Annotated in this window: 38 protein-coding genes, 2 pseudogenes and 1 riboswitch; of the genes and pseudogenes, 38 read left to right on the top strand and 2 right to left on the bottom strand. The window is 47.1% G+C overall.

Annotation, left to right across the window (positions count from 1 at the left end; translation table 11 throughout):
- The first annotated feature begins 112 nt into the window (after window positions 1–112).
- From FGT79_RS08685 to FGT79_RS08580, 22 genes are all read left to right on the top strand, one after another.
- Window positions 113–2248, top strand: coding sequence for a carbohydrate-binding protein (locus FGT79_RS08685; RefSeq protein WP_138752287.1), 2136 nt, complete (start codon window positions 113–115; stop codon window positions 2246–2248).
- Between the two features lie 88 nt (window positions 2249–2336).
- Window positions 2337–2990 carry an HAD family hydrolase gene (locus FGT79_RS08680; protein WP_138752286.1) on the top strand — a complete coding sequence of 218 codons (654 nt, stop codon included), beginning with the start codon at window positions 2337–2339 and terminating at the stop codon, window positions 2988–2990.
- A gap of 567 nt (window positions 2991–3557) precedes the next feature.
- Window positions 3558–5714: a carbohydrate-binding protein gene (locus FGT79_RS08675; RefSeq protein ID WP_246096223.1), complete on the top strand. Its 2157-nt coding sequence runs from the start codon at window positions 3558–3560 to the stop codon at window positions 5712–5714.
- Window positions 5715–5827: 113 nt separating this feature from the next.
- The gene (locus FGT79_RS08670) at window positions 5828–7162 is read left to right on the top strand and encodes a spore germination protein (protein WP_138752285.1); all 1335 of its coding nucleotides are present in this window, start codon (window positions 5828–5830) and stop codon (window positions 7160–7162) included.
- Window positions 7155–8234, top strand: a complete 1080-nt coding sequence (locus tag FGT79_RS08665; RefSeq protein ID WP_138752284.1) for a GerAB/ArcD/ProY family transporter — start codon at window positions 7155–7157, stop codon at window positions 8232–8234. Before FGT79_RS08670 ends, FGT79_RS08665 begins: the two co-directional genes overlap by 8 nt.
- Window positions 8221–9279: a Ger(x)C family spore germination protein gene (locus tag FGT79_RS08660; protein WP_138752283.1), complete on the top strand. Its 1059-nt coding sequence runs from the start codon at window positions 8221–8223 to the stop codon at window positions 9277–9279. Before FGT79_RS08665 ends, FGT79_RS08660 begins: the two co-directional genes overlap by 14 nt.
- A 209-nt stretch (window positions 9280–9488) precedes the next feature.
- The gene (locus FGT79_RS08655) at window positions 9489–10712 is read left to right on the top strand and encodes an enolase C-terminal domain-like protein (protein WP_138752282.1); all 1224 of its coding nucleotides are present in this window, start codon (window positions 9489–9491) and stop codon (window positions 10710–10712) included.
- Window positions 10713–10744: 32 nt separating this feature from the next.
- The gene (locus FGT79_RS08650; RefSeq protein WP_138752281.1) at window positions 10745–11584 is read left to right on the top strand and encodes an NAD-dependent epimerase/dehydratase family protein; all 840 of its coding nucleotides are present in this window, start codon (window positions 10745–10747) and stop codon (window positions 11582–11584) included.
- Between the two features lie 213 nt (window positions 11585–11797).
- Window positions 11798–12928: an ABC transporter ATP-binding protein gene (locus FGT79_RS08645; protein ID WP_138752280.1), complete on the top strand. Its 1131-nt coding sequence runs from the start codon at window positions 11798–11800 to the stop codon at window positions 12926–12928.
- Window positions 12925–15891, top strand: a complete 2967-nt coding sequence (locus tag FGT79_RS08640; protein ID WP_138752279.1) for an extracellular solute-binding protein — start codon at window positions 12925–12927, stop codon at window positions 15889–15891. The genes FGT79_RS08645 and FGT79_RS08640 overlap by 4 nt, the downstream gene beginning before the upstream one ends.
- Entirely contained in the window at window positions 15888–16862 is a 975-nt protein-coding gene (locus FGT79_RS08635) for a carbohydrate ABC transporter permease (protein WP_212758532.1), read from the top strand. The genes FGT79_RS08640 and FGT79_RS08635 overlap by 4 nt, the downstream gene beginning before the upstream one ends.
- A 4-nt stretch (window positions 16863–16866) precedes the next feature.
- The gene (locus FGT79_RS08630) at window positions 16867–17724 is read left to right on the top strand and encodes a carbohydrate ABC transporter permease (protein WP_138752278.1); all 858 of its coding nucleotides are present in this window, start codon (window positions 16867–16869) and stop codon (window positions 17722–17724) included.
- Between the two features lie 27 nt (window positions 17725–17751).
- Window positions 17752–19767, top strand: coding sequence for a YIP1 family protein (locus FGT79_RS08625; RefSeq protein WP_138752277.1), 2016 nt, complete (start codon window positions 17752–17754; stop codon window positions 19765–19767).
- Window positions 19760–21988 carry a DUF5696 domain-containing protein gene (locus FGT79_RS08620; RefSeq protein ID WP_138752276.1) on the top strand — a complete coding sequence of 743 codons (2229 nt, stop codon included), beginning with the start codon at window positions 19760–19762 and terminating at the stop codon, window positions 21986–21988. Before FGT79_RS08625 ends, FGT79_RS08620 begins: the two co-directional genes overlap by 8 nt.
- Window positions 21988–22881, top strand: coding sequence for a carbohydrate ABC transporter permease (locus FGT79_RS08615; protein WP_138752275.1), 894 nt, complete (start codon window positions 21988–21990; stop codon window positions 22879–22881). The genes FGT79_RS08620 and FGT79_RS08615 overlap by 1 nt, the downstream gene beginning before the upstream one ends.
- Complete coding sequence (locus FGT79_RS08610) at window positions 22878–23861, top strand: carbohydrate ABC transporter permease (protein ID WP_138752274.1); 984 nt, start codon at window positions 22878–22880, stop codon at window positions 23859–23861. Before FGT79_RS08615 ends, FGT79_RS08610 begins: the two co-directional genes overlap by 4 nt.
- Window positions 23862–24102: 241 nt before the next feature.
- Window positions 24103–25467: an ABC transporter substrate-binding protein gene (locus FGT79_RS08605; protein ID WP_138752273.1), complete on the top strand. Its 1365-nt coding sequence runs from the start codon at window positions 24103–24105 to the stop codon at window positions 25465–25467.
- A gap of 169 nt (window positions 25468–25636) precedes the next feature.
- Entirely contained in the window at window positions 25637–26341 is a 705-nt protein-coding gene (locus tag FGT79_RS08600; RefSeq protein WP_138752272.1) for a response regulator transcription factor, read from the top strand.
- Window positions 26338–27699, top strand: a complete 1362-nt coding sequence (locus FGT79_RS08595; RefSeq protein ID WP_138752271.1) for a sensor histidine kinase — start codon at window positions 26338–26340, stop codon at window positions 27697–27699. The genes FGT79_RS08600 and FGT79_RS08595 overlap by 4 nt, the downstream gene beginning before the upstream one ends.
- Before the next feature lie 92 nt (window positions 27700–27791).
- The gene (locus FGT79_RS08590; RefSeq protein ID WP_171056137.1) at window positions 27792–28439 is read left to right on the top strand and encodes a PepSY domain-containing protein; all 648 of its coding nucleotides are present in this window, start codon (window positions 27792–27794) and stop codon (window positions 28437–28439) included.
- Window positions 28440–28561: 122 nt separating this feature from the next.
- Entirely contained in the window at window positions 28562–29215 is a 654-nt protein-coding gene (locus FGT79_RS08585) for a PepSY domain-containing protein (protein ID WP_171056136.1), read from the top strand.
- 287 nt (window positions 29216–29502) lie between these two features.
- Complete coding sequence (locus FGT79_RS08580) at window positions 29503–31488, top strand: methyl-accepting chemotaxis protein (RefSeq protein ID WP_171056135.1); 1986 nt, start codon at window positions 29503–29505, stop codon at window positions 31486–31488.
- Window positions 31489–31494: 6 nt separating this feature from the next.
- Here FGT79_RS08580 and FGT79_RS08575 read toward each other — a convergent pair whose 3' ends face one another.
- The gene (locus FGT79_RS08575; protein ID WP_425465012.1) at window positions 31495–31809 is read right to left on the bottom strand and encodes a YnfA family protein; all 315 of its coding nucleotides are present in this window, start codon (window positions 31807–31809) and stop codon (window positions 31495–31497) included.
- 181 nt (window positions 31810–31990) lie between these two features.
- A riboswitch (cobalamin riboswitch) is annotated at window positions 31991–32194 on the top strand.
- A 175-nt stretch (window positions 32195–32369) separates the two neighbouring features.
- On the opposite strand from FGT79_RS08575, the gene FGT79_RS08570 reads away from it, so the two are divergent.
- The 8 genes from FGT79_RS08570 to FGT79_RS08535 all read left to right on the top strand — a co-directional run bounded on the left by FGT79_RS08570 (window position 32370) and on the right by FGT79_RS08535 (window position 47717).
- The gene (locus FGT79_RS08570) at window positions 32370–39347 is read left to right on the top strand and encodes a DUF4430 domain-containing protein (protein ID WP_138752267.1); all 6978 of its coding nucleotides are present in this window, start codon (window positions 32370–32372) and stop codon (window positions 39345–39347) included.
- A 316-nt stretch (window positions 39348–39663) separates the two neighbouring features.
- A complete protein-coding gene (locus FGT79_RS08565; RefSeq protein ID WP_138752266.1) occupies window positions 39664–41805 on the top strand; it encodes a right-handed parallel beta-helix repeat-containing protein in 2142 nt (713 codons plus the stop codon).
- 238 nt (window positions 41806–42043) lie between these two features.
- Complete coding sequence (locus FGT79_RS08560; protein WP_138752265.1) at window positions 42044–43825, top strand: glycerophosphodiester phosphodiesterase; 1782 nt, start codon at window positions 42044–42046, stop codon at window positions 43823–43825.
- A 28-nt stretch (window positions 43826–43853) separates the two neighbouring features.
- Complete coding sequence (locus FGT79_RS08555; RefSeq protein WP_138752264.1) at window positions 43854–44582, top strand: uracil-DNA glycosylase family protein; 729 nt, start codon at window positions 43854–43856, stop codon at window positions 44580–44582.
- Between the two features lie 33 nt (window positions 44583–44615).
- Entirely contained in the window at window positions 44616–45419 is an 804-nt protein-coding gene (locus FGT79_RS08550) for an SGNH/GDSL hydrolase family protein (RefSeq protein ID WP_138752263.1), read from the top strand.
- On the top strand, window positions 45416–46327 hold the full coding sequence (locus FGT79_RS08545; RefSeq protein ID WP_138752262.1) for an ABC transporter ATP-binding protein: 912 nt from the start codon (window positions 45416–45418) through the stop codon (window positions 46325–46327). The genes FGT79_RS08550 and FGT79_RS08545 overlap by 4 nt, the downstream gene beginning before the upstream one ends.
- The gene (locus FGT79_RS08540) at window positions 46320–47291 is read left to right on the top strand and encodes an ABC transporter permease (RefSeq protein ID WP_138752261.1); all 972 of its coding nucleotides are present in this window, start codon (window positions 46320–46322) and stop codon (window positions 47289–47291) included. Before FGT79_RS08545 ends, FGT79_RS08540 begins: the two co-directional genes overlap by 8 nt.
- Before the next feature lie 78 nt (window positions 47292–47369).
- Window positions 47370–47717: a hypothetical protein gene (locus tag FGT79_RS08535; RefSeq protein ID WP_425465011.1), complete on the top strand. Its 348-nt coding sequence runs from the start codon at window positions 47370–47372 to the stop codon at window positions 47715–47717.
- Between the two features lie 153 nt (window positions 47718–47870).
- Here FGT79_RS08535 and FGT79_RS08530 read toward each other — a convergent pair whose 3' ends face one another.
- Entirely contained in the window at window positions 47871–49838 is a 1968-nt protein-coding gene (locus tag FGT79_RS08530) for an AraC family transcriptional regulator (RefSeq protein ID WP_138752259.1), read from the bottom strand.
- A 417-nt stretch (window positions 49839–50255) separates the two neighbouring features.
- Here FGT79_RS08530 and sigK point away from each other — a divergent pair, with 417 nt between their 5' ends.
- From sigK to FGT79_RS08490, 8 genes and pseudogenes are all read left to right on the top strand, one after another.
- The gene (gene sigK, locus FGT79_RS08525; RefSeq protein ID WP_138752258.1) at window positions 50256–50957 is read left to right on the top strand and encodes an RNA polymerase sporulation sigma factor SigK; all 702 of its coding nucleotides are present in this window, start codon (window positions 50256–50258) and stop codon (window positions 50955–50957) included.
- A 204-nt stretch (window positions 50958–51161) separates the two neighbouring features.
- A pseudogene (locus tag FGT79_RS08520) lies at window positions 51162–52503 on the top strand (transposase).
- 469 nt (window positions 52504–52972) lie between these two features.
- Window positions 52973–53374, top strand: a complete 402-nt coding sequence (locus tag FGT79_RS08515; protein WP_138752257.1) for a hypothetical protein — start codon at window positions 52973–52975, stop codon at window positions 53372–53374.
- 1073 nt (window positions 53375–54447) lie between these two features.
- Window positions 54448–55029 carry a CPCC family cysteine-rich protein gene (locus FGT79_RS08505; RefSeq protein WP_138752255.1) on the top strand — a complete coding sequence of 194 codons (582 nt, stop codon included), beginning with the start codon at window positions 54448–54450 and terminating at the stop codon, window positions 55027–55029.
- A 93-nt stretch (window positions 55030–55122) separates the two neighbouring features.
- Window positions 55123–55607: pseudogene (locus FGT79_RS08500) on the top strand (sigma-70 family RNA polymerase sigma factor); the annotation flags it as partial.
- Window positions 55608–55968: 361 nt separating this feature from the next.
- Window positions 55969–56388, top strand: a complete 420-nt coding sequence (locus FGT79_RS08495; RefSeq protein WP_138752254.1) for a response regulator transcription factor — start codon at window positions 55969–55971, stop codon at window positions 56386–56388.
- A 109-nt stretch (window positions 56389–56497) separates the two neighbouring features.
- A complete protein-coding gene (locus FGT79_RS32235) occupies window positions 56498–56629 on the top strand; it encodes a hypothetical protein (RefSeq protein ID WP_281285910.1) in 132 nt (43 codons plus the stop codon).
- A 371-nt stretch (window positions 56630–57000) separates the two neighbouring features.
- Window positions 57001–57671, top strand: a 671-nt coding sequence (locus tag FGT79_RS08490) for an IPT/TIG domain-containing protein (protein ID WP_212758530.1), incomplete at its 3' end; no start/stop codon positions are given.

Here is a 57671-nt window from a genome sequence, read left to right as displayed (position 1 = left end):
TCATCAGCGCAGTTCCAATGATCTGCCGTAATGTAAGGAGGAGGAGGAGGTGGTAGGATCGTCAATAAGGGCTTGGTTCAGTATTGCAATACAAACTTAAAGGAGGAAGAGCATGTTCGCTAAAAGTAAAAAAAGTGTATGGCTAATTATCTCCCTCGCATTCATCATCATCGCTACTCAGATTTCATTCTCGCCGTCTCAGGTTTCTGCCGCATCCAATTTAGCGCTTAATAAACCAGTAACAGAAAGCAGCCATACTCAGGTGTATTCCGCTGCCAACGCAACAGATGGGAATCAGGCTACTTACTGGGAAGGGGCGGTTAACAGCTATCCGAATTGGCTAAGGGTCGATCTTGGCAGCAGCCAATCCGTTAACCAAGTCGTTCTTAAGCTTCCCGTGTCATGGGGTACGCGTACACAGACGCTTTCGATTCAGCAAAGCAGTGATGATGTGAGCTATACGACGGTCACAGCTTCGGCGAACTATATCTTTAACGCAGGCTCGAACTCGGTGACGATCAATTTCGCGAGTACGAGCGCACGGTATTGGAAGGTAAATGTGACGGCGAATAGCGGAGCGACAGGTGGACAGGTATCAGAGCTGGAGTTATATGGACCTACACCTTCCCCTTCCCCTACACCAACGCCAAGTGCTGCTCCAAGTGTGATTTCGGCTTTTGCACAGACGGCAGCTTCAAGCTACAACAGCCAATTCGGCATTCAGCTGGAAGCCTCAAGCGAGGGTGGTCAGAATGTAGCCTATATTGACAATGGTGACTACATCGCGTTCAATGATGTCGATTTCGGCAGCGGAGCCTCTACGGTTTCTTTGCGAGTAGCCAGCCAAACGAGCGGCGGCAATATCGAAATCAGACTGGACAGCGCTACGGGGACTTTGGCTGGAACTTGTGCCGTAACGGGTACAGGCGGCTGGCAAACTTGGACAACGAAAAATTGTTCGATCAATACAATAAGCGGGGTCCATCAGCTGTTCTTGAAATTTACAGGTGGAACGGGAAACCTCTTTAATGTCCATTGGTTCAAGTTCGGGGCTGCTTCGCCTGGCGGCGACGTAGTCGGCAAAATATTTGCGGGCTATCAAGGCTGGTTCACTGCCGGCGGCGATGGTTCACCCCTCAACAACTGGACGCACTGGTCCAAAGACAACAACAATCTAACTCCTAATTCGAACGTGAATGTCGAGATGTACCCGGATATTAGCGAGTATACGAAGCTGTATCAGACAAATCTGGGCAATCTAGGCAATGGACAGCCCGCCAAGCTGTTCTCCTCTTATGACCAGGAAACGGTCAACAAGCATTTCGAATGGATGCAAACGTACAATATTAGCGGCGCCGCCCTGCAAAGATTCGGTGCGGATGCGAGCAGCGCTCCGAACAGCTGGAGACAGAACCGGGATAGCGTAGCCGTCAAGGTGAAAAATGCTGCGGAGTCATATGGACGCAAATTTTACGTCATGTACGATATTACGGACCTGAGTCCAACCCAGTGGGTGAATAACGTCAAGACAGATTTTACGAACAATGTGGTAGGTACGATGAATTTGACAGCATCCTCCGCGTATGCCAAGCAGGGCGGCAAACCTGTCATATGTATTTGGGGGATCGGATTTACAGACCGTCCGGGTACGGCGGCAGAGTCAGCTGAGCTGATTACATGGTTTAAGAACCAAGGCTATTACGTGATCGGCGGCGTTCCTACACACTGGCGCAATGGGACGGGAGATTCCAAGAGCGGTTTCCTTGACGTATATAAATCGCTGGATATGCTGTCCCCGTGGTTTGTCGGCCGATTCAGCCAAATAGCGGGAGCAGACCACTATAAAACGAATCAGTGGCAGCCGGATTTCGAATTCACGCAAGCGAACGGCATTGTTTATCAACCGGTTATCTGGCCAGGCTTTGCTTGGAAAAATATGAAAAACGGGCCGATTAACGAAATTCCTCGACTGCACGGTGATTTCATGTGGCGGCAGGCCTACAATCTGAAAAGTTTAGGAGTCAATACAGGTTACATTGCCATGTTCGACGAATATGATGAGGCGACAGCTATTGCCAAAGCAGCGACGAACAGCTCGATGATTCCGAATAATCAATATTTCCTAACCCTTGATGCAGACGGTGTTGCCGTATCATCAGATTTCTATTTGCGCTTAACCGGCGATATTGCGAGATTGTTCAACAATGAGCTTCCGCTTACCGTGAATCATCCGACCAGCCATCAATAGTAAAGATTTGATAGAGATGAAGGCGTCCCCCTAGCGGGAACGCCTTTTTCGATTATAATAGAAAGAACGAACGGAGAGGGGCGATCGCATGAGCACGGTTAAACATATTATATTTGATTTTGACGGCACACTGGCGGATACTTGGCCTGTCATGTATATGGCTGTTGCAGGCGTATTCCGCCGGCATGACAGCCGTGAAATAACGATTGAGGATATATATGCAGTAGCTGGACCAACAGAGCTGCAAATTATTGAACGGCATCTTCAGAACCGCGATCAGGTAGAGCAAGCGATAAATGAGTTCTTGTCGGATTATGAGCAGCATCATGATGAGCTTGTCGAGCGCAGCGAGAGCATTGTAGAACTGCTTGCAGCACTTCGGAAAGCGGGCTTTGGTCTCGCCTTGTTCACTGGAAAGTCGCGGCGAACACTCGATATTTCTCTTGAAAAGCTAGGCTGGGAAACGAAGTTCGACCATATTATAACCGGCGACGATGTAGAGAAGCGCAAGCCATCGGCGGAAGGCATTCACCGTATACTAGACAAGCTAGGCTGGTCGCGAGAGCATACAATCTTCGTCGGGGACAGCAATGATGACATGCAAGCAGGTCAGGAAGCAGAAGTACGTACTTTCGCAGCGCAGTGGATGTCGATCGTGCAGGACAAGCATTATCGAACTCAGCCAGAACGCATCTTCAGCGACGTTGACGATTTCCGTGCATTTGTTTTGTCACAGGCCTAGGGCGTGTCTGAGAACTCTGAGGACAGCAAATTTTGCCGAATTTTCGTTCCATGCAAGGCGCGTTTGTGAAGGCGTACCGGGGTACGTCAAGCAAACGGAACGAAGCAGGGGGCGAAAAGGCGGTGAAAGGTGCCACTGAACGGGTTTTCTGACACGACCTAGTAAGCAACGTTTTTCATGAGGTTTATTTCGTTTATTACAGAAATAAGAAGCTAACAAATTAGGGCTGCAATCTGCGCGTTCATGCGCCAATTGCAGCCTTTTCTTATTTAATGAATGACTAATTGCTGAGCTTGCTCCAAATGGATGATAGTGGATAATAATAGACAGCAAAGGATAAGAATCACATCTATTCGTGAGATGGCTTGTATTTTAGAATAAAAAGACAGCGCTTACATTTCTGTGAATCCTTACTTGTTGTTCAGCTTCCCGAAAGGAAGCTAAGGTTGGTGAAGCTGCAATCCCAAGCGAGGGAGGTGGTAGGATCGAAGGAAACCGGAGCCGTTCGAAGCAGCGCTCAGCGTGCAAGGTAAAAGCTTTGAGAACATTCAAACGAGGAGGTTATTTATGTTAGCTATGTTCAAGCATCGCCCATTATTGATCTGGCTGCTCGTGTTTGTCATCGTCTGTACACCGCTCATGATAACGCCGAAATGGGTATCGGCAGCTAGTAATCTTGCATTGAACAAAAGTGTGACGGAGAGCGGACATATTCAGAACTATGCAGCAGCCAATGCGACTGACGGAAACCAAGCTACTTATTGGGAGGGACCGGCTAATCAATATCCGAACTGGCTGCGGGTTGATCTGGGCAGCACCCAATCCGTTAATCAAGTCGTGCTCAAGCTGCCGGCATCATGGGGCACGCGTACCCAAACGTTATCCGTTCAGAGCAGCATCGACGGCACGAGCTTTGTGGACGTGGTTGGCTCTGCCACTTATACCTTTAGCTCTGGGACGAATACGGTTACGATACCGTTCACAGCAGCCAATGCGAGGTACGTAACAATTAACTTTACGACAAATTCGGGAGCGACGGGCGGTCAGGCTTCCGAGCTGGAAGTGTATGGACCGACACCGACCGCGACACCAAGCCCATCGCCGACACCTGCTCCGTCAGCGACGGCGCCGCCGAATACAATATCAGCATTCAATCAGACGGCAGCAGCCAGCTTTTCCTCACAGCTTGGCATACAAACGGAAGCATCGAGTGAGGGCGGGCAAAATGTAGGGTTTATCGATAACGGTGATTATTTGTTGTTCAACAATGTTCATTTCGGAACTGGGGCAGCATCTGCTGAATTCAGAGTAGCCAGCAATGCCAGCGGCGGTCAGATTGAAATTAGAGTTGGAGGCGTGAATGGTACGCTGGCAGGTACCTGTGCCGTACCAGGTACGGGCGGCTGGCAATCGTGGACAACGGTGAACTGTGGGGTTAGCGGACTTTCGGGCATTCATAATCTATATTTGAAATTCACGGGCGGAGCGGGCAATCTGTTCAATGTGCGCTGGTTTAAGTTTTCAACAGCTGCACTTACAGGAGATGTGGTTGGCAAAATTTTTGCTGGCTATCAAGGCTGGTTCACGGCAATCGGTGACAATTCTCCGCTGAACAATTGGAATCATTGGTCTAAGAATCCGAGCGCGCCGGGTCCTAACGGAAACGTTAACTTCGAGCTATACCCGGATACACGAGAATACTCGAAGCTGTACCAGACCGCTTTAGGCAATTTGGGGAATGGGCAGCAAGCCAAGCTGTTTTCCTCTTATGACCAAGAAACGGTCAATAAGCATTTCGAGTGGATGCAGACTTACAATATTAACGGCGCTGCCCTGCAGCGGTTCGGTGCCAAGGTGAACAACAGCTCGCCGGACAGCTGGATGATTAATCGCGACAGCGTAGCGGTGAAAGTGAAGAACGCAGCCGAAGCGTATAACCGAAAGTTTTATATTATGTATGACATTACGGGCTTGGATGCGAGTACATGGGTTACTGCGGTCAAAAATGATTTTGTCGATAATGTCATCAACAACATGAACCTAACCGCTTCAAGTGCTTATGCGAAGCAAGAGGGCAAGCCGGTCGTCAATATATGGGGAATCGGCTTCGATGATCGTCCCGGTACAGCTGCGGAGTGTACAGAGCTCATTACTTGGTTCCAGAACCAAGGCTATTACGTGATTGGCGGTGTTCCTACCTATTGGCGGACGGAAGACCGAGATTCCAAGCCAGCCTTTCTCCCTGTATACAAAAAGCTGGATATGATATCGCCATGGTTTGTCGCGCGCTTCGGCACCATTCCGGGGGCCGATGATTTCAAAACGAATCAGTGGCAGCCTGATTACAACTTAACACAGCAGAACGGTATTGATTACCAGCCCGTTATCTGGCCAGGCTCAGCATGGTCGAACATGACGGGCGGTCCGCGCAACGAAAATCCACGGCTTCATGGCGATTTTATGTGGCGTCAAGCTTACAATATGAAGAGTATAGGCATTCGAACGGGCTATATTGCTATGTTTGATGAATACGATGAGGGCACTGCTATTGCCAAAATGGCTGAAAACAGCTCTATGATACCGAATAACCAATATTTCCTTACGCTGGACGCGGACGGCGTTGCTGTTTCCTCCGACTTTTATTTGCGACTGGCAGGAGATATCAACCGTATGTTTAACGATGAAATTCCGATAACGGCCAATCATCCGACCTCTCACCAATAAAAGCAAGCATGCAAAGAAGCGTTCCTAAATGAGGAACGCTTCTTTGCGTATATAAAATATTCATAGGGGGACAATCGTAAGAGGAATAATAGGTTAATAAGGAGAAGCGGAGCATGGATTCACTTATACAAGAAATAAAAGATTCACTCGGAAATAATGATGATTTCTTCCTCCAGCAGTATACCATAGGTGAGGCTCGCCTATTATTAATGGGCTTCATCTCGTTAATTGATTTGACGAAGTCGAAAGAAGCGCTTTATGACAACATGCATAATTGGAAGCTGGAAGCGAACACGGTAACTTCCATGATGGACGCCGCTGGTGAAGTAATTGATTTGGATTTGGAGAAAGCCATTATGCTGTTAATGGACGGCAAGCTCATTCTATTCTTTGAGCGGGAGTGTCGTTTCGTCGTGGCAGAACCAGTCCCCAGCTTGCTGAACCGTGCCATCGAATCCCCTACGAACGAGAATGTACTCCAAGGGGCAATCAGCTCTTTTATCGAGGATATTGACACGAACTTAGGTATGGTCAGAAAACAAGTTGTTTCTCGCCATATAAAGGTGAAAAACTTGCTCGCAGGCTCCTCGCATAAGAAAAAGCTATCGGTGATCTATGATGACAGCAAGGCGGATATCAAACTTGTGACTAAGATGATCAAGCAGCTTGAAAGCAGCAGCGATCATGAAATCAACAATCTACAACATGTAACGAGAGCATTAGGCTTGTCTGCATGGTCCTCCGTGCCCAAGTTCAATACGACGGAGCTGCCGGCAGAGGCAGCCGCTGCATTGGGGAAGGGGCGAGTGATCCTCTTTGTCGATCGAATGCCGTTCGCCCTTATTCTGCCGAATCTGATCTGGGATATGTTCACACTTGAGAATGACCGTAACTTTCCGCTTCCCTTAATGATCAGCATCCGCGTACTTCGCGTGATTGGCGTGCTTACGACGTTAATTGCGCCAGGTCTTTATGTCGCGCTTGTGGCGGTCAACCCGGAGGTGCTTCGCATTGAGCTCGCATTAACGATCGCGCAAAGCCGCGAGGGCGTACCCTATCCGGCTATTGTTGAAATGATATTTATGCTTATTATTCTAGAGCTTATTATCGAAGCGAGTACTCGATTGCCAAAGAGCATCGGTCCCACAATTACAATGGTGGGTGGCATTATATTAGGCCAAGCTGTCGTAACGGCTAAGCTCGTCAGCAACTTGCTTATTATTATTTTGGCGGCTACGACGATTTCGAACTCGACGGTGGTAGGGTTTCAGAATTCGTTAGCCATTCGCTTATTCAAATATGTGATCGTTATTATGTCCGCCATGTATGGTGTGCTGGGCTTACTCGCAGGGCTTGTTCTGATTTGCGCTTATTTTTCCAGTTTAAACACTTTTGGTATTTCCTATTTGAACATAAACATGAAGAAGGGTGAGGCCAGAAATGGATAAAAGCTTGCACGTCATATTCATGTACGGCTTGACTCAGCTTGGGTTTATCTTTTTCTTCTATTCCGGTGATATTATTGCGAGTACGTCAGAGGGTCATTGGCTCGCTATCATTATCGGTCTTGTGCTCAATGGGGCGATGGTTTGGCTTTATATGAAAGGTCTTGGCTATTTCCCACAGCAGGACATTATTAGCATTTATACAGGTTTAGGAAAGGGGGCAGCGGTCTTGTTTCTCCTGCCGCTCATCTTCTTCCTATTTATTACTAATATCATTACGATTCGAGCGTTTTCGGAGGCTATTACGCTTATCTTTCTTGCCAATACTCCCTTATGGGCGATTATGGCACTTATCATCATCATTTCTGGCTATATTGCGCTTAACGGCGTTGAATCCATATTTCGAACGGGCGTTTTACTCGCGATTTTGTTTCTGCCGGTTATTTTATTCACGATTTGCATCTCATTCCAAAATGTAGACTTTCGCTACTTTTTCCCGATCATGGATGAGAAACTCACTTTTCTAACTAAACCGCCCTATTGGCACAGTTTTTCTGCATTCGCCGGGAGTTTCCTGTTTCTCGGCTTCATTCAGCCTTATGTGGCCTATCGACCGCGGATTGTAATGATAACTGTGGCTGCGCTTGTCCCTTTTTATTTCATTTCTGTTTACGTGCCGCTCTTTACATTCGGGCAATCAACAGCTTCGACATTCAAATTTCCCTTCATTGTGCTCATGAGTACGATTCATATCAACTGGCTGATGTTTGATCGAATAACGATGTTTTTGCTTCTCTGCTTAGTCACCTTTACGATGCTGTTTATATCGATGGTACTGTGGAAGCTCAGTCAAGTTCTGCATCGCTGTCTGCCAAAGGTGAAGTCTAGTTATTTCGTCATTGTAATAGCTGCTGTTAATTTCATAGGCTGCTTGTTCATAACAAATTGGGATGAAATACAATCACTTATTATGTGGAACACCATGCTGCGATTTTATGTGTTAGTCGGCATTCCATGCTCCATTTGGCTAATCGGAATTCGTAGTAGAAGGATGATAAAAGATGAGGGCGCTTAAGCTGCTAATTGCTGCTATGCTCGTTATGGTGCTTAGCGGCTGCTGGGACAATATCGATATTAACCATCGTGTATTGCCCGTCGTAATGGGAGTCTCGAAGCATGATGGAAACTATTTAATCTATTTGCAAATTCCCGAGCAGGTGCAGAATTCGACTCAGATTAAGATTGTGAAGGGGACAGGCAGTACAATTAATCACGCAGTAGACCTCATCAGCGCCAATCTAGAGGATCGCGTTGATTTGCTTCACATCAAAGTCATCGTGCTCGATAAAAAATATGCGGAAGAAGGCTTGGAGGATACGATCTCCGACTTTATGAGAGGCAGAGATGTTTCTCCTAAGACACTTGTTACCATTTGTGACGAGGATATGGATGCTTTCTTCTCTTCGGTCAGGAAGAAAATGGGGCCCAAAGGAACAACGTTATATGATTTTTTTGAAAAGAACGCGGGATGGAACCCGCAAATCGCACTGACGAGAGTTTGGGAGGTTTATCGCAGCATTCATTCTTACACGCGCGACGTAGCGATTCCCATTATACGATCGGGAGATACGACAGTCGTTCAGCATGTCGGCTCCGCAGTCATTAAAGAAGGCAGAATGGTCAGCCAGATCAGCTCGGAAGAGACGCTGCTGTTTAATGCGTTTCAACGCGAGAGTACACAAGGAAAGATTGAGGTGATGAATCATGCCAGCGTGCTTGTCATCGGTAATTCCCTTGCGGTTCACACTAGAATGGATGGAGGGAATCCGGTTTTACGAAGCAAGCTGAAGCTAAAGGTAGTTATTATGGAGACGAAGGATCATCCTACGAGCGATATGATAATGAAAGAACTAAATGAGAGCTTGACCCATCAGTTCAATCAAATGTTTGCAAAGCTGCAAGAGAGCGAAGCGGATATTCTAGGTATAGGACAATATTTCCGTAGACAGATTCCACGGTCTGAGCTGAAGGAATGGCGTACAACGTTCTATCCCAAGCTGAAGCTTGAGCTGCAAGTACAGACAATTATAGAGAATACGGGTTTTCTGGAGTTGAAATAATACGGCAAGCGTAACTTTCTCTTCATCGGCAGCCAAGGACGATATCGGTCCAAGGCTGCTTTTTGTATATTAAGGGGCTTTGAAATGGCGTAACAGTGACTTTAAATCGAAGTGGCTAATAATAGGACAGAAAGTTTAAGGATGCCTCATTTGGAACGCTTCAGCATTCGCTTACACTATACCTGATACGAGATGAGGATGGTGAAGTCATGGCGAAAATAACGGGAATTTCCTGCATACGCACGCGTAAAAACGGCACTTGGACGATTGTGAAGGTGCAGACGGATCAAGACGGTCTTTACGGGATCGGATCAGCTTCTGATGTCTACAATCCTGAGGCAGTGGTGCAGGTTATTGAGCAATTGCTTGCGCCGCTGCTGATCGGCAAGGATGCTGCTAATATTGAAGATTTATGGCAGACGATGTATATGAGCGGCTACTGGAGAAACGGAGCGATTCTGCATACCGCAATCGGCGGTATCGATATGGCTTTATGGGATATTAAAGGCAAGGAAGCGGGATTGCCCATCTATCAGCTTCTGGGTGGAGCGAGCCGTGCTGCAGTTGCCTGTTACGGGCATGCGGGTGGTTCGGATATTAGCGAGCTGAAGGAAGATGTACAGCGTTATATGGAGGAAGGTTATTCGGTCATCCGGGTTCAAATGGGCGGGTACGGGGGAGGCGGCTTCATTGACGCAGGCAAAGCGAATCTTCCCGAGCGGCCGTGGACGAGTGGCCCTGTCTTTGATGAGCATGCCTATTTGAATGCCATACCGGCTATGTTCGAGCAGCTTCGGCTAACATTCGGCATGGACATCCAGTTCACGCATGATGTGCATGAGCATCTCTCTCCGATTCATGCGATTCAGCTGGCGAAGCGCGTCGAGCCGTACGGTTTATTTTTTCTGGAGGATGCCCTCGCTCCCGAGCAGATCGGTTGGTACCGGCAGCTACGTCAGCAAAGCGCGACACCGCAGGCGGTAGGCGAGCTGTTCGTTAATCCGCAGGAGTGGACAGAGCTTGTTAAGGAGCGTCTTATTGACTTCATTCGCGTTCGCGTCTCCAAGGCTGGCGGCATTAGTGCATGCCGCAAAATAGCTGCATTATGTGAAGCCTTCGGCGTGCGAACAGCTTGGCAGGAGGGTGGGGAGAACGACCCGGTCAATCAAGCGGCAGCCGTTCATTTGGATATGGCGATCTGGAATTTCGGTATTCAAGAGGTCAATCACTTCCAGCCAGAGGAGCTGGATGCCTTCGAAGGACATGTCGTTAGGAAGGGCGGATACCTGTATCCTTCTAACAAGCCGGGTCTAGGAATTGAGCTGGATGAATTGAAAGCGCAACTGCTCGTCGGTGAAGATTGGAAGCGATCAGCCTATCATAATCCTTATCAGCTAGACCGTAAGGCGGACGGCACCTTGGTACGTCCGTAACGATGAGTGTGATACGAAAGGGGCTATTCAGTATGAAGACCATTGCAGTAACGGGTGGGAGCGGCAAGCTTGGATTCGCGGTTATTCAATCACTGCAGCAGGAAGGTTATCAGGTTGTGTCACTGGACAACCAGCGCTCGACTGAGCTGCGCTGCAAGCAGGTGAAGGTGGAGATGAGTGATTTCGGACAGGTCGTAGCTGCGCTTCACGGTGCAGATGCCATTATCCATTTGGCGGCTATTCCGGCTCCGCTCCTCTACACAGCACCGTATATATTCGCGAACAATACGGTTGCTGGCTATCATATTTTGGAAGCGGCATCGATTCTTGGTATTCGCAAGGTTGTTATGGGCTCGAGCGAATCCTCTTATGGCTTCGCTTGGGCGCCGCAGCCCTTTAATCCGGATTACCTGCCGCTGGATGAGGAGCATCCCAAGCAGCCGCAGGAATGCTATGGATTATCTAAGGTGGTGAACGAGCTGACCGCTGAGATGTTCGATCGCAGAAACGGATTGCAGACGATCTCGCTGCGCTTCTCTATGATAACGAAACCCGGCGATTACAAGCATCTTTCGATCAAAAAACCGGAAGCATTCAAAAATATCATGTGGAGCTATATTGATATTCGTGATGCTGTAAGCGCTTGTATTGCAGCATTGGAAGTTGAGGACCGCGGGGCGATCAGTCTCAATATTACGAGCAATGATACGCTGAGCGATTGGGGAACAACGAAGCTGCTTGAGCGATTTTTTCCGGAGGTTGTAGATCTTCGCAGCTCCTTCGAAGGGCGAGCATCCATTGTGAGCAATCAGTTGGCGCAGGATGTGCTTGACTGGCGGCCGAAGCATTCTTGGGCTGACGTCGAGGATTGAAGATTAGACTTGTGCACGATTGAGCAGCTAGCCGGAGAAACTGAGCATATACGTAAGCGCTTACTTTCATCTGGTAAGTGATGACTGAATTTTGATCATTCAGGCTAAATTTTGACTGCAAAAGAAAATATAGCCTCATATTTGCCGCAAGCGCGATGCGTTAACATTAAAGGTAGCAAGAGGAAGAAAAACTAAAGCGAGAGGTGAGTGTGGGTGGGAAGCATTACGTTCAGCCATGTCTACAAGCACTACAAAGGGGAGTCGCGTCCGGCGGTCAACGATTTCCACCTTTCGATTGAGGAAGGAGAGTTTCTGGTACTTGTCGGTCCGTCAGGGTGTGGCAAATCGACGACACTAAGAATGCTCGCAGGTCTAGAGGAAATTACCGAAGGCGACTTGTATATCGATGAGAAGTTTGTCAATTACGTCTCGCCGAAAGATCGGGACATTGCGATGGTTTTTCAGAATTATGCCCTATATCCCAATCTGTCTGTATATGAGAATATCGCGCTCGGGCTGAAGCTTCGCAAAACCGCGAAGCATGAGATCGAGCTGCGGGTAAATCGCGTCGCCAAAATATTGGAAATTTCCCATCTGCTGGAGCGCAAGCCTAGTCAGCTGTCGGGTGGACAAAAGCAGCGGGTAGCACTTGGGCGTGCGATTGCCAGGGAACCGCAGGTGTTCCTGATGGATGAGCCGCTGTCCAATCTCGACGCGAAGCTGCGCGCCCAAACACGGGCAGAAATTATTAAGCTTCAGAGCGATTTGAAGCGGACGATGGTTTACGTGACGCATGACCAGGTGGAAGCAATGACGATGGGGACGAGAATCGTCGTGATGAAGGATGGCATTATTCAGCAGGTCGCGCCGCCGCGTCAGCTCTATGATGAGCCGGCTAACCTGTTTGTGGCAGGATTTATCGGATCTCCACAAATGAATTTTTTGGCAGGAAGCCTTGTGCGGGAGAATGGAAGCTACTATTTCCTTAACAAACGCTTAAAGCTCCTCGTTCCCGAACGGTATCACCGTCACTTCACGGCTAAGCCGGGCTCGCTTCGTAATTGCGTGATGGGCGTACGCCCGGAGCATGTGCTGCTGGAGCGCGAGAAAGCGGAGTTGCTTGAGGATGAATTTTCCCGCTGCTTTGTCGAAATGACGGAGGTTACGGGCGCGGACTCATACGTTTATGTCAAAGTAGGCGACAAAACGGTGATTGGGCGAACGGAGCCAGAAACCGTATTTGAGAAGGAAGAAAAGCTGGTCATCGGCTTTAACATGAATAAGGTTCACTTTTTCGATGAAGAAACCGGCGTATCACTGGCTGCTGGAGGAAACGAAGCATGAAGAGGATGAGGATGCTGAGCACCTTGCTTCGATTGATTCTAGCGCTGGCGCTCCTCTTCACAGGCTTGCGCTGGATAACGGCAGATGAACCGGTCCTGCATGCGACTTCGGTCAGTGCGGAGAAGCTGCTATCCTTCGAGAGCAAGCAGGCGGAGCTGCCTTATGCGAAGCTGATGCTTGAGCACCCGGAAGCAGCAGCGGTAGATGCAGCGTTGCCGCCGATAACGATTACACCTGCGGACTATACAGGTGCGTCGGATGAATCGCTCCTTCATACGGATGCAGAGGAGCAAGCCGCTATCCGCTGGGAGAATGAGAAGGGCTGGATCGAATGGACATTCGAAGCGCCTAAGTCTGGCTGGTATGAGCTGCATCTCGATTACAAGCCACTTGCGGGCGGGAATGCTTCTGTCGTTCGCGGCGTCCAAATTGATGGACAATATCCATTCGTCGAATCGGGTCGGATTGAGCTTGAACGTCTGTGGAAGGATTCGAAATTTCCTTATGACCGCAATGAAATCGGTCAGCAGATTAGACCTCCACAGCAAGAGCTGGAGGGCTGGAGCGCGAAGGCAGCAGGCGTGCTTTCGGCGTCATCGGAGCCGCTCCTGTATCATCTGGAGCAGGGCGAGCACCGCTTGCGGTTGGTTGGCATAAGAGAGCCGGTGGCACTTCGTGCCATCGCCTTCAAGCCGAAGACGGCTATACCTGACTATGAAAGCTACAAGCGCTTACATCCAGTTGTAGCCAATCAAACAGATCAATCAGATAGATCCGGCTGGTACAGCATCATTGAAGCGGAGCAGTTCAAGCAGAAATCGAGCTTAGCGATTCAAACAGATTTTTGGTCGGAGCCATTCATTTCGCCTGATCCTAAGGGGCGCATCACTTATAACGTGCTTGGCGGGCAACGCTGGCGGCTGCCGGGAGAATGGGTGGAATGGGCGTTCAATGTGCCGGATGACGGCTGGTATGAAATCGATCTCAAAACGTTCCAAAACTATCGAAACGGCTTCGAGGCTTATCGGACCATTGCGATTGACGGTAAAATACCTTTCCAAGAGCTGCTGCATTACGGCATACCGACAGAAAAGGAATTTATTATCGATACGCTTGCCGATGAGGCAGAAACGCCATTTCGCTTCTATTTGGAAAAAGGTGCACACACGCTGCGAATGACGGTCGACTCCTCGATGGTGCAGCCAGTCTATTTAGCGTTAAAGGAAACGCTTGGCCAATTGGCCGCATTCGATCGCCATATTCGGCTGTTGACGGGCAATTACAGCAAGTCGGGCTTTGATGCCAATACCGATGCAACGCGGACATGGGATATGCGCAGGCTTGAACCGGATGTCGAGCAGAAGATGGCAGGCTTTGTAAACCAACTGACGGATATACGCACTTATATAAACGGGTTGAACAAAAAGGATTCTGATTTGGCGGAAGCGATCAAAGGCTCCGTCGCGATTCTTGAAAAAATGCTCGAGGATGTTAACGAAATACCGAATAAAATCAATGATTTCTCAACGATTCAGAATAATATCGGAACCTGGATGGCGACATTGACGCAGCAGCCTCTGATGCTCGACTACATTGTCGTTCGCACGCCGAAAGCGGAGACGGGTCTAAAAACAGCGAGCACTTTGTCTCGAATCCCTTATTCGATCGCCGATTTCGGACGTTCCTTCTATATGGATTACGATACGCGCAAGCATAACCGCAAAGAAGCGCTCACGATTTGGGTTCAGCGCGGGCGTGATTACGTCGAGCTGCTGCGCGAGATGGTCGATCAGGATTTCACGCCGCGGACGGGTATTGAGGTCAACATTAACCTTATGACGAATCCTAATATGCTCATTCTCGGCAACGCCGCGGGCGATGTTCCGGATATCGCGCTTGGCGTAGGCGAATCGACGCCAGCGGACTTCGCGATGAGGGATGCCGCGCAGGAGCTTTCTGGATTTCCGGGTTTCGAAGCTGTTTTTGATCGGTTTATCCCCGGTGTCAGCCGTTCCCTTAGCTATGACGGCGGCATTTATGGATTGCCGGAGGTTCAGAACTTCCAGATGCTTTTCTATCGGACCGATATTTTGGAGGGATTGCATCTTAAGGCGCCGGACACCTGGGAGGATGTATTCGACATACTGCCGACGCTTCAAGAAAACGGCATGACCATGAACTATCCGAAGAGCGACTTCTCCACCCTTTATTTCCAAAATGGGGCAGAGCCTTATACGCCGGATGGTTTGAAGGGAACGCTGTCCAGTGATGCCGGTCAGCAGGCATTCAACCGCTGGACGGAGCTATACCGCAAATATAATCTGCCTATTGATATCCCGGCATTTTTCCAGCATTTCCGTGACGGTGATATACCGATTGGGATCTCGGATTTCAATACGTATGTACAGCTGCTGGTTGCTGCTCCGGAAATAACGGGGCATTGGAAAATTGCGCCGCTTCCAGGCGTGAAGCAAGGGGATGGCGAGGTAGCAAGATGGTCGCCGCAAGGGATCTCTGCTGCGATGATGATGAAGAAAAGCGAGCGGAAGGACGATGCTTGGAAGTTTCTCGAATGGTGGACATCCGAGGAGGTGCAGTCGCAATACGCAAAGGATGTTGAATCCTTCTATGGTATTGAATTCCGCTGGAATACCGCCAACACGGAAGCGATGAAAGCATTAACCTGGCCGAGCGAGGATTTGGCTGCGCTTCAAGAGCAGGCTAGGTGGGCGAAGAACATGCCTTATGTGCCCGGCTATTATTTCCTAACGCGCGAGATGGAATTTGCATGGAACCGAACCGTAATGGAGGGCATTCCGGCACAGGAGTCGCTGGAGCAGGCACAGCTGTCACTGCAGCGAGAGATGGACCGGAGGCAAAACAACTTCGGCATAAAGCCCGGCGATGACCTCGACATTCCGCAAATTACGAAACCCTATGAATGGGAGGTACCGCAGAAATGAATACGCAGCTTGCTCCCAGTCTAGAGCGGACGAAGCCAAAATCTCCGGCCATACGGGCGAAGTGGAACCGGTTCTGGAGAGAAATACGGCGCGACGCCTTTTGTTATCTGTTTCTTGCGCCTTTCCTTATTTGCTTCCTGCTCTTTATCGTTATTCCGGTTGTTATGGCAGCGACGCTTGGCTTTACGTCCTATGACGGCTTCGGCTCCCTGCATTTTATCGGGGTTGCCAATTATATCAGTCTGTTCACGCAGGATATTGTTTTTCTGACCAAGGCGATTCCGAATACGTTTCTGTTCGCGCTGATCGTAGGGCCTGGCGGGTACATTCTGGCTTTTGTGTTCGCATGGCTTATTCACCAGCTGCCGATCCGCATTCGCGATTATTACACGCTTGCGTTCTATGCCCCTTCGATGGCGGGAGGAGTGGCTTTGTCGGTCGTTTGGATTGCCGCCTTCAGCGGTGACCGCGTCGGTTATTTCAACAACTTCCTGCTTGGCATGGGCTGGATTGACAGTCCTGTCATCTGGCTTCAGGACCCGAAGTATTTGCTCAATATTATGATCATCGTGTCGCTATGGGTAAGCTTCAGTGTGGGCTTTCTCGCGATGCTGGCTGGTCTTCAGACGGTTAATCGGGAGCTGTATGAGGCAGGGCGAATCGACGGCATTTCCAGTCGGCTGCAAGAGGTTTTCTACATTACCATTCCGTCAATGAAGCCACAGATGCTGTTCAGCGCGGTTATGTCGATTGTCGGAACGCTGAAGGCGGGCGGCATCTCGACGCAACTCACGGGCATGGCGATTACGCCGTCTTACTCAGGGCATTTGATCATCAACCATATCGACGATTACGCTTTTATCCGCTTCGAGCTTGGTTATGCTTCTGCGGTCTCGGTCATGCTGCTTATTTTCAGCTACTTCGCCATGAGATTCGCTTACCGACTGTTCGGATCAAAGGAGGAGCTGTAAAACGATGCTTCGGAAATTACGCAGTGTAACGCCGTTCCAAGTCATGCTGGTAACTATCTTTACTGCGCTTGCCGCATTCATGTCGCTGCCGATCATCTTCATTCTCAACCATGCGTTCAAGCCGCAAAATGAGCTGTTCCTATTCCCGCCGCGGTTTCTCGTTCAGAATCCGACGATGCGCAATTTCGAGTCGCTCATTCTTCATGCGTCGAATGCAACTGTCCCGTTCACGAGGTATTTGTTCAACAGTCTCATCGTAGCGGGTTTGACGCTTGGCACCGTTATTATCGTGAGCACGATGGCTGGCTATGTGCTTGCCAAATATCAATTCCATTTCAAGCAGCTGATCCTAGCGCTAATTACTTTATCCTTGATGTTCGCGCCGGAGACGGTGGGCATACCTCGGTATTTGATCATAAGCGGCTTAGGCATCAACAATACGTATTTCGGTCATATTTTGCCCGCACTGGCTTCTCCGATCGCAGTGTTTATGCTCGTCGGCTTTATTTCGCAAATTCCAGGCGAGCTGCTGGAGGCAGCTAAGATTGATGGTGCAAGCCACTTAGGTATATTTGCCAAAATCGTTCTGCCGCTGTCCACGCCAGCTATCGCAACGATCTCGATCTTCACTTTTCAAGGCGTGTGGGGCGACGTGGAAACCTCGACGCTGTTCATGCAGGAGGAAACGATGAGAACGCTCGCCTTCTATGTCAACAGCTTGCTGAGCGGACTCCAGAACAGCGTAGCGGGTCAGAACATGGCTGCAGCAGCCGGATTGCTCATGTTCGTGCCCAACCTGATCATCTTCCTGCTCTTCCAGCGAAGAGTGCTGGAGACGATGGTTCATTCCGGCATCAAGTAATTCCATTAAGCAAAGGAAGTCGTAACGATGAAGAGATTTCTACTATTCCTGCTTCTTGCGGCGACCTGTATGCTTGCCGCGCCGGAAGCCATTTATGCGGAGCTCCCTTACCGCACCTCTTACTATGACAGCAATCAATCGGCATGGCTCCGTATTCAGCCGGTGTATGCCCCGGCAGAAACAAGAAGTCCGCGATTCTCAGAGCCGGTTGACCTGCAGGTAGGAGCAGACGACAAGGTATATGTCGCGGACAAAGGAGCGAATACAATCGCTGTGCTCAGTCCAGAGGGTGAACTTCTGCTCTCCATCGGTGCAGAAGAGGGAGAAAGCATGCTTAGCGCGCCCGAGGGTTTGTTCGTAACACCAGATGGTTTAATCTACGTGGCGGATTCGGGTAATCAGCGTATTGCCGTGTTCGGCGCGGACGGCAAGTTCATCCGCGATTACAAGAAGCCTGCGTCATCCTTTCTGGAGACGGAGCATTTTGTCCCTGTTAAGCTGGTCGTTGATCGCCGAGGGGTCATGTACGTCAGTCTAAATTCCTCTTATCAGGGCTTGCTGCGCATGAACGAGGAAGGCGAGTTTATGGGCTACTTCGGCGCCAATAAAGCGCAGCAAACCGTGCTTAACTGGCTGAAGAAGCTCGTTCTTAACAAAGAACAGCTGGCAAAGGAGCTGGCGAGTCTGCCTCGTCCGATCTCTAACGTCGCACTCGATTCAGACGGATTTATTTTCACGGCAACAGCGGCAGGCTTCGGGCAAGGTGCGATCCGCAAGCTGAACGCAGGAGGCGTTGATGCCTTCAAGAACAAAACGCTCGTGAATGGGCATGGCATCGTTGATGTTGCCAGCGACTCGAACGGTTTCTTGTATAACGTGGATATGGACTCGGGCCGTGTCAACATTTATGACCAGAATGCGGAAGCGCTCTTCGCCTTCGGCTTCATCGACAACGAAACGCAGCAATACGGCGTGCTCGGATTTCCGACTAGCATTGGCGTAGATTCGAAGTTTGGCGTATGGATTTCGGACAGTCGGACGGGAACGATCCACAAATTCACTCGAACAGAGTTTGGGAATGACGTCATGCAGGCACTCACGTTTTATTTGGCAGGCAAATACGAGCAAAGCGAGCCTTATTGGGATCGTGTCTATGCCCGCAACGATATGTACAACGGCGTCTTTCAGGGACTCGGCAAAGTCTACTTGCATGAAAATAATGATGAAGCAGCATTGTCCTTTCTGAAGACGGCCTTCGATACGAAAGGCTATTCCAAGGCTTTTTGGGAAATCAGGCTTGATTATTTGCAAAAGCATTTTGTGTGGCTCGTTGCAGGGGCGGTTGTACTGCTGCTACTTGTGAGGTTTGGCGGCAGAGCGATCCGAAAACAGCTAATCCTAAGCCCGTTACCCGAATCCTGGGAGCGTACGACTCGCGATCTGCGCAACTTATGGTTCGTTATGCTTCATCCTTATCAAGGCTTCTACAAGCTGAAGGAAGCGAAGGTCTCGCTCTGGATTGTGGCTTTCATTCTTGCAGCGGTTATTGCGGTGAAGCTCGCGACGATTTATCTGACGGGCTTTCTCTTCAACCCGGTGGAGCTGTCGCAAATTAATGTGTGGGGAAGTCTCGGTCTATTCGCAGTTCCATGGCTGACGTGGATTATCGCGAATTATCTCGTTTGCAGCGTGAAGGACGGCGAGGGGAAATTCAGGGAGGTCATTCAAGGGAGCACGTATGCGCTTGCACCGTATTTGTTCTTCTCCATTCCGACGTTGCTGCTGTCTAATCTGGTCACGCTAGACGAGCGTGTTATCGTCGATTCGTTGAATACGCTCATGTTTCTATGGATGGGCGTTATGCTCATCGTCATGACGCAGGTCATCCATAACTTTGACTTTCTGGAGACGCTCAAAAATATCGCGATTACCGTATTCACGATCGGAACGATATGGCTGTTTGCGTTCCTCGTATTCGGCTTATCTTACAATTTGTACGATTTCTTCTATCAGCTCTACAAGGAGGTAACCTTCTATGGTTGAGTTCATCAAGCGCACTTCCCTTCGGGTAAAGCTTGTCGCAATTCTATTCCTTCTACTTGCCATCGTAACGGCTATTGCCCTTCTACAGGGCAATGAACTGTCGTCTGTGAGGGCGATGGAGCTTGCCGGAATTGAGGAGCCTGCCGACAGCTTGGCTCCTTTATATGAAGGGGAAGCTTGGAAGCCACAGGCGGGGAACGATGGCTTCGCCGAAGCCTTGCAAAACGATCATTTTACCCTTTATATCAACTCCGTCAGCACACAAATCGCCTTAGTAGACAAACGAACCGGATTCAGATGGAGCAGCAATCCTACAGAGGAGCAGCTCAGCGCAGAAACAGTGAAGGGGGTACTGCTGGCTAATCTGAAATCTCCGTTTGTATTGACTTACGTTCGGACGCAAGGAAAGGATCAGACGATTCGCGAGGTGCTGAACGCTGGAGACCCGAAAGTTCAAACCACGCTAATCAGAAACGGCAGCGGCTTGCAGGTCAGTTATGTTTTCACCGAAAAGCAGCTGGGATTAACGATTCAATATGAGCTTACGCCACAGGGGCTGAAAGCGCGGATTCCGAGCGCGGGCATCAAGGAGGATGGCGAGTATTCGGTGTTTACGGTCGATCTGCTTCCTTACTTCGGGGCAGCATCAACGGAAGATGAAGGTTATATTTTCGTACCTGATGGCCCAGGCGGACTGATTCGCTTCGATCGTGAACGTGCAGGAGTATCGAGAGGCTACATCCATCAGGTATATGGCCTTGAATTGACGAATACGGGGAACTGGAGCCGTTCAGGTGAGCGGCGGGAAAATATCGCGTATCCCGTGTTCGGAATGAAGCGAGGCAGCAATGCGTTTATGGCTGTGCTTACCAAGGGAGGCGCTTCGGCTAATATCGCGGCAATGCCTCCAGGATTAAAGTCCGGCTTGTACAACGTCTACACCAATCAAATTTACCGCGAGGAATATTTGTACCGGATGAGTCGTCTTGCGGCGCCGCTGAAAGCTGTGCAGAAGCAGCGGCTGCAAACGGACAGGGAGATCGAATATCGATTCCTGAATGATGAGAACGCTGATTATGTCGGGATGGCAACGGCCTACCGCGATTATTTGACGGAAACAGGCAGGCTGAAGGAAAAGCTGAAGCCTGTGGAGCACACGCCGCTATATTTGAAAATCATGGGCGGCAGCTATACGGAAGCTTTCGGCAAAATCAAATATATGACGGCAACCACCTTTGCGCAGGCGACTCGGATCGTAAACAGCCTTCGTGAGCAGGGCATCGCTAACATGAAAGTCGTCTATTACGGCTGGCAGAATCAAGGTGAATACGATCTGTATGACCGTTTCCCGATCGAGGAATCACTTGGCGGAGAAGCGGCAGCGAAGGATTTCATTGCTGAGATGAAAGGGAAGGACATCGCTGTGCTGTTCGAAGACGATTTCGTCTGGATTGATTCGGAGAACTCTGATTTATCCGGCAAGTCGAACGGCATTCGGGGTATTGATGAGACGGTATTCATCGATGAGGGATGGTTCATCAGCAAGCCGGCGCGAACCGTTGCAATGGCTTACCAGACCATTGACAAGCTGAAAGAAATGGGTGTATCGGGTCTGTTGTACAACTACCTCGGCGAAATGGTATTCCATGATTATGACCCATCCGGCATCTCCACCCGCGAGGATACGATTAGCGTGTATGATGGTTTGCTCGCCTATACGCAGAAGACGCTCGGCTCAGCAGCCGTGTACCGCGGGAATGATTATGCAGTCGGACAAACGGACTATATCGCGTTGCTTCCATCGGAATCCAGCTACGATTTCATGGTTGACGAGACCGTACCCTTTTATCCAATTGCGCTGCATGGCTACGTTTCTTATTCGTTCGGCGACGGGAATTTGCGCAATGATGTCGAGGCCGAGTTCTTGAAGGCCATTGAGTACGGCGCGATACCTTCCTTCTTTCTGACGCATGAGGATTCCAGAACACTGAAATATACCTCAGCGAGCTACTTATTCAGCAGCAAGTATGAGAAGTGGACAGAGCGTATTCGGAAGGAATATGCGGATTTCGATTCCCTTGCGCATGTTTTCTCACAAACCATCAAGGATCATGAGAAGCTGTCGGAATCGAGGTTCGCGACGGTATATGAGGACGGTACTCGCGTTATCGTCGATTACAGCACGAATCGATTCACGGTAGAGAAGGGGGGAGGCGCATAATGCAAGCCAAAGCAAAGGGACGCGCAGCGCGCCTCTATCTCTGGAAAGGCTACGGCATGGGACTGCTGTTCATGCTGCCGTGGATCATCGGTTTCGCCATGTTCGTGCTAATCCCGATCAGCTGGTCCTTGTTCATGTCGTTCAATAAAGTCCAAGTGGCTGTCGGCGGCTTTAAGTATGAATGGGTTGGCCTGCGCAATTACCGGGACGCGTTCCTCAAGGATAACGTTTTTCCGATCGAGCTGATTACGTATATTCAGGAAATGATGCTCATGGTGCCGATTATCGTCATATTCGCGCTGTTAATTGCATTGATGCTTAATCAGAAATTCCCGGGCAGATTCATTTATCGTGCCTTATTCTTCCTGCCCGTTATATTCGCAACAGGGCAGGTGCTCTCCGAGCTGTTCCTGCAGGGAGCAGGGGATATTCCGTTCCTTGAGCAGTATAATTTGCAGCCGCTGGTCGAGGAATATGTAGGCAAGCAATTCGCAGAGACGGTTATGGCGGTTCTCGGCAAAGCCATTCTTATTCTATGGTATTCAGGCGTGCAGATACTTATCTTCATTGCGGGATTTCAAACGATTTCGCCAACGATTTATGAGGCAGTCCGCATTGATGGCGCATCTCCTTGGGACAGCTTTTGGAAAATAACGCTTCCTGCCTGCGTACCGTTCATCAGCTTGAATGTGCTGTATACGATTATCGACCTATTCACCTTCCCGCTGAATCCGGTATTGAAGCACATCAAAGACAACATGTTTAAGGTCGATACCGGCTATGGCTACGCCAGTGCGCTCGCCTGGATTTATTTTGGCATTATTTTCGCACTGATTGCTCTCGTATTATGGTTGTTTAGCCGGAGCCTCAAGACTAGGAGGGCCCATTCATGATTACTGCAATGAAGTCTGAGCTTTCCAAAGCGAGCCGCAGCATAAGAGGCGTGCTATGGGGCCGTAGGGCTCAAAAAACGAAAATGCTTGTTCTCGGCCGAAGCCTCTCTGACGGCTTGCTCGCGAAGCTCGTCATTTATTTACTGCTGTCGATTGTCGCTTATCTGTATTTGCAGCCCATTCTGTACATGGTCAGCACGATGTTCAAAAATATGAGCGATCTGCTTGATCCGACCGTGAAATGGATTCCGCGCGAAATTACCTGGGAGAACATTTCGAAAGCGCTCAAAGGGCTGCAATATCCAGAGGCGCTTCGCAATACGGCGCTAATCTCGGTTACTTGCTCGCTCGTACAGGTCATTATTTGCGCCATGACCGGCTATGCACTGGCAAGGCTGGCATTGCCGTTCAAAGGGCTTTTTACGGCACTCATTATTTTGACCTTTTTGATACCGCCGCAGGTCATCATCATTCCGCTGTACGTGATCTTCAGCAAGCTTGGGCTATTGAATTCGCTATTTGTTTTTCTCATTCCCGCTTTGTTCGGTCAAGGCTTGAAAGGTGCGCTGTTCATATTGATTTTCCGGCAGTTTTTCAAGGCGCAGCCGCCTAGCTTGGAAGAAGCGGCGAAGCTCGATGGGGCATCGACGGCGCGATTGTTTTTCGGCATTATGCTTCCGCTCGCTAGGTCAGCCTGTCTTGTCGTCTTTCTCTTCTCGTTTATCTGGTACTGGAACATGTACTATGAGCCGTCGATGTTTCTGACCAAAGGCTTCACGCCGCTGTCTATTCGCCTCGACATGCTGGAGGAGGTGCTGAATCCGTCGCTGCTCGGCAATACACGCACCATTGTGAATCCGATCACGGAAAGCACCAAGATGGCAGCAGCGTTTTTCATTATTCTTCCGCCGATTATTGTGTTTATGTTCCTGCAGCGCTGGTTCGTTAGCGGAATCGAGAGAACCGGGATTGTGGAGTAATGAGCAGACATTCAAGGGAGGTGATGCTGCGGCGACGTGGCAGTATCGGTAATGGTGGTAGCAAACGAGGGGAAGGCGCACTTGCGCGGTTATGAGTATTTGTTACACAAAACAAAGTGAATGCTTACGTAGCTAGTTTTGCTCGTAACACAAACAAAGTAAACGCTTACGAAGCTAGTTTTGCTTTGAATACTCATTACATGAGTATTTGTTTCACAAAACTTTGGGGAGGGTTAATTCAATGAAAAACAAACGCGGCTTTACTTGGATGCTGTGTATCGTACTTATGTTTTCGGTTATTCTTACAGCTTGCTCAGGTAATAATGGGGGCAATAACGCGCCAAGCAACACGGCTGAAGCGACAGATCCTCCTGCAACAACGAATAACCAGCCAGCGCCTGAAGAAAACAAGGAGCCCGTTACGTTGAAGCTCATTTCTTGGTCGGATTCCTACACAGAGCTATACAAAAAATTCAACGAAAAATATCCTTGGATTACCATTGAGCAAATACCGGTTAACAGTCAGCCCATTATGGAAATTATCGCATCGCTCGAAGCGGCTGGTACGCCTGCCGATCTAACTTGGATCGATAGCGACCTGATTACTTACGATCAAGCGGGCCTTGTCGAGGATCTCACGCCGTATATCGATAAGGACCCTACGTTCCAAGATGTTCAGCTTCCTGAAGGCTTCTTCGATACGATGACTTACAAAGACAAGAGGCTTGCGGTTCCATTCGTAGACGTACCGATGTGGATTCTAGTCAACAAGGACCTTCTTGCCAAGCATGGCGTGGAGATGCCAGCGAACGATTGGACCTACGATGACTTCCGTGACATTGCTAAGAAGATAACGGACCCAGATGCAGGAGAATACGGTTTGACGACACAGCCGGAATTCCAAATGCGCGTACTGAGCACAAAAGCAATTGCGGATGGCCATGCGGCAAACATCCATTACATGAACGAGGATTTGACACAAAGCTTGCTGAATACACCTGATGTTATGAACGATGTTAGATGGCTATCGGATTTCGTCTGGAAGGATGGATCCATGCAGAGCAATGCGAAAGCGGCTGAAACAGGCGATGTAACAAGAGAATTCATTAACGGCAAGACTGGCTTCGCAATCGGTGGAGACTGGGTGCTGCCTGGGCTGAAGAAGGATGCCAAATTCGAATGGGATGTACTGCCTTTCCCAAGAGGAAAAGTAAGCCAGCCCGGCTACAGCATCTATGGTCCGCTTTCGCTCCTCAGCGGTTCGAAGCATAAGGAAGAGGCGTTCCTATGGATCAGCTTCCAGTTCTCGAAGGAAGCACAGAAATGGAAAATTGATCAAGGTGCTAATGCTTCCGTTATCGATCCAGAGCTGACAGCGTATTATGACGAAACACCGATGTGGGAAGGTAAAAACAAGGAAGCGGTAAAAATTGCGAAGGAAAATGCAAAGATCCAGCCTGGTGTTACGATTCCGGCCTGGTCCGAGTACAACTGGAACAATATTTTGAATGAAATTATTTTTGATGGCGCTGATATTAATCGACTGATTCCGGAAACGGAGAAATGGAATCAACGGACGCTAGAGGTTCGCGAGTCTTTGAAATAATTTTTCGTCCATAAGCTTGTCATCGTAACACCTTAAGCAGGTTCATCCTTCGCTTAGGGTGTTTTTGTTATTACGGCATGCAGCGCGATTGAAGTGCTTCCGATTAGACGAGTGGGCTACTTTTCGTTATGCTTAAACGAAGGATATGAGATTCCGGGAGGGATAGCTTTTGAACGAAGCCATATTAGTCGTAGAGGACGAGAAGCGAATCGCCCGCCTGCTCCAGATCGAGCTTGAAAGCGAAGGCTATGAAGTGAGACTTGCGCCTGATGGCGTTGAGGGATGGGCAGAGTTTAAGGCTGGCGGGATTGCGCTTATTATATTGGATGTCATGCTACCAGGCATTAGCGGGTTAGACTTGCTGCAGCGCATACGCGCAGTGGACAGTGATACGCCTATTATTATGTTAACCGCCAACAGCAGCTTATCGGATAAAGTAACAGGTCTTGATCTCGGAGCCAATGATTATATGACGAAGCCGTTTGAGATGGAAGAACTGCTTGCCCGTATTAGAGCTGCGTTCCGTCAATTATCGTCGCGAACAACAGATGCAGGAGACCAGCAGCAAGGCGAATGGCTGAGCGTATCGGATCTAAGACTTAATGTGAGTACGCGTGAAGTGGAGCGGGCTGGACAGTCGATTGCATTAACGCTGCGTGAGTTCGATCTGCTCACCTATTTGCTGCGTAACAAAAAGCTGGTGCTAAGTCGCGACCAATTGCTTACTGAAGTATGGGGCTACGATTATGCGGGCAATACGAATGTCGTAGATGTATATATTCGCTATGTGCGCAAAAAAGTAGACGAGGGCTTTGGAGCTGAGCTAATCCATACCGTTCGCGGCATCGGTTATTGTATTAAGGATGCCACATGAAGCTGGGCAGCAAAATTCATCTTTATTCGTCGGTGTTGTTTACGGTGCTGCTGTTAATGGCTAATGCGACAGTATACACCGTTTTCTCGAAAATGATGCTGGAACGCGAGCTTGACAAGCTCACTGCAGAAACGAAGCAGGCTGCCGCCGCTTTACGTCTAGCAGAAGATTCTGCTGCAACGACAGAGCTGCTTCGCGCCTATGTGCCGCTGAACGGCATGCTCCAATTGGTTCCTGAGGTCATGAATGGCAGCGGCGCACTTGTCACCTCAGCATCAGAAACTGATTTAAGTCGGCGAAAGGCTGTATATGCTGCTGAGCAACAGCAAAAACGATTAGAAATTGAAGACAAGAGTTATAGCTTTGTGTCTATTCCGATCATCGGAGCAAATGGAGATGTGGCTAATGTGCAGGCTACCGAGAGCCTTGAGGAGCTGATGGAGCTGCTGCGTATATTGCGGCTAGTACTGATCAGTGTTTCTACGGCTGTTCTTGTACCGGTGCTTATTTCCAGCGGGCTGCTCGGCAGGGTCGTGATGCGTCCGATCTCCGCTATGACGCGGACGATGAGCCACATCACACGCAGCGGACAATTCATGAGGCTGGAGCAGGAAGGCAAATCACGTGATGAATTAGTGGAGATGGGTGAAACCTTTAATGAAATGATCGGGCTGCTTGAGGAGAGCTTCAGGAGACAGGAGCAATTCGTTTCGAATGCCTCCCATGAGCTGAAGACGCCGTTAACGATCATTGAAAGCTACGCCAGTCTGCTAAAGAGAAGATTACGCGATCGGCCGGAGCTGCTGGAGGAATCGATAGAAGCCATTCATTCAGAAGCCATTCGGATGAAAGCTTTGACGGAACAGCTGCTTCTGCTTGCCATGTCACGGAGTGAGTGGAGAATAGAACGGGAGCTGCTTGAATTGTTGCCGTTCGCCGAGAAGGCGGCAGCATCTTTTCGGAGTGTGTATGGACGTGAGGTTGAAGTGGTTCTGCATGGGGAAGACCAAATGACGATTAATACCGATGCAGATAAGCTGAAGCAGATTCTTATTATTTTGCTGGACAATGCTCGAAAATATAGTGATGACAGGATCGAGATTGAATTGGGGCGTGCAGGCAAGGACTGTTATATAAGTGTCAAGGATTATGGCATAGGCATTCCGGTAGACGAGCTCCCGAAAGTATTTGAACGTTTCTATCGAGTCGATAAATCCCGAAGCAGAGATGAGGACTCAGCAGGCGGATCAGGGCTCGGTCTGTCGCTAGGGAAAGAGCTGGCAGAAGCGCTCGGCGTAAAGCTTGATCTGGAAAGTATTCATGGCACGGGAACGACAGCGACGATCCGAATTCCATAATGCTTGTTGACATGCTGTCACTGAATGGACCGAAGCGTTTAATTTTAGAGGCTATACTAGTTCATATGACGGAGAGGAACGACTGGAGGGATATGATGTACCATCCGAAATGGCGACCACGTATAATTGCAGCCGTTATTATCATCGGCGTTATTGCTGCACTTTTGACGTTTATTTTCATATCGAGAGCAGATCGTTCTCAAGGGCTGACGCTGGCTGAGGCAGAACAGGAGGTTCAAGGACTTTATGAGGGGGAAATCGTCAGCAGCAAGGAGCAGGGCGAGGGTTACGTCATTCAGCTCCAATCGGCACATGGCTTGTATGAGCTGACGGTTGAGCTTGGTGGAATTACGGTTATTCGAACGCTTGAGCGTTTCGATGTTAAGGGTCCAGATACGTCGCCAGAACCGGTGTCGCCTGCGCCGACTCAGAATCCAACACCAACCCCGGCGGAGACGAAACAGCCGGAAATAACACCAAAACCTACAGCTCCAGAAACGACGGATCGTCCAACCAGCAAGCCGATCACTCTTATATCCGAACAGAAGGCATCTGAATTAGCACTCCAGAAAATTCCGGGCAAGGTGAAGGATATTGATAAGGAAAATGAAGGCGGGAAGTGGTATTTCTTCGTCGAAATTGAAACGAATGACGGTCGTGAAGCAGACGTACAGTTGAATGCGGCATCTGGCGCTGTCGTATCTGTCACTTGGGATGATGATAGTGACGATGATGAATAGGTTTATCATCAAATTCTAATGTTTCTGTAATGGTTCTCTTAGATTGCGGATGTAAGGTATAGATGTAGCAGCAAATACACAAGCAAATCGCAAATAAGAGAATCATAAAGGAGATGTTGAGAATGATGAATAAAAAAGGTTGGATCGTTGGATTGGGACTTGTAGTCGTGCTTGGAGGGACAAGCGCAGCAGTAGCCGCTGAGGCTGCCAGCTCCTATATTAGCAAAGATAAAGCGAAGCAAATTGCATTAAAGGCTGCACCGGGCAAAGTAACCGATATCGATCTGGAGCGTGACCGAAACACCGTCTACTACGAAGTGGATATCGATCGCAAGGATACGTTCCAAGAAGTCGATGTTCATGTAGAAGCTGTTACGGGCAAGGTGTTGTCCATTAAGAATGATGACGATGCTCCGCGAGTGACGGCTGCTCCAACCTCCGGTGCCGCTGCGTCTAATAGCGCAACTGCTTCTCATTCAACTAGCACAGCAAGCACCAACACAAGTACGACGACAAAGTCTGTGACGAAGGAAGAAGCAGGCAAAATTGCTCAGCAGCAGGTGAAGGGCGATGTTATTCGAGTGGAAACGGACTGGGATGATGGTATCAAAAAGTATGAGGTCAAGCTGAGAACAGCTACAGGAACGGCGGAAGTAGATATAGCTGCTGCAAGCGGAAAAGTATTGGATGTAGATTATGATGACGACCGCGATAACGACTATGACGACGATCGAGATGATGATGACCACGATGACGACTTCGATGATCGTGACTAAACACGCTTACTAAGGTCGTGACAATAACCTGAGGTATCGTCAGTCAATGTCTGCAGCGATCTTGATACGATAGAGCAGCATTTTATTTCTAAAGCACAATAGAACCTCTGAGAATCCCTGAATCGTGGCTCAGGGGTTCTTCGTTTTTTTATGAGTGGGAAAAATGCTACAGAACTGTCACGATTTCATATGTAAAATAAGAAATATTTGATTATGTGATTTAAATCACAGTTCGCCTTTGGTAAGCTGGTTTAATATAGATAAAATTGCATTAGGGGATGTCGCAGATGAAATTAGGATTGAATTCGTTAACGAATAAATTCATGCTCGTAATGGCAGTCGCTTTGGTCATCATTGTTAGTGTTATATTGGTTTATGAATGGAAGACTACGCGAACAGACGTTGAGAACCGGCTTCTCGACAGAGGCCGTGATCTGGCTTTGTCATTAGCTCATACGCTTGAGCATGTGACGGAACAGGATATGCATACTGGCCTATTCTTGCAGGATGGAACGAAGTGGACTGCGGAGCAGCTTCGAAGCAATCTGTTCAATGATGAGCTTACGGTGAATGCACAAAGCAAAGCAGCAGCTGAGAAGCGGGCTCAAGATGCAGAATATGCAGCAAAGCAGGTTGTTCTGTATAACGGTGAATCCATTCCGCTGTCGGAATATGAGCTTAAATATGACAGCGCATACGATATCTATACCGATGACCGCTGGCAAGGTATAATCGACAGCTTTTTGAACGAAGAGAACGTGGTCTATGCAATGGCTGCTGCTTATTCCGATAATCCTAGCTACGCAGGTTATATCTCTACGCATAACGGTGTATACAGCGTTGAAGGGGAAGAGTCGGTCGACGCTTGGGGGGATTCCGGATACCTTAGCCAAAACTATCGGTCTAACCGAATATTTAATGACCTTACCGGATACAACGCAGTTATGAATACGAGCACGAACGACGTATATTTGCAGAAGTACGACCGAATTATAGATGGAAAAACAGTAGAGACATGGGATGTTTCTTATCCGCTTATGATTGACGGTAAGCATTGGGGGGCCGTGCGGGTAGCCTTGTCCAAAGAGAAAGCAGAAGCGCGAATTGCAGCGGAAAGGTCGAAGGTGCTATTTCAATTCGGAGGCTTGATGGCTGTTGTTCTTGTGATCTTGTTTTTCCTATCCCAAATGATGGTGGGCAGGAAGCTGAGAGAAATTGTAAAAGCGGCTGAAAATCTTAATTCCAGTGAAGCTGATCTCACCTATCGCATAGTGAACAGAGGCAAGGATGAAATAGCGCTGCTAGGTGCTGAGGTCAACCGATTTATTGAGCATATGCAAAACTTAATGCGGACAATTCGCAGTAATTCGACTTCCGTATCAGAATTCGCAGTGAAGTTGAATGAAGGCTCGCATCAGAGCAAATCGCTCGCGTCCCAGCTTGCCGCCTCTGTCAATGAAATGGCAATTGGAGCGGAGAATCAAGCAGATGGCGCGGTGGAGGTTGCACGCTCCATGGAGGAAATGGCTGCAAGCGTTGGTAGAATTGCCGCATCCTCTTCGATCATGTCAGGGGCGGCAGGCGATATGCTTCATGCTGCGGAGGTGGGCAATGAAAAGTCGGATCAGGCAGTCGCCCAGATGGAGCGTCTTGGAGAAGCGACCTCGACGGTTGCTCAAGTAATTGGGCAGTTGAATGAACAATCCGCCCAAATACAAGAAATGGCAGTCACAATTTCTGCAATAGCCAGTCAAACCAATCTGCTAGCTTTGAACGCTGCTATCGAGGCTGCGCACGCTGGTGAATATGGAAGCGGCTTTGCCGTCGTATCCAGTGAGATTAGAAAGCTGGCAGAACAAGCCTCTGCCCATGCCGGACATATTGCAGAAACGATTAATCAAGTACTGGCTTCTACGTCAGAAGCGGTAACTGCTGTGCATAGCGGGGAGCAGGAAATGACGCATGGCATGACCATTATTCATGAACTAAAACAATCCTTTGATGTGATCTGGCAGGAATCACGTCATGTGACGACGCAGGTGCAAGACGTGTCCGCATCCACGCAAGAGATGGCAGCAGGCAGTGAGCAGGTTAGCGCATCGGTTGAATCTATGGCTTTGGTAGCAAAGGATACATCGACATATGCCGCACAATCCGCCGCAGGCACGAACCGCCAGAATCAACTTGCCGTCGAGACAGAGAAGCTTGCTCAATCGGTAAGTGAACTTGCTGAGGAGCTGCAGCGATCGATTGGCCGCTTTAAGCTGGAGTAGCTCGATTCAGCTTCGAGGAGCCCATAGCATAATGGAAACGCCGATGATACAGATGGCTGCACCAAGCCAATCGTAGAAATCCGGCGTTTTTTTATCAACCAGCCATCCCCAGAGCACTGCCAATATGATAAATACACCGCCGTATGCGGCATATACGCGTCCGAAGGCTGGGAAGCTCTGCAAGGTGGGAATGATACCGTACGCCATAAGGATAATGCTGCCGATAACGCCGTACCATATTGGCCTTGATTCTCGCAGCCAGAGCCAAACCAAGTAGCCCCCGCCAATTTCAGCTAGCCCGGCAAGGATAAATAGAATCATTGTGATGAACAAGAGGATGTGCTCCTTTAAGCTGTAAGTGTAGGTCATTGTAGAGGTAGGAATGCCTATTCAAATGGTGTTATGAGTATATCATATTATTCTTCAATGAATTGTTGTATATTGGTACAGTTTGTTATAGACAAATGAATAACATTCCTTGTATGATCTTTAGGACAAATAAATATCATGAAAGAAATTTGGTGTTCTTTTCTTCGAAAGAAGGAATAGAACTTAATAGGGAAGAACGGTGCAAGCCCGTCGCGGTCCCGCCACTGTAAATGATGAGGTTTTCGTGTAATAAGCCACTGGATACATTCGAATCTGGGAAGGCGGCGAACACCAATGAATCATAAGCCAGGAGACCTGCCAATTTCTTCGTTTCGAGTTCTTCGGGTGGTGAGAACAAGAAACAGTAGAATGAGCCATTTGAACGTAATTGTTACGTCTGAATGCTGATTGTTTGTGTGTTCGCATGCTTGTAAGCATGTTTATTGAAAGCCGTCCCCCAAGGGCGGCTTTTATTTGTTGGAACATAATTTATAGGAGAAAGAGGGTTAATAATGAGAAAGCAACATTTTTCTCGAAAGTGGTTGGCTTTGGTTTTGAGCTTAACCTTATTTATTTCGGCAGCGAGCTCCGCTTTTCTGCCATCGCAGGCTGCAGCAGCGTCTGACGCGAATCCTAAGTTAGGTCCGTTTACGATCTATCATGCGTTGCCGGCACCAGGACAGTTTGCCAATACGACTGGTTTCGGTGGAATAAATGATCTTAACCTGACTTGGGATAATACGAGTTTGTCAGATGGCATATCCCTTGGCGGTTTTGGCGGGAGTATTATAATCAAAACTGATTCTTCCGTGCTAAACGACAATAATCATCCTTATGGGGTGGATTTTACTTTATACGGTAATGCATTCAATAATTCCGAGGAGCCTGGCGGTATTGCAGTGGCTCAAGATGATGGTACCGGAAAGCCAGGCAAATGGTACAATATCGCTGGCTCTGAGCATTATGAGGACTCGACCATCTGGGATTATACAGTAACGTATACGAACCCAGATCCGGAATTTACCGTTGCTAATGGTGTGAATATTCCTTGGGTGGATAACTACGGAGGAACAGGCGAAATTAAAACGAACATATATAATAAGCATGCCTATTATCCAATTCCAGCAAACTATCCACTCTCAATTACGCCATTAAATAATGTAACTCATACGTATTCAGGCGTGAAAATTACTAAACGAAAAACAGCATTCGGATATACGGATGTACATTCTAATGGTTCTGCTCCTTACAATATTGCTGGGAATCCATACATTGCTGCCCCTGCAAAGGGTGAAGGCATAGATATTAGCTGGGCTGTTGATGAGGATGGCCTACCAGCTAATCTGGATTCTGTAGACTTTATTAAAGTACATACAGCTGTTCAAATAGACGGCGGTGCGTTGGGTGAAGTTAGTCCAGAGGTTACATCTTTACAAATGCATGAATCAGATAACACGGTTGGTCAAACACCAAGCTTAAGCTCTATCACGCTAACTGGTGTTAAAAGCGGTTCAGGCTCAAAAACGGTATCGATACAGGACAGCGTCTATGTATATCAAGATATTCAGGTAGATGCAGATTCGATCAAAATAACAGCAAATGCAGATCAGACAATTGATCAAATATTTGTTAACGACACTAGAGGAGCAGCAAATACTCAAATAAATAAAGAGATAACCCTAAGTGCGAAGGAGCCTCGTCTTGTGAGGGTCATTGCCCAAACAGGAACCAGTGAGCCGAAAATTTACTATTTATCTATTCTTAAAAGCACTGATAAAGTAGATGTTGCTGTAGAGAAAACAACAAACTATATCAAGAGTCAAGGTGTTGCATCGGAGTGGCAGGCTGTCGGAATGGCCCAAGCTCGTAAAAAGGTGCCAGCCCTTTACTATAATCAGCTAGTAACAGACTTGAAAAACGCAAATGGTACATTTACCAGAGTTACCGATTATGCTCGTTATGCGATTGCGATCTCTGCACTCGGCTACGATGCCACAAGCTTCGAAGGCTATAATTTCATTGAGAAAATTTACAACAATGCAAGAATGACGAATCAAGGTGTCAATGGGCCTGTATACAGCCTCATTGCATTAGATTCTCTTGCATACCAGGTTCCAGCTGATGCTGAATGGACTCGCGATAAGCTGTTGGAGAACATCCTCCAATCCCAGAAGTCAGATGGAGGCTTTTCGTTAAGCGGATCAAGTGATGCCGATTTAACAGCGATGACGCTAATTGCACTGGCACCTTACAAGGATCAAGCCACTGTGAAAACGGCTGGCGAGAAAGCAGTAGCATGGCTCACTCTTAACCAACAACCTCATGGCGGTTATGGCGGCGAAAGCAGTGAAAGTGTATCGCAGGCCATTATTGGGCTTTCCGCATTCGGTATTGATCCCACAAGTGCTGCTTATACAAAAAACGGTATAAACCTGCTTGATAAGCTGTTTAGCTTTGCACAAACTGATGGTGGATTTGCTCACTTGCTGCCTGGCACAAGCAATGGCCTTGCTACTGAACAGGCTCTGCAAGCACTCGTTGCTTATCGTTTGTTCGTAGATGACCAGAAGCTCTATCAATTTGCTGGAAAAACGATGCCAGGTGTACAATTTCCATCTGATATCACCATCAATATTGAAGGTCCTCAAGCCTTAATTGCAGAAGGTCATACAAAAGGCGCATTTGCTTTGGATGCATTGGAGCTTTTTGCAGATGAGAACAATGTTACGTTGCAAATTGCAGATTCTTCATATGGGAAATATTTGAAAACAGTCGAGGGCATTAGTGAAGCCACTTACGGCGGCTATGATGGATGGCAATATGCTGTCAAACGCGGCGGTGAATGGATTTATCCTGCAATAGGCATTGCTGAATTTGAGCTCCTGCCAGCTGATCATCTTCTTGTTTATTACGGTGACTTCAATACACAGTATGTAAATACGGTTGTCGTTAGCCCGTCAGAACCAAGAGTAGGCCAAGATTTTACGATTCAAGTCAATAAGGAAACACTGGATTGGAACACGAATCAAGTAGTCAAAACTCCGGTCGCAGGAGCATCGGTTGCTTTTGGGAACAAAACGGCCACAACAAATGCGGATGGGGAAGCCGTTTTCTATGGCGGATTGACCTCAGTTGGTATACAGAGCGGCGTCGTTACGAAATATGTTGCTGACGGTGCGCCTAGCATAGTCAGGCATAAATTTAATGTAACGATAGCACCAGCGGATCCAACGGCTGTCGATACATTTGTTACGCTGAAAGTAGTTGGCGATGACGAGAAAGGCATGATAGTAAACTCCAAAACCTATAAACGTTTTGAACATGATACAGCATTTAGCATTTTGAAACGAGAATTAGGAGATAAGGTTTTATCAAGTGGAACGGGAGCTTCTGTGTATGTCTCATCCATTGATGGGCTTGCTGCATTTGATCGCGGAGATAATAGCGGCTGGCTTGTAGCAGTAAACGGTGTTCTTCTAGATGTGGGCGCTGGCGCTTACACGCTACAGCCTAATGACGTCGTGACATGGATTTATACATTAGATTATACAAAAGAAATAGAAATAGATACCGGTGTAACTGACGTTTCACTTGCCATAGAGGGTCCACAAGGAGTTATTAGCGAAGGTAGCATTCAAGGTGTGACAGCACTTGATGCTCTGCAACGCTTCACAGAAAATGAAGGGAAGCAGTTTGCTGTTAAGAGTTTCTCCTTTGGACTAGCGTTAGATTCCATAGATTATATTTCATCCGGAATTTATGGTGGATATGACGGTTGGAATTATGCAATAAATCGAGACGGTCAATGGATTTATCCACCAGTTGGAGCTGGAGAATTCGAGCTTCAATCTACAGATCATGTATTGGTTTATTACGGGGATTTCAACACGCAACTGGTAAGTGAGGTTGCAGTTAGTTCGGCAGATCCTAAAGTAGGTAAGGATTTATCGGTACTGGTAACCAAGGAAACGTGGGATTGGACTAACAACGAAGCGATTATTACGCCAGCAGTTGGAGCGAAAATTGCATTTGGCAGCAAAACGGCCATAACCAATACGGATGGAGAAGCTGTCTTCTATGGAGGGCTTGCAACAGCCGGTACACAAATCGGTGTTATTACACAATATACTACAGATGGAGCACCTAGCGTTGTTCGTCAAGCGTTTGAACTAACTGTACTTCCAGCTGATCCAAATGAGATTAGCCGTTTTGTAACGCTAAAAGTAGTAGGCGATGACGAGAAAGGTACCATTTTAAGCTCAAAAACGTATAAAATTCAAGAAAATGAAACGGCATTCAGCATTCTTAAACGTGAATTAGGAGATAAGGTCATCTCAATCGGTACAGGATCTGCATTGTCCGTTTCGGCGATTGACGGTCTTTCTGAGCTGGATCTTGGACCATTAAGTGGCTGGAATTACTTCGTTAACGGAGTAATTGGTAATTACAGTGCAGCAGAATATAAACTTGAACCAAATGATGTCGTTATATGGAAATATGCAAAAAATAAAGAAGAAGCATCTTCTGTAGGCAATGGTTTGGTAGATGCGGTCATTACAGTAGAGGGCCCGCAAGGTCTTGTCAGTGAAGGCAGCATTCAAGGTGTGACAGCACTTGATGCTCTGCAACGATTCACAGGGTCTACTGGAAAACAGTTTGGTGTTAAAAGTTACTCCTTTGGTCTCGCTATTGATTCTATAGATCATATTGCAAACGGAATTTATGGTGGATATGACGGTTGGAACTTTGCAATAAAACGGGATGGTCAATGGATTATTCCACCAGTTGGAGCGGGAGAATTCGAGCTTCAATCTACAGATCATGTATTGGTTTATTACGGGGATTTCAACACGCAACTGGTAAGTGAGGTTGTCGTTAGCCCGGCAAATCCGATAGTAGGTCAGGATTTCTCGGTATTGGTTACCAAAGAAACATGGGATTGGACTGCGAACGAAGCTATTATTACGCCGGTAGTAGGGGCAAAGGTTGCTTTCGGCAGCAAATCGGCCATAACTAATGCAACTGGAAAAGCCGTCTTTAACGATGGACTTGCAACAACAGGTACACAAAGCGGCGTTATTACGCAATACAATACGGATGAAGCGCCTAGCGTTGTCCGTCAATCATTCTCGATAATGGTACAGTCTGCTCCAGTTACCCCAACTCAGTCTGTAACGATTAGTGTAAAAGGTGATAGTCAGAAAGGAACAATTGTTCCATCGAAATCGGTTCAGCTGCAGCCTGGCGATACGCCATTCTCTGTTCTTAAACGTGAATTAGGTGCATCAGTTAAGTCTCGCGGTACAGGAAGCACGTTGTATGTGGAAGAAATTGATGGACTTGCTGAATTCGATCGTGGTCCTCTAAGCGGATGGTTATACAGCGTAAATGGTGTATTTCCGAATTACAGTGCAGGAAGCTATACTTTACAGCCGAATGATGTGGTCGCATGGAGCTATACGACTGATGGAGTAAGTACTCCTCCTTCTGGAGGGAACACGGGCACTACGCTTCCGGCGGTGTCTGGTGCAGTTCCACAGGATGTGAGCAATGAACTTGATAAAATAGCATTACCTGCAAACAATACGAACCCGATTGGAAAAACAGGTCAAGCAACAAATACAATTAACGCAAGTACACCAATGACGGCGACGGAGATTGCGGAGCTGATCAAGCTATTGAATAAGTCCATAATCAAACTTAGTCAAAGCGGAGCACCGAATAGCGAAACGGTCATTCAAGACGCAGATTCCAAAGTGAAACTGGTAGTGCCAGCGGGAGCGTTAAAAAATCAAACAACGATTAATATTGAACAATTATCGATTAAACGCAGTGAGCTCGTTTCCGCTGTATTTGAATTTACGAATGGCGGAAATGCTTTCCAGAGCCCGGTGTACATTCAATTTAAAGTACCTGTACAAACGACAAATCCAAATGATCTAACGATTGTTTGGTTGAATGAGAAAACCGGCCAATGGATTCCCATTCCAGCCGTGCTTAATTTGAAAGATGGCACGATAACGGGGAAAACAACACATTTCACGAAATATGCCGTTGTAGACCGCAGCAAGATTGCTACGAACAATACAGATGTTACGAGCGAGATACAGTCTGCTTCTAAACAAATCTTGCTCAGCAGCAGCTTCTCCGAATGGGAAGCACTTGCTTTGCTAAGATCAGGAAGCAAAGTTCCTGCTAGCTATCTCGTTCAATTGGAGAATCAATTGAAAGAATCCAAAGGCCAGTTCCGCAAAGTAACAGATGCAGAGCGAATTGCCATTGCTCTTCGTGCAGCAGGCGAAGATGCAACTAAATTTGCAGGCTTTAATTTGATCGAGAGCATTTATAATCATGCAAGCATGACAAATCAAGGTACGAATGGACCGATATTTGCCTTGCTAGCTCTGGATAGTGGGAAATATGAAGTGCCTGCAAATGCACTATGGACGCGTGCGAAGCTCGTAGACTGGCTGCTTAGCCAACAGAATACAAGCGGCGCATTCCCATTGGCATCGAAGGGCGATGACAACATCGATATTACAGCGATGGCGATCAGTGCACTTGCTCCATATCAAGCACAAGAAAATGTGAAGAGCGCAATCGATAAAGCTGTGAAATGGATTTCTGCCGAGCAGCAAGTAAGTGGCGGCTTCAAGTCTTACGGCGAAGAAAACAGCGAGAGCGTTGCTCAAGTCATTATCGCATTAACTTCTGCTGGTATTAGCCCGCTCGAAACAAGCTTCTTGAAGAAAAACGGTGATCTTCTCACAAGTTTGCTCAGCTTCCGTCAAGAGGATGGCGGCTTCGCTCATGTGATTGGGCAAACAACAGATAGTATGGCAACGGAGCAAGCTTTGCTCGCATTGGTTGCGTATGACAGATTCAACAAGCTTCAACCATCTTTGTATGATATTGCAGCAGATACTTCTTTAACTAGTGTGAAGCAGCTGTTTGTCGACAATAAGCTGATCTCAGCTTGGGCTTATGACGCGGTATACCGCGTATTCGACGCAAAAGTGATGGTCGGCGTAAGCGGCACAGAGCTGCGCTTTGATCCGAAGAAACAGATGACAAGAGCAGAGTTTGCTACCTTGTTGGTCAATTTGCTAGGAGAAACACCAGCGAACAATTCAGCACAAGTGTTCAAAGATGTTCAGTCTGGCGCTTGGTATTTCGGAGCGATTATGCGCGCCAAAGAGCTTGGTATTATTCAAGGCATTACATCAGACACGTTTAAACCGAATCAAGCTGTCACCAGACAGGAAATGGCGATTATGATTGCCAAAGCGTTTTCGCTAAAAGGCAGCACAGAACCGCTTCCTTTCAAGGATGCATCTACGATTCATACGACTGCGAAAGACTATGTCAATGCGGTTTACACGAATGGCTTCATGCAAGGATCTAACGGTAACTTTGATCCTAAGTCAGCTGTGACAAGAGAAATGGCAGCTGTAGTAGCCGACAAGCTTCTTAAACAGCCGGCTGCTTAACTAAGAATAAGAAGCGGCAGTACCATCAACGCGATGTTGATCACAGATGGTTAGGATTTAATTTTTGGAATGGCTGAACAGGCATTACGCCTGTTCAGCCATTTTTATTTTATAAATAGCGTAGGCAGTAGTTGAATCGGTTTTTGTTTAAAGATGCGCTCATTATTACCTGGGAAATTAGAACTATTTTTGCTGCAACGAACATTAATTGGGTATCTGTTCTTTATTAAGAATACTATCAATGGTATATTGAATAGAAAGCTAGGGCAGCTCATTGCTCTTGAGACAGATAAGGGCAGAATCGAGGAGGTTTGTATTGCAAATTGTAAAGTTGTTGGTGACACTGCTGCTTAGTATTTCGTATGTGCTGCAGCCTAATGGTTTCGTAGCTGCGAGCGAGTTAAATCAAGCTTCACAATCACAAGCTTATTATGTCATTGAGCTTGTCAAATTCGGTATTCACAACGATGGCACGCATCCTGTAGAAACGACTAAAGGTATCAACAAAGCACTGCAATGGGCCGCTCAAAATGGGAAAACAACGACGACATTGCCCACTGGCATTTATTTGATTGATAAAGAAAGCCAAATTAATATGGTTAGCAATATGGTGTTTGAACTCCCAATGGATGCAGTGCTGAAGAAGGAAACGAACGCCAAAGAGAACTATACGCTCATGTATGTAGGATATGGTATCCACAACGTAACTCTTAAAGGCGGAACATATATCGGAGACAAGGAAACGCATGACTATTCCAAAAAAGAGCATAGCTATACCCCTGGCACGCATGAAGGCGGTTATGGCATATTCACTCAAGGGGCTAACAAGGTAATGATCGATGGTGTGAAGGCGATTAATTTCACTGGAGACGGCCTCATATTAGGTGGCAAGGATACGCTCATACAGGACCTGTATGAAGGACATTTCATCTTCGGCGATATTGATGATAAGGGTAAAAATATATCAAACGCGAAAAAAGTTCGTACGAGAAAGCCGCTTGCGCTTACCCACGCTATCTTCAAAGCCGAGAGGGAGTTTGAACTGAGCAATGCAGTCAAGCTGCCGAATACATTCGATCTTATCTTCTATAAGGCAAATGGAACTTTTCTAAAAAAGCTTAAGAAAGTAAAGGTCAGGGACCTTATTCAAATTCCTGAAGGGGCGACTCAGTTCCATCTCGTATTCGAGCAAGCAAACAAGAAAGGCGCATACTTGGAGTTCTGGAACCGTGTCGTCAGTAAAGATGTTGTGGTTAAAAATTCGGAGTTCGCCTATAACCGCAGACAAGGCATTACGGTTGGCGGGGCAGACCGCGTACTTATTGAAAATAATAAGCTCCATCATATGAAGGGGACACTGCCTCAGTCTGGTATTGATCTCGAGGGCGGTTTCGGTGAAAATGGCAATCGCAACAGCGATATTACGATTAGAAATAACGAGTTCTATGATAATGCTTCCTACGATCTGATTCTATATGATGGCCGAAATGCTATTGTGGAGGGCAATCATTTCGCCTCGAAAGGTGCCATCGGACTTGCCATCTCAGATCCGTTCACTGGAGCGACAATCAGAAACAACCATTTTGACGGAACGCGTATTGTCGCTGCTCATGACGCAACGTTCATCAATAACAAAATGAATGACTCCTATACGACGATTAATGGTCCCAACATTAAGATTGACGGCATGGAATTTACAGACTCCATGTTTGCGATAAGCTCGAATAAAGCATTCGGGGTTAGCGTTTCGAATGTAACGATTAACAACAATGACAAAAACGACTCAGGTCTATCCCTATGGGGCAAGCCGATTCGCTTGAAGAACGTTACGATTAACGGAAAAGGTAAGCTGCGCGTCGTTTCGGGAGGTGCTGCTGAAGGCTCCGTATTCGATAATCTGAAGGTAATCGGCTACAACACGGATTACGGTTTGGCGCTGCCTCCAGCGACATACAACAATTGCGTATTCGAAGGTGCGCCGAGCGATGGGAAGTATGGCTCGATTAATCTGACCCAAGCAGGCAAATATGTATTTGATGGCTGCTCGTTCCAATCGCCGGAGACGCTGCATATCCTGTTGCTCGGCGAGCATCCTAAGCTGGATGTGACGATCAAGAATTCAAGCTTCGAGCTATTAGGCAACGCGCAGGCAATTAGTATTCAAGCGGCTCGCAATGTTCTATTGGAGAACAATGATATTACGGCGCAGCAACTAACCTCGAATAAAACAGAAGTGATTCGCATCAACGATATTTGGAAGCGCAATGAGAAGCATGACGTTCTCAAAGCAGTCATACGCGGGAATACGATCCGAACAAACGTAGCCGCCATTGGCATTGCCACTTTGTATGCAGGTACAGGAGCGCCTGCATACGTTATAGAGAATAACACCTTGTATACTGCAAAGCTGCTTCATAAGAAAAACGATAAGCTTACAAATAATAGTCTGAATCCTTAAATAGATACCTAGAAAGCCTTAAGCAACCGCTGCGAGTTCAGCATCGTTCAGTTCTGAAGGTATACGAAGTAATCGAACACCTGTCTTCTTCCCTGCGAAGAGGACCGGTGTTTTTTGATACAAAATGGCTCGATTCGACGCGGGGGTATGTTCATCGTTATAATAGATATGTGGGGATATTGGTATAGCCTGAACGACCCATTATTCATCACAATAAAAGGAACAGGATGAAAAAATTATGCTTCAACGCTTGAATAGAAGTATTCGTGATTTCCGTACCACATACAAAAAGCATCTGTTGTTCGAATATTTGTTCATGCTGCTGACCAGCTTCGTCATTATCCCGATTATTTCGTTTATATTCAACCGTATCATTCGTGTGGTTGGATCGGGTTCGGTGCTGAACGGAGAATTCTACAAAATCGGACTCAGCTATGCAGGTGTGGCCGGGCTAATTGCAATCTGCTTCGTTGCGATGCTGGTGCTATTTATAGAGTTTGGTGTCATCATCACAATCGCACAGCAGCATTATTTCGGTAAAAGTGTATTAATTTCAGATGCGGTTCTAACGACACTTAGACAAACGCCAAAGCTCTTCGGCTTCGGGATGATTCAATTGCTGTTCTTCCTGTTGTTTCTTGTGCCGTTTATTGATTCACCGCTATCTTCTTCGTTATACTCCCAGTTTAACGTTCCGATCTTTCTCAACAGCCGCATATGGGGGTCATCCCTAATGATGCTCACTGTTTACGGTCTATTGTTTCTCGCTGGTATCTATACAGTGCTTCGCTGGATATTTGTTCTTCATTTCATAATGATCGAGAACAAATCGATAACAGCTTCAATTAGAAGCAGCCTGCAGTTGACGAAGGGGAAGCGACTGTCGATCTTCATTAATCTTTTTTTACTGAATGCGATTGTGTTTCTGCTTGGATTCGTTACCATCTCCTCTATTGCTTATTTACCGTCGTGGCTGGATAACAATGTGCTGAAGGTGATTACGAACCAATATTCGTTAACGCTGTCGACGGTTCTTACCTATATGTTTGCTTTGCTGCTCGTACCAATCAATGTGATCTTTCTGACTAGGCTCTATTATCAATTCAATAGACAGTCTGGGGTTAGGCCATTCGACCAGCTTCGTTTATACAAAAGCCGCTGGCTTGGTCCATTGGAGAAGCGTATGTATGTTTATCTGGAGGGAAGAACGCGCACTCGTGTCCTCTATTTGACTGTAGCAGTCGTCTATTTGGCTCTGACGCTTACGGTTAGTTATGCGGCGAATGATAATTTGGTTTATGTGAAATGGAGCGTACTCTTATCCGCGCATCGCGGTGATACTGCTGCAGCGCCGGAAAATTCGCTCAGAGCTGTTAGAAGCTCGGTAGAACAGGGCATTGATGCGGTTGAAATCGATGTGCAGCTTACGAAGGACGGCGTCGTCGTGCTTCATCATGACTATAATCTACAGCGAATGACCGGACTTCCTAAGCGTGTGAATGAGCTGACCTATGACGAGGTTGCCAAGCTGAACATCGGGACGGGTAGTATCGATGACGGGGAGGTAGATCGGATTCCCATGCTGGCTGAGGTGCTGGCTGAGGTGCAGGGCAAGGCGAAGCTAATCGTTGATCTGAAGCCGTACGGTTCTGGCGAGGAGCTCGCTCGCGAGGTAGTGGCATTAATCGAGCAATTCGACATGGTAGAGGAATGCTATATTCAATCATTCGACAGGCAGACGCTTCAGCAAATCAGACTGCTGAATCCAGACATTCGGATTGGCCAAATTTTATATTTTGCAGTAGGCGACCTCTCGCTGTTAGACGTTGATTTCTACACGATTGAGCAGGTTATGCTGACGCAAGGGTTCGTAGAACGTGCACACAAACGAGGACGCGAGGTATGGGTGTGGACGGTGAACAGCGAGCGGAACCTGAAAGAAGTGCTTAAATTTGAGATCGACGGTATTATAACAGATTACCCAGCACGCGCACATAATTTGGTTGAGGTTAATTTATAAAGCGGGCCTTGGAAGGGAGCATAAGCAGATGACCCAAGTTGAGAAATACAGAACCTTCCTGATGTCGCTCCCGCAGGGCAGCTTGTCCAAAGAACAGTTGTTTGTAAGCGAACTGCGTTTATATGAAGAGCCAGGCATGTCCATCTATTACGTGCCATACGAATATGTGAATTCACAGGCTAAGGTTATGATTATCGGCATTACGCCGGGCTTCACCCAGATGGAGCTTGCGATCCGTAGTGCCCGTGACGATCTGCTTAGCGGAGTAGCGATTGAGCTTATTGATCAGCGAGCAAAGAAGCTTGCGAGCTTCGCCGGATCTATGAGAAGAAATTTGATCGAAATGCTTGATGTGATCGGGCTTGCGAAGGGACTAGGTATCGACAACTGCGGGCTGCTTTTCGAGGAAAGAAGAGACCTGCTGCATACAACTTCAGCCATTCGGTATCCAGTGTTCCAGCATGGCAACAATTATACAGGACACAGTCCGTCCATTCTGAAGTCGGATGTCCTTTATCGTTATGCAGAGGATATTTTTCTTCCAGAGCTGACTGCCTGCCAAGATGCGCTTGTCATTCCGCTCGGCAAAGCGGTCTCAGAGGTTGTGCAAGCATTCGCCTCGAGGGGACGGATAAGCAAAGATCGCTGCTTGTTCGACATGCCGCATCCATCTGGGGCGAATGGCCATCGCAAGAAGCAATTTGAGCAATTCAGGACAAGCATGGAACAGAAAGTCAGCCGCTGGTTCAGCAGCTAGAGCACGATAATTGAAAGCGGGGAATAATGGACGATGCACAGTAAAAAGGTACGTTTTTTAACCATCTTTGCGTCACTAGCCTGTCTACTATGGCTATTCGGCTTAGGATGGACGTTAAAGGATTATCTGATTGGGAAGCCGAGCTCGGCGTCGATTTCTCCCAGCACGGATGAACCTGTTGAAACCACCGAAGAGACGTCAGTACTCAAAATTGTCGCGTTAGGCGATTCATTAACGAGAGGAACCGGTGATATTGAAGGCAAAGGTTATGTTGGTTATGTCAGCGATCGCTTGAAGGCCGCGGGCAAGGATATTTCACTTATCAATTTGGGTATCAAAGGTTTAACTGCTCCACTCCTTGCGGATCAAATGAAGGAGAAAGAGGTTGGAAGGCAGCTTGGTCAAGCAGATGTTATCATGATGACAATTGGCGGTAATGATCTCTTCCTAGGTGGACAAACACTGTCTGATGTTTCAGAGGCAAGCATCCGTGCGCTAGAGGATCGTTATTTGCTAAATCTGCAAGAGATTCTCTCAGGCATTCGTGCTGTCAATACGGAAGCAACGGTTTACTTGCTTGGCTTGTACAATCCGTTCAGCGAGTTTGAGAATGGGGAGCAATTATCAGAGGTGGTCAGAGGCTGGAATTACAAAGCGGCAGAGCTGCTGGCTAAGGATGCGAAGACCGTCTATGTTCCGACCTATGATTTGTTCCAACAGAATGTGAATGAGTTGTTGTTTACGGATCATTTTCACCCGAACGAAAAAGGGTATTCGCGTATGGCTGAACGGGTAGCCGCATTGATAACAGGAGCAGAACAAGGAGGACAGCCATGAGTGACATAACGTTATCTGTGCAAGGACTGCGGAAGGTGATCGGCAAGCGGACGATTATTAAAGATTTGAGCTTCGAGCTGAAGCGTGGCGAGGTGTTCGGCTTCTTGGGACCGAACGGCGCAGGAAAAACGACGACCATTCGGATGCTTGTCGGCTTAATTAAGCCTACTTCAGGTTCGATTCATATATGCGGTCTGGATATTTCGAAGCATTTCACGAAAGCGATGAGGCATTTGGGCTGTATCGTTGAGAATCCGGAGCTGTATCCGTTTCTAAGCGGAATGGATAATTTGCGACACTTCGCTGTGATGATCAGCGGGATCACGCAATCCAGAATTGATGAGGTTGTGCAATTGGTCGGGATGCAGGACCGCATGAACGATAAAGTGAGCACCTACTCCCTCGGCATGCGTCAGCGTCTTGGCATTGCCCAGGCGCTGCTTGGCAAGCCGGATGTGCTGATTCTGGATGAGCCGACGAATGGACTAGATCCGTCAGGAATTCGAGAAATGCGTTCTTTTATTCGTTTCTTGGCAGAGGAAGAAGGATTAACAGTGCTTGTATCGAGTCATTTGCTGCATGAGATTCAGTTGATGTGCGATCGAGTTGCCATTGTCTCCAAAGGAGAAATCGTTCGAGTCGATTCTGTTGAGGCTCTATTATCCAGCGAAGAACGCCTCGTATGGCGGCTTGATCCAATTGATCAAGGCAAAGCTATTCTGCGTGAGTTGACGGCTATTGTTAACGAAACAGAGGAGTCCGTGACCACATCTTATATCGAGCATGAGGTTGGGGGCTGGAACCGCAGGCTGGTTGAGGCAGGGGTTACTGTGCTGGAGATGAACCGCAGATTGCCGGCGCTTGAGGATCTGTTCCTTGAGCTGACAGGAGGCGAATCCATTGATTAATCTTGTTCAGAATGAAATGACCAAACTGATGGGCAAACGTCGTTTTATGATCATTGCTATCATTATTATTGTGTTGCTCTCTATGTTTACCTACGCACAGTCGAAAGAGGCTGAGTCGATTCTGGAGAGAATCGGTACGACGGACTGGCGTACCGAGCTGCAGCAGCAAATCGTCGATATGCAGAACAGGCTGAGCAGTGCAGGGCAATGGCGCGAGCAATTCCAGATTCAGATTAAGCAGTCCCAATACTACTTGGACAATAATATTAATCCTGCTCAGCCGGGAGCGCCTACGTTCATTCGTGGGTTCGTGCAAAATTCCGCCGAGCTGTTTCTGCCGCTGCTCGTTATGATTATCGCTGTGGACATCGTTTCTTCTGAGAGAAGTATGGGCACGATCAAGCTGCTGCTGACTCGTCCTGTAAGCCGGTTCAAAATATTGCTAAGCAAATATATTGCGCTTATTTTATCCGTATCGATCGTTATCTTCCTGTTCGGCTCACTATCCTATCTGGTATCGGCGGTCATGTTCGGCAATCAAGGCTGGTCGGCTCCCGTACTGACTGGCTTCTCGTCGCAAGGCGGCGAGCTGGACATATCGGGCGTGCGACTCGTATCTCAGTGGCAATACATTATTCAGCAATTCGGACTTGCGTGGTTCATATCCGTCGTCGTGGGGACGTTGTCATTCATGCTCTCTATTCTCATGAGAAGCAGCGCGGCAGGTATGGGGACAATGCTGGCATGCCTAATATCAGGAGCCATTCTGAGCAATATGGTTTCCTCTTGGGAGTCGGCCAAATACTTGTTCATGGTTAACCTTGGACTCATGGATTATGTGAGCGGCTCGGCGCCGCCCATTGATGGCATGACACTTGGATTCTCCTTATCAGTGCTGGCTGTATGGATGCTGGGCTCACTGATCGTTTCCTTCACCGTGTTCATGAGGAAAGATATTTATTAATACGTACTTCTGGGGTCATTTTGTCCTAAAATGCCGCTTCTCTTCATATGCATGAACTAGAAGAGGAGCGTGATGATGATGGACAAGACTGTTCGCAGATACTATCAGCAAAAACAAAAGCAAAAAGAAATAGAGCAGGAGCTATCCGAGCTGCGCAATCAAATATTGGCGCATTTGACGGAGCAGGAAACAGGGGAGCTGGAGATCGGCAGCCATAAAGTGAAAATTGTCGTACAAGAGCGCAAGGAGTACGATGAGAATAAGCTTTACGAAGCGCTGCCTGATGCTGCGTTATGGCGGATGTTATCCAAGCCGGATACATCCAAAATCGCGAGTCTGATCAAGCTAAATGTTATTACAGAAGAAAAAATCAAGGATACATACGCTACGAAAACGGTTAAACTGCTTCAGGTGGATAAGAAATAACCGAGGTGGAGATGGATCGCGCAACAGGATACTTTCACCGCTGGACGGTGGTGGTAACATAATCAGACCGGCCCCAAGTGAGTGGGACCCTAGAAAAACGCAAAAAGGTGAGGAATGCTCCTCACCTCTCACAAACCTTGAGATTACTGAATTTTATTCCGTTTTGGTTAAGCTGTCTACAACAAACTTAAGCTGGGCTTCTAACGAAATCGGATCACTTAACACGAAGCCGCGGCTGTTCTCATGATAAACGTGATTATTTTTGACAGCTGGGAGGCTATCCCAGATACTGCCTTCAAAAATCGGAGCCGCATTGTCCTCGCCTGTCCAACCACTAATAAAGATAAAATCTCCTGCATATTCTGGCAATAGCTCAAGGGAAAGCTTGGCCCAGCCCTGGCCGCTGTCGATGGCTTCCTTCTGAATAATCGGCGGTGCCTTCAGACCGAACTCACTATAAATAATGTCCCCACCTCTGCCAAAACTACCGTAGGCATAAAATTCCTTAGCGCTTCCCGAATCGAAGATTGAAACAGTGCGATCACCAACTGCTTGCTGCACGATTGGTTTGTATTCGGCGATTTTAGCGTCCCACTCAGAAATCCAGGCTTTCGCCTGCTCTTCTCTGCCCGTCATCTTGCCGAAATCCATTAATTGCTCGCGTAGAGGTATTCCGTATTCAACAGCGACGGTCGGTGCGATTTTGGACAGCTTCTCGATCGTTTCAGGGTCGTTCCAGACTACAACTAAATCCGGCTGCAGCTCCAATATTTTCTCGTAGGGTACATCGTTGCCGATGTTGACAACGCCGTCCAGCTTGCCTTCTGTATAGCTGTTAAAGGACTCATCACCGGTTCCGACAGGCTTTAGGCCAAGCGCTAGTAAATGTCCGGTGAAGGCTCCAGCTACCATTACAATCCTTTGAGGGTTTTTGGGAATTTGCACCTCGCCGTTAACAGCGGAATAAGTTATCATCTCCGAGCTGCCGGTTGTATTTCCAATTGCTGTGTTGCTTGCATTATTCTCTGCGCCTGCAGTTGGGCTAAGCGTATTGCTTGTGCCAGTCCCTCCATTCGAGTTCGTTGGTCCGGAGCATGCGCTAAGCAATAGTGTTAGGCATAGCAAAAACGTAATTCCTACAGGTAGTTTGCTTCTATGCATTTGTAAATCTCCTCTTTCACCATATTGATAATGATTATCATCCTTAATATCAATATAACGACGAAGTCTGCGCGGAACAATAGATGATCCGAGCCTAATGATAGGACGATAAGAGCCTCTCGCTTCTTTTAAGGACTTATCCTTAAATTGCTTTGGTGTTGCTCCGTTATGCTTTTTAAACATTCTGATGAAATAGGACACGTCTGTGTATCCGACGCTAACTGCGATCTCTGGCAGAGATAGATCGGTCTGTTGCAGAAGCGCTCCTGCTTTGTCCATCCTAATGCGGATGAAGTAATCGATTATACTTGCGCCAGTTTCGCGCCGGAAATGCTTGGACAGATAGGGTACGCTGTAGTGAAAAGTTTGCGCGAGTGTCTCACGGGTCAGCGGCTCGGCATAGTGCTCCTGCATATAGCGAATAAGCTGAGAGGTAAGGTTAGGCTTAACGATGCTGACTTGCTGTTGATCCATTTGCCGAAGCAGCTCATATACAAATTGATAAAATAGTGTTTTCACATGGAGCCGTTCCAAACGTCCTTGTGCAAGCCATTCGCGCAGCATACGCTCAGCCAGTTCGTAGAGGATGGCAGGGTGGAGCGGAATAAAGCCGTACTGAAGCTGGAATGGCGATTGCCGATCTGTATGCTGCTCACCAGATCGTGGTAAGGAGGCTTTGTAGAAAATTAAGTAATAATGAAAGGATTCATCCGTTAGGATGATGTCTAGACTGCTGCCCTTGCCCCCATGAAGCATATAGAAACGCTTAGCAGCATGCTCATTTCCGTCCAAAATCATAGTTGCACTGCCTTGCGTTACGTACAGAAAGGCACTGGCAGGGAGCAGGTAAGGGCGTACGCACTCGCCGGCTTGTATGCTGATATGTCGTACATCTATGATTTTGAGCGCTGCATTATTCCAGACCAGTATGTGCTCTTGTACATTCACAGTTGCTTTCAATAGAGAGTTGTCTTCCTTCCGTGGGCTGCTGAAGCCAGCCTTAGATCTAGTGAGGTTATTATAATCATATTACTAGACTCTTGCAAAAAATGTGATAGGGAATCACGGGTTTATTAGTCAGTCCCGATTTCACGGAATCCGTAGACTTAAGCATCGTCAAGTTTATTTTGACGCTTCGTTTGGCGTTTAGCAAGCCTCAGATTTATCGTCTTATCTCGATGGTTAATGGCATTATGCAATGTGAAGGACACAATGGCACAAGACTGTGAGTAACAAGTGAATAATATAGGTTTCAACGTACATGCACTTCTAGGCGGCTACCCACATACAATAAAGAACAGACTTCATGTTCGCCCGGATCAAAAGACCTCTCAGGGAAAAAGATCTGTGGCAATACAACGCGGGGGTGTACGGTAAATGCCTGGATTATTCTCAGCGATTGCGCTTTTCATTAAACAGCTCTCATTGCTCGTCTCCTATGTCAAAAACAACGCCTTTCCCCAACCTCTTCAAGAGGAAGAGGAGTCCAAACACCTACAGCTGATGGCCGAAGGCAACCAGCGATCCCGTAATTTACTTATTGAGCACAATCTCCGATTAGTTGCTCACATCGTGAAAAAATTCGATAATACAGGTGAGGATCTTGAGGACTTGATCTCGATTGGGACAATTGGGCTGATCAAGGCAATCGAGAGCTTTCAGACTGGAAAAGGCACGAAGCTCGCGACGTTCGCGGCTCGCTGTATTGAGAACGAAATACTTATGCATCTGCGGTCATTGAAGAAGACGCGCAAGGACGTATCGCTGCACGATCCGATTGGCACGGATAAGGAAGGCAATGAGATTACGTTGATCGATATCCTCGGCACGGAGGCTGATGATATCGTGGATAAGGTGCAGCTGAAGATTGAGAAGAGTAAGATTTATAAGAACTTGGATATACTCGATGATCGGGAGAAGGAAGTTGTCATTGGCCGCTTCGGGCTGGAGCATGGCGGGGATGAGCGGACGCAGCGGGAGATTGCGAAGGAACTTGGGATTTCGCGGAGCTATGTTTCGCGGATAGAGAAAAGGGCGCTTATGAAGCTTTATCATGAGTTTTATAAGGCGAAGCGTTGATTGATGACTATAGACATAATTGCTGAAACTGATAAAGCCTAGGACTCAATTAAAGTCCATTCTATACAAATAAAGATGTCACCACCTTGTGGAGGCCACTGAAAAAGTCTTTTAATCAAAGAAGGTACTGTTCCTCAAACTCATTGAGGGGCAGTGCCTTTTTTACTGTATAATTAGCCTATTATAGCGAAAGGCGTGAAGCCCTTGTTCCAGCCTCAAATCTCATTTGCGTTCAGCCCTTACACGGCACTATATGACCTCATTGTGCCTAAGGATAAAATGCTGCGGCAGATCAACGAGTTGGTGGATTTCTCCTTCGTCTACGACGAATTGAAATCGAACTACTGTCTGGACAACGGACGCAACGCCATTGATCCAGTGCGGATGTTTAAATATTTGCTTTTGAAAGCCATTTTCGAGCTGTCGGATGCAGACCTCGTCGAGCGTTCTCAGGACGACATGTCCATCAAATACTTTCTTCAAATGGCGCCGGAAGAGCCGGTTATCGATTCGAGTTCCTTAACCAAGTTCCGTAAATTACGGTTGAAAGATATGAATCTGCTGGATTTGCTCATTGGTAAAACAGTCGAGCTCGCTCATGCACAAGGTATTCTAAAAAGCACATCCATCATCGTAGATGCGACGCACACGAAAGCACGGTACAACCAGAAATCCCCCCGAGAAATTTTACAGGACCGTTTCCGAAAATTGCGAAAAGCCATTTATACCATCGACGAGTCGCTAAAGTCCAAGCTACCTGCGAAGAACGCGGTGGATACGCTCGAAGCAGAGATCGACTATTGTCAGAAACTCATAGAGACGACCGAAAACAAGTTAGGAATCCCGTTACTGCCCAAGATCACAGAGCCGTTGAACTTGCTCAAAGAAACCGTTGAAGATGACGCCCAGCAGTTGCGCATTTCGGAAGATCAGGACGCTCGTGTTGGTCATAAAAGCGCGGATACTTCGTTTTGGGTACAAGACACATATCGCTATGACGGAAGAAGGAATCATTACGGCGGCCATTATCACAACCGGAGAGAAGCACGACGGCAAGCAACTGCAGGCGCTCATCTCCAGGCTTCACCCGCAGATTACCCAAGGCGCACGCAAGAAGGAAGACGAATTTGAATTCAACAAAGACGCAGGCATGTATGTATGCCAAGCGGGCAATATGGCGATTCGTAGAGCACGAACGGGCAAGAAGAGGGTAGGAGCCAATCAGGTTAACACGTATTATTTCGATGTTGAGCTTTGTAAGAAATGTCCTTTTAAAGAAGGTTTCTATAAAGAAGGAGCCAAAACGAAAACGTATTCCGTGAGTATAAAATCCGACGTGCATACCGAGCAAATGGCTTTTCAAGAGACGGAGTACTTCAAAGAAAAAGCAAAAGAACGATATAAGATTGAGGCCAAAAACAGCGAACTTAAGAATCGGCACGGGTACGACGTTGCCGATTCCTCGGGTCTGTTAGGTATGCAAATACAAGGGGCAATGGCGATATTTGCAGTAAACTTAAAACGAATCCTGAAGCTGGCAGATTAATAACGCAGCGAAAAGCCGTGAAAAATGCGACACCAACCGGAAATCCGGATCTGGTGTCGCATTTTTTTGCCGACCACATGGGCTCATCGAAAAATCATAAGTTCTTCAGTGCTTCGCAATTTACAGGTGTTTTATGCTGATTTTCGGCTTTTAAGTGTGATGATTGTTCAGCGTATGGTTTATCTGATGGCTGGGCTGGTCCACAAAAACTGACCCCGCCAATCCTCAGAGAAATGTTACGATTCAGGGGACAGGTAATATGCTAGTTGCCGTTGGTGCGTTGCAAGCGCGAACATAAAGTTTTCTTTACATTTCATATATAGCACAATCTACCATGATAAATTAGAAGTAATAATTGTAGGTTTTTGGCGAAAAAGAGTTAGCTGTCATGTGAGAAGGTAGATGCAGCCGGATACTTGGACCAAGGCATCGATGCATGTGATGACATTTGTAATTAGGGGGGGATAGCGTGAATGTAAAACCCATGCAGTCGGTCAGTGATTATTTCAAAGCGATGCAGCAAAGGAAGGACGCACATGCGACGAAGGATCAGACGCAGTTGACATCTATTCGAAATATACTCATGCTGGGTAAGAAGCTGCGCACCGACGAAATGAACTACTTGCAGAGACATGATCCCAGTTTGTATGATCAAGCAATGAGCCTCTCGATGGAACGCCAAGCGTATGAGGGCGCATTGCAGCATAGTCGTAGCAAAGCGGATGCGAACTATTACAAAACATACAAGCTGATGCAGATTGCCGGGCAACTGAAGCATGGTGGTTCCGAGGAGCTACTGATGCGTACGAACTCGATTCAGGAAACCCATCGCGAGTTCGTTCGATCGAGCAAGTATGCCTCACTGAGGTGAGATGGGGCTTAAACGCCAGTATTGTAACGGGTGATAAAGCAGGCAATATGAAGCTGGAGTTAAGATGCGACTAAACAGGAGCAGATCATGCTTTCGAAGAAACGAGCGCAAGCGGCGGTCGAATTCATTCGTACGCTGCATCAGCTTGTAGTGATCGAACGAGTGACATCAGATCAGTGGTAAGAGGGGTGCCCTGAAGGCTGTGAACTATTGGATTCAGGGCACCCCTCTTTGATTATTTGCCTTGACTCTGCTCATTCCAACATGTGGAGTGCTGTCCACTGTTAGTTCGGAAAGATTAATATATCAGATGCAAAGGTGTCTAGCCTCCTCATTTTGAGGGGGCTTTTCTTTTGTGAGAGGTCATGATTGGTCATTAGGTGTGCGTGTTATGGTACTATAGAAATGAGGCACAATACACGATTTTATCTAAAAAGTTGAGTTTGTGAAAATAAGAGTTGATGATGAAGAGTGATAAGTAATAATTGATGATTATTTTCATATCGGCGCGGCGATTGTTCCGAATAGTCATTGTGAAAACTGTTGGAGTGTAATTATCTATTTCGATAAATATGATAATGAGTTCTGTCCCTCCTGTAACAAATGGTTGTCTGCTCCGTGTGGAGATTATCTTGTATTTATTGTTGAATTTTACCTATTAAGATTTTAGAAATCAAAACTCTTGCTGAAAAGTCACAAGAGACTATGGAGTAACAAACTATGAAAATAATGTGGTGTTGGCGTTGTAACTGTGAAATGCCTATGTTAGATGAAGGAGAATATTCTCGGATTCATAAGTTGTATGGTGATTGTATGAAAGCAAATAAGGAGTTTAGGCAAGCGCATGGGCTATCATTAGAACAGATATCTATGGATGAGAGATTTAGTCCTGTCGTAAAGGAATACGAAAAAATAACTGGTGTTTCAGGCGTTCATTATAATGCAATTATGCATCATCAGATATCTTTATTTGGCGAACCTTGCCGATATTGTGGCAAGCCATTGAGAACATCAAACGCAAAGCTATGTGCTAGTTGTGGTCAGCCCAACTGAAAAAGAAAGGTAAGTGCCAAATGAATCGGCATAATTGTCCCTGTTGCGGTTATCCCACACTAGAAGAAAGACGAGGTTGGGAGATTTGTTGTTTATGTAATTGGGAAGATGATGGACAAGATGACCCCCACGCAAATAAAGTTTGGGGCGGTCCAAATCAAAATTATTCTCTTACAGAGGCTCGGGAGAACCTTGAAAAATATTACATTATGTATAGAGATAAACGAAGAATGCTAGATCGAACGAATAAAGAATTTCAAACAAAGATAAGTTTAATTAATGCATTTGAAAAACTTAGGACCGCAAATAATGAATCTGCTCAACAAATATTGCAGGAAATCGATTTCTTGGAAAAGGCACTAGATGATATTGTTCACGAAAGTACAGAAGACTACAGCAATAACATAGAGAAAAATCAAGAAATCATAAACCTAATTAATTACGATAACCCAGAGACAACAGTGAGAGGCTTGCTTTCCCTAACATTAAATGTGGATAATGGGGAGTTTGTACAAGTTAATGATGCCTTGAATGATGAGAGTGAATTTGTTAGAGGACATGCTCAGTCAGCTTTAAATGACATAAAAATGTTTTGTAAGTAGTCACGCTTCAGGGATTATCTCTGAGGCGTTTTTTTATTGAGGAGTTGAGTGACGATTAAATCCAATTTAGTATTTTCAGTAGGAACAAATACCATCTTAGCTTATCTATATAACGATAGTGATAAGAATACGTTTGTTCATTTACATCGTGTTGTGGTAAACATCGTCAAAAAATTTGATAATACAGGTGAGGATTTCGAGGACTTGATCTCGATCGGGACGATTGGATTGATCAAAGCCATCGAGAGCTTTCAGACTGGAAAAGGCACGAAGCTCGCGACGTTCGCGGCTCGCTGTATTGAGAACGAAATACTTATGCACTGGAGAACATTGAAGAAGACGAGCAAGGACGTATCGCTGCATGATCCGATTGGCACAGACAAGGAAGGAAATGAAATTACGGTAATTGATATCCTTGGTACTGAGGCCGATGATATCGTGGATAAGGTGCAGCTTAAGATTGAGAAGTCAAAGATATATAATAATATGGATATACTCGATGACCGTGAGAAGGAAGTCGTCATTGGCCACTTCGGGCTGGAGCATGGTGGAATGAGAGGACGCAGCGGGAGTTTGCAAGCCTAGAGCAATCGAAATCAAGGCTGAATCCACGTCTTGGCTTACTGCGGACAATAGGCCATACAAACAGCAGCTTGAATGGATAAGTTCACTAGACCATTGTCATACAATGGACCAATTCCTGGACCTTGCAGTCCGCTATTATGGTACGGAAAAGGGATTTATTGTGGGTAGCGAGGGAGAGAGCTACGCCGTTGAAAAGGAAGGCTCGTTGAGCGATAACAGCGGAGCTTCGAACAGTGAATCTTTTGTCCGTTATGTACTGAAAACAGGTGAATCTGTAATACTTGTGAATGCTTTGCACAGCTCCTATTCCGCTGATCCTCTATTCGTAGAAACCAGTCCCAATCCGTACTATGTATGCCTGTTCTTTTCACAGGAGGACTAACGCCATTCGCACTTTACTTGGAGAACAGTCTCATAGCCGGCGTTTTCACTCAAGAAATACGGGTCATGCTGGAGCAAATGATTGCCCGAATGATGTATGTGAAATCATTAGATGAAGCTGGCAGCCAAAGTTATTCACCAATCGTTCCAACAGATGATCCGTCATCAACTTCTGCGAAAGCTTCACAGCTGTTATTCGAATCACTGACGAATTGTGAAACGGAGATCCTGTACGCGCTGACAGATGGATTGACGAGTAAGGAAATTGCCTATCGATTCGGATTAACAGAAGGGACAGTTAAAAGTTATATACATCATATATACGGAAAACTGGGCGTTAAAAGAAGAAGTCAGGCAATTGCCCGTGCAAAGGAGTTAGCACTCATAAATTAGACTTTTTTCTACAATATTTGCGAAACACTAACTTTGGTTAGTGTTTTTTTTATGGCTTGGGACCTATACTTATGTCCGAATTCAATCGTGGTATGGAGGAGAAAACGACATGAGTACAAGATTTCGAGCAAGTAGGAAAGTAACGTCTATTATCTTAGCGATGTTGATGGTACAAGGCGGATGGAACGGGCTGTTCGACAGAGGGATTCAAGTATCTGCATCAAGGGAGGTTCTTATCTGAATTCCGATATTTTTCAAGGTTATAACTAAGAATCAGGTTATAACTTATGAAGATTTTGTGAACTCTTGATATTTTTTTATCTAGATTTTGTTACTATAACTAATAGAATGTAAATTTTTGCTAGACACTGTCTGGCCCTGCAAGTACAATTTACTAGTATACTTGTCGAAATATAGGAGTTGAGGCTTGTGTAAACCATTGTGGTTTCGACAGATCGATTCAAATAGATTGTTTTGGAGTTGGGGTAACAATTGCATAAGGCAATTCCAATGAAACAAATGCGAGATTTCTCAGAATTGGTTGACCCGGACGAATTTGTACTCTTCATATTAATATAAAATACATTCTAGGCAAGAGAGGTTGATTTCAAAATGAAAGAGAAACAGAATAAGAAGAGGATATCTAAGTTACTGATGAGTTTCTTGTTGTTGTTCCTTCCTGTGATACAGCTAGCTGTAGGCGCGACTGCGGCCTTTGCGGCAACCGAGCCAGCAATCACAAGCATTTCGCCGACGGCGGGTCCGACTTCCGGAGGAACGACCGTCACGTTGACTGGTACGAATCTGTCTGGTGCAACAGCGGTGACGTTTGGTGCAACAGCGGCGACGGGCTTTACCGTAAATTCAGCAACGCAAATCACAGCAACGGCTCCGGCGGGTAGTGCGGGAACGGTAGACGTAAGGGTAACGACGGCGGGCGGCACATCAGCGACATCGGCGGCGGACCAGTATACGTTCATAGCTGCGCCGACGATCACTAGTATTTCGCCGACGGCGGGCCCGACGATTGGAGGCACGACCGTCATTTTGACCGGTACGAATCTGTCTGGTGCAACAGCGGTGACGTTTGGAGGAACGGCGGCGACGGGCTTTACTGTAAATTCAGCAACGCAAATCACAGCAACGGCTCCGGCTGGCTCGGGAACTGTAGACGTGAGGGTAACAACGGCGGGCGGCACATCAGCGACATCGGTGGCGGACCAGTATACGTTCATAGCTGCGCCGACGATCACTAGTATTTCGCCGACGGCGGGCCCGACGAC

Origin of the sequence: Paenibacillus sinopodophylli, assembly GCF_005930355.1 — a bacterium.
Lineage (GTDB): Bacteria > Bacillota > Bacilli > Paenibacillales > Paenibacillaceae > Pristimantibacillus > Pristimantibacillus sinopodophylli.
This window is presented reverse-complemented; position numbering and strand designations above follow the sequence as displayed.

What these genes read in the sequence shown, in the direction of transcription:
- FGT79_RS08685 (WP_138752287.1), top strand. Translation starts at nt 113, where the DNA reads ATGTTCGCTAAAAGTAAAAAAAGTGTATGGCTAATTATCTCCCTCGCA.
- FGT79_RS08680 (WP_138752286.1), top strand. Translation starts at nt 2,337, where the DNA reads ATGAGCACGGTTAAACATATTATATTTGATTTTGACGGCACACTGGCG.
- FGT79_RS08675 (WP_246096223.1), top strand. Translation starts at nt 3,558, where the DNA reads ATGTTAGCTATGTTCAAGCATCGCCCATTATTGATCTGGCTGCTCGTG.
- FGT79_RS08670 (WP_138752285.1), top strand. Translation starts at nt 5,828, where the DNA reads ATGGATTCACTTATACAAGAAATAAAAGATTCACTCGGAAATAATGAT.
- FGT79_RS08665 (WP_138752284.1), top strand. Translation starts at nt 7,155, where the DNA reads ATGGATAAAAGCTTGCACGTCATATTCATGTACGGCTTGACTCAGCTT.
- FGT79_RS08660 (WP_138752283.1), top strand. Translation starts at nt 8,221, where the DNA reads ATGAGGGCGCTTAAGCTGCTAATTGCTGCTATGCTCGTTATGGTGCTT.
- FGT79_RS08655 (WP_138752282.1), top strand. Translation starts at nt 9,489, where the DNA reads ATGGCGAAAATAACGGGAATTTCCTGCATACGCACGCGTAAAAACGGC.
- FGT79_RS08650 (WP_138752281.1), top strand. Translation starts at nt 10,745, where the DNA reads ATGAAGACCATTGCAGTAACGGGTGGGAGCGGCAAGCTTGGATTCGCG.
- FGT79_RS08640 (WP_138752279.1), top strand. Translation starts at nt 12,925, where the DNA reads ATGAAGAGGATGAGGATGCTGAGCACCTTGCTTCGATTGATTCTAGCG.
- FGT79_RS08635 (WP_212758532.1), top strand. Translation starts at nt 15,888, where the DNA reads ATGAATACGCAGCTTGCTCCCAGTCTAGAGCGGACGAAGCCAAAATCT.
- FGT79_RS08630 (WP_138752278.1), top strand. Translation starts at nt 16,867, where the DNA reads ATGCTTCGGAAATTACGCAGTGTAACGCCGTTCCAAGTCATGCTGGTA.
- FGT79_RS08625 (WP_138752277.1), top strand. Translation starts at nt 17,752, where the DNA reads ATGAAGAGATTTCTACTATTCCTGCTTCTTGCGGCGACCTGTATGCTT.
- FGT79_RS08620 (WP_138752276.1), top strand. Translation starts at nt 19,760, where the DNA reads ATGGTTGAGTTCATCAAGCGCACTTCCCTTCGGGTAAAGCTTGTCGCA.
- FGT79_RS08615 (WP_138752275.1), top strand. Translation starts at nt 21,988, where the DNA reads ATGCAAGCCAAAGCAAAGGGACGCGCAGCGCGCCTCTATCTCTGGAAA.
- FGT79_RS08610 (WP_138752274.1), top strand. Translation starts at nt 22,878, where the DNA reads ATGATTACTGCAATGAAGTCTGAGCTTTCCAAAGCGAGCCGCAGCATA.
- FGT79_RS08605 (WP_138752273.1), top strand. Translation starts at nt 24,103, where the DNA reads ATGAAAAACAAACGCGGCTTTACTTGGATGCTGTGTATCGTACTTATG.
- FGT79_RS08595 (WP_138752271.1), top strand. Translation starts at nt 26,338, where the DNA reads ATGAAGCTGGGCAGCAAAATTCATCTTTATTCGTCGGTGTTGTTTACG.
- FGT79_RS08590 (WP_171056137.1), top strand. Translation starts at nt 27,792, where the DNA reads ATGATGTACCATCCGAAATGGCGACCACGTATAATTGCAGCCGTTATT.
- FGT79_RS08585 (WP_171056136.1), top strand. Translation starts at nt 28,562, where the DNA reads ATGATGAATAAAAAAGGTTGGATCGTTGGATTGGGACTTGTAGTCGTG.
- FGT79_RS08580 (WP_171056135.1), top strand. Translation starts at nt 29,503, where the DNA reads ATGAAATTAGGATTGAATTCGTTAACGAATAAATTCATGCTCGTAATG.
- FGT79_RS08575 (WP_425465012.1), bottom strand. Translation starts at nt 31,809, where the DNA reads ATGATTCTATTTATCCTTGCCGGGCTAGCTGAAATTGGCGGGGGCTAC.
- FGT79_RS08570 (WP_138752267.1), top strand. Translation starts at nt 32,370, where the DNA reads ATGAGAAAGCAACATTTTTCTCGAAAGTGGTTGGCTTTGGTTTTGAGC.
- FGT79_RS08560 (WP_138752265.1), top strand. Translation starts at nt 42,044, where the DNA reads ATGCTTCAACGCTTGAATAGAAGTATTCGTGATTTCCGTACCACATAC.
- FGT79_RS08555 (WP_138752264.1), top strand. Translation starts at nt 43,854, where the DNA reads ATGACCCAAGTTGAGAAATACAGAACCTTCCTGATGTCGCTCCCGCAG.
- FGT79_RS08550 (WP_138752263.1), top strand. Translation starts at nt 44,616, where the DNA reads ATGCACAGTAAAAAGGTACGTTTTTTAACCATCTTTGCGTCACTAGCC.
- FGT79_RS08545 (WP_138752262.1), top strand. Translation starts at nt 45,416, where the DNA reads ATGAGTGACATAACGTTATCTGTGCAAGGACTGCGGAAGGTGATCGGC.
- FGT79_RS08535 (WP_425465011.1), top strand. Translation starts at nt 47,370, where the DNA reads ATGGACAAGACTGTTCGCAGATACTATCAGCAAAAACAAAAGCAAAAA.
- sigK (WP_138752258.1), top strand. Translation starts at nt 50,256, where the DNA reads ATGCCTGGATTATTCTCAGCGATTGCGCTTTTCATTAAACAGCTCTCA.
- FGT79_RS08505 (WP_138752255.1), top strand. Translation starts at nt 54,448, where the DNA reads ATGAATCGGCATAATTGTCCCTGTTGCGGTTATCCCACACTAGAAGAA.
- FGT79_RS08495 (WP_138752254.1), top strand. Translation starts at nt 55,969, where the DNA reads ATGCCTGTTCTTTTCACAGGAGGACTAACGCCATTCGCACTTTACTTG.
- FGT79_RS32235 (WP_281285910.1), top strand. Translation starts at nt 56,498, where the DNA reads ATGAGTACAAGATTTCGAGCAAGTAGGAAAGTAACGTCTATTATCTTA.